At 58.7% G+C, this 56,882-nt stretch carries 51 protein-coding genes and 1 tRNA gene (2 of these 52 cut by a window edge); 19 read left to right on the forward strand and 33 right to left on the reverse strand.

The window, feature by feature from the left end; all coding sequences use genetic code 11:
* Positions 1–482: the end of an ATP-dependent protease ATPase subunit HslU gene (gene hslU, locus ACZ5C3_RS00805; protein WP_464044434.1), read on the forward strand. Its footprint begins 820 nt before the window's first position; 482 of the gene's 1,302 nt are visible here — the last part of the coding sequence; its start codon lies off the left edge, out of view; its stop codon occupies positions 480–482.
* Between the two features lie 50 nt (positions 483–532).
* Here hslU and ACZ5C3_RS00810 read toward each other — a convergent pair whose 3' ends face one another.
* The 3 genes from ACZ5C3_RS00810 to ACZ5C3_RS00820 are packed head-to-tail and all read right to left on the reverse strand — an operon-like array spanning position 533 to position 3,223.
* Positions 533–1,126 (reverse strand): Smr/MutS family protein, encoded by a 594-nt coding sequence (locus ACZ5C3_RS00810; protein ID WP_464034544.1) that lies wholly within the window; start codon positions 1,124–1,126, stop codon positions 533–535.
* Positions 1,123–2,607: a murein transglycosylase A gene (mltA, locus tag ACZ5C3_RS00815; RefSeq protein ID WP_464034546.1), complete on the reverse strand. Its 1,485-nt coding sequence runs from the start codon at positions 2,605–2,607 to the stop codon at positions 1,123–1,125. The genes ACZ5C3_RS00810 and mltA overlap by 4 nt, the downstream gene beginning before the upstream one ends.
* Positions 2,522–3,223: a Tim44/TimA family putative adaptor protein gene (locus tag ACZ5C3_RS00820; protein WP_464044435.1), complete on the reverse strand. Its 702-nt coding sequence runs from the start codon at positions 3,221–3,223 to the stop codon at positions 2,522–2,524. The genes mltA and ACZ5C3_RS00820 overlap by 86 nt, the downstream gene beginning before the upstream one ends.
* Before the next feature lie 419 nt (positions 3,224–3,642).
* Between ACZ5C3_RS00820 and secB the strand changes: the two genes are divergently transcribed.
* Entirely contained in the window at positions 3,643–4,119 is a 477-nt protein-coding gene (gene secB, locus ACZ5C3_RS00825) for a protein-export chaperone SecB (RefSeq protein WP_464044436.1), read from the forward strand.
* Between the two features lie 8 nt (positions 4,120–4,127).
* Here the strand turns inward: secB and dnaQ are convergent, their stop codons facing one another.
* From dnaQ to ACZ5C3_RS00845, 4 genes are read right to left on the reverse strand one after another with little or no spacing between them, the layout of a single operon-like run.
* Complete coding sequence (gene dnaQ, locus ACZ5C3_RS00830) at positions 4,128–4,835, reverse strand: DNA polymerase III subunit epsilon (RefSeq protein ID WP_464034548.1); 708 nt, start codon at positions 4,833–4,835, stop codon at positions 4,128–4,130.
* Positions 4,836–4,858: 23 nt separating this feature from the next.
* Positions 4,859–5,458: a dephospho-CoA kinase gene (coaE, locus tag ACZ5C3_RS00835; protein ID WP_464034550.1), complete on the reverse strand. Its 600-nt coding sequence runs from the start codon at positions 5,456–5,458 to the stop codon at positions 4,859–4,861.
* Positions 5,459–5,473: 15 nt separating this feature from the next.
* Positions 5,474–6,082: a Maf family nucleotide pyrophosphatase gene (locus ACZ5C3_RS00840; RefSeq protein ID WP_464034552.1), complete on the reverse strand. Its 609-nt coding sequence runs from the start codon at positions 6,080–6,082 to the stop codon at positions 5,474–5,476.
* 9 nt (positions 6,083–6,091) lie between these two features.
* Positions 6,092–6,928 carry a pyruvate, water dikinase regulatory protein gene (locus tag ACZ5C3_RS00845; RefSeq protein ID WP_464044437.1) on the reverse strand — a complete coding sequence of 279 codons (837 nt, stop codon included), beginning with the start codon at positions 6,926–6,928 and terminating at the stop codon, positions 6,092–6,094.
* 523 nt (positions 6,929–7,451) lie between these two features.
* Here ACZ5C3_RS00845 and hemJ point away from each other — a divergent pair.
* The 7 genes from hemJ (at position 7,452) to ACZ5C3_RS00880 (ending at position 15,537) form a co-directional block, all read left to right on the forward strand.
* A complete protein-coding gene (gene hemJ / locus ACZ5C3_RS00850; RefSeq protein WP_464034554.1) occupies positions 7,452–7,874 on the forward strand; it encodes a protoporphyrinogen oxidase HemJ in 423 nt (140 codons plus the stop codon).
* A 257-nt stretch (positions 7,875–8,131) separates the two neighbouring features.
* Positions 8,132–9,397, forward strand: coding sequence for a transcription termination factor Rho (gene rho / locus ACZ5C3_RS00855; RefSeq protein ID WP_424628806.1), 1,266 nt, complete (start codon positions 8,132–8,134; stop codon positions 9,395–9,397).
* A 212-nt stretch (positions 9,398–9,609) separates the two neighbouring features.
* Positions 9,610–10,968: a tRNA uridine-5-carboxymethylaminomethyl(34) synthesis GTPase MnmE gene (gene mnmE, locus ACZ5C3_RS00860; RefSeq protein WP_464044438.1), complete on the forward strand. Its 1,359-nt coding sequence runs from the start codon at positions 9,610–9,612 to the stop codon at positions 10,966–10,968.
* Positions 10,969–11,122: 154 nt separating this feature from the next.
* Positions 11,123–12,994, forward strand: a complete 1,872-nt coding sequence (gene mnmG / locus ACZ5C3_RS00865) for a tRNA uridine-5-carboxymethylaminomethyl(34) synthesis enzyme MnmG (protein WP_464044439.1) — start codon at positions 11,123–11,125, stop codon at positions 12,992–12,994.
* An 11-nt stretch (positions 12,995–13,005) separates the two neighbouring features.
* The gene (rsmG, locus tag ACZ5C3_RS00870; protein ID WP_464034556.1) at positions 13,006–13,671 is read left to right on the forward strand and encodes a 16S rRNA (guanine(527)-N(7))-methyltransferase RsmG; all 666 of its coding nucleotides are present in this window, start codon (positions 13,006–13,008) and stop codon (positions 13,669–13,671) included.
* A 39-nt stretch (positions 13,672–13,710) separates the two neighbouring features.
* The gene (locus ACZ5C3_RS00875; RefSeq protein ID WP_464038462.1) at positions 13,711–14,553 is read left to right on the forward strand and encodes a ParA family protein; all 843 of its coding nucleotides are present in this window, start codon (positions 13,711–13,713) and stop codon (positions 14,551–14,553) included.
* A gap of 93 nt (positions 14,554–14,646) precedes the next feature.
* Positions 14,647–15,537 carry a ParB/RepB/Spo0J family partition protein gene (locus ACZ5C3_RS00880; protein ID WP_464034557.1) on the forward strand — a complete coding sequence of 297 codons (891 nt, stop codon included), beginning with the start codon at positions 14,647–14,649 and terminating at the stop codon, positions 15,535–15,537.
* 6 nt (positions 15,538–15,543) lie between these two features.
* Here the strand turns inward: ACZ5C3_RS00880 and holA are convergent, their stop codons facing one another.
* From holA to ACZ5C3_RS00900, 4 genes are all read right to left on the reverse strand, one after another.
* Positions 15,544–16,572, reverse strand: a complete 1,029-nt coding sequence (gene holA / locus ACZ5C3_RS00885; RefSeq protein ID WP_464034559.1) for a DNA polymerase III subunit delta — start codon at positions 16,570–16,572, stop codon at positions 15,544–15,546.
* A 15-nt stretch (positions 16,573–16,587) separates the two neighbouring features.
* The gene (locus ACZ5C3_RS00890) at positions 16,588–17,142 is read right to left on the reverse strand and encodes an LPS assembly lipoprotein LptE (protein ID WP_464034561.1); all 555 of its coding nucleotides are present in this window, start codon (positions 17,140–17,142) and stop codon (positions 16,588–16,590) included.
* The gene (leuS, locus tag ACZ5C3_RS00895; protein WP_464034563.1) at positions 17,129–19,765 is read right to left on the reverse strand and encodes a leucine--tRNA ligase; all 2,637 of its coding nucleotides are present in this window, start codon (positions 19,763–19,765) and stop codon (positions 17,129–17,131) included. Before leuS ends, ACZ5C3_RS00890 begins: the two co-directional genes overlap by 14 nt.
* 238 nt (positions 19,766–20,003) lie before the next feature.
* On the reverse strand, positions 20,004–21,695 hold the full coding sequence (locus ACZ5C3_RS00900; protein ID WP_464034565.1) for a diguanylate cyclase domain-containing protein: 1,692 nt from the start codon (positions 21,693–21,695) through the stop codon (positions 20,004–20,006).
* Positions 21,696–21,789: 94 nt separating this feature from the next.
* Between ACZ5C3_RS00900 and ACZ5C3_RS00905 the strand changes: the two genes are divergently transcribed.
* Positions 21,790–22,491: a YggS family pyridoxal phosphate-dependent enzyme gene (locus tag ACZ5C3_RS00905; protein ID WP_464034567.1), complete on the forward strand. Its 702-nt coding sequence runs from the start codon at positions 21,790–21,792 to the stop codon at positions 22,489–22,491.
* A 13-nt stretch (positions 22,492–22,504) separates the two neighbouring features.
* Here ACZ5C3_RS00905 and ACZ5C3_RS00910 read toward each other — a convergent pair whose 3' ends face one another.
* The gene (locus ACZ5C3_RS00910) at positions 22,505–23,077 is read right to left on the reverse strand and encodes a L,D-transpeptidase family protein (RefSeq protein ID WP_464034569.1); all 573 of its coding nucleotides are present in this window, start codon (positions 23,075–23,077) and stop codon (positions 22,505–22,507) included.
* Positions 23,078–23,208: 131 nt separating this feature from the next.
* Here ACZ5C3_RS00910 and ACZ5C3_RS00915 point away from each other — a divergent pair, with 131 nt between their 5' ends.
* Both ACZ5C3_RS00915 and ACZ5C3_RS00920 read left to right on the forward strand, forming a co-directional pair.
* Complete coding sequence (locus ACZ5C3_RS00915) at positions 23,209–23,895, forward strand: response regulator transcription factor (protein ID WP_424628816.1); 687 nt, start codon at positions 23,209–23,211, stop codon at positions 23,893–23,895.
* A gap of 33 nt (positions 23,896–23,928) precedes the next feature.
* Positions 23,929–24,369, forward strand: a complete 441-nt coding sequence (locus tag ACZ5C3_RS00920; RefSeq protein WP_464034571.1) for a Crp/Fnr family transcriptional regulator — start codon at positions 23,929–23,931, stop codon at positions 24,367–24,369.
* 38 nt (positions 24,370–24,407) lie between these two features.
* Here the strand turns inward: ACZ5C3_RS00920 and ACZ5C3_RS00925 are convergent, their stop codons facing one another.
* The 9 genes from ACZ5C3_RS00925 to tesB all read right to left on the reverse strand — a co-directional run bounded on the left by ACZ5C3_RS00925 (position 24,408) and on the right by tesB (position 35,342).
* A complete protein-coding gene (locus ACZ5C3_RS00925; protein WP_464034573.1) occupies positions 24,408–25,223 on the reverse strand; it encodes an exodeoxyribonuclease III in 816 nt (271 codons plus the stop codon).
* Positions 25,224–25,465: 242 nt separating this feature from the next.
* On the reverse strand, positions 25,466–26,206 hold the full coding sequence (locus ACZ5C3_RS00930) for an outer membrane lipoprotein carrier protein LolA (protein WP_464038463.1): 741 nt from the start codon (positions 26,204–26,206) through the stop codon (positions 25,466–25,468).
* 261 nt (positions 26,207–26,467) lie between these two features.
* Complete coding sequence (locus ACZ5C3_RS00935) at positions 26,468–28,942, reverse strand: DNA translocase FtsK (protein ID WP_464034574.1); 2,475 nt, start codon at positions 28,940–28,942, stop codon at positions 26,468–26,470.
* 8 nt (positions 28,943–28,950) lie between these two features.
* The gene (locus ACZ5C3_RS00940) at positions 28,951–30,177 is read right to left on the reverse strand and encodes an aminotransferase class I/II-fold pyridoxal phosphate-dependent enzyme (RefSeq protein WP_464034576.1); all 1,227 of its coding nucleotides are present in this window, start codon (positions 30,175–30,177) and stop codon (positions 28,951–28,953) included.
* Between the two features lie 217 nt (positions 30,178–30,394).
* Entirely contained in the window at positions 30,395–31,837 is a 1,443-nt protein-coding gene (locus ACZ5C3_RS00945; RefSeq protein ID WP_464034577.1) for an ammonium transporter, read from the reverse strand.
* Positions 31,838–31,874: 37 nt separating this feature from the next.
* Positions 31,875–32,213, reverse strand: a complete 339-nt coding sequence (locus tag ACZ5C3_RS00950) for a P-II family nitrogen regulator (protein ID WP_464034579.1) — start codon at positions 32,211–32,213, stop codon at positions 31,875–31,877.
* 331 nt (positions 32,214–32,544) lie between these two features.
* Positions 32,545–33,855 (reverse strand): ammonium transporter, encoded by a 1,311-nt coding sequence (locus ACZ5C3_RS00955; RefSeq protein WP_464034580.1) that lies wholly within the window; start codon positions 33,853–33,855, stop codon positions 32,545–32,547.
* A 75-nt stretch (positions 33,856–33,930) separates the two neighbouring features.
* Positions 33,931–34,269, reverse strand: a complete 339-nt coding sequence (locus tag ACZ5C3_RS00960) for a P-II family nitrogen regulator (protein ID WP_464034582.1) — start codon at positions 34,267–34,269, stop codon at positions 33,931–33,933.
* Positions 34,270–34,457: 188 nt separating this feature from the next.
* The gene (gene tesB, locus ACZ5C3_RS00965) at positions 34,458–35,342 is read right to left on the reverse strand and encodes an acyl-CoA thioesterase II (protein WP_464034583.1); all 885 of its coding nucleotides are present in this window, start codon (positions 35,340–35,342) and stop codon (positions 34,458–34,460) included.
* Positions 35,343–35,684: 342 nt separating this feature from the next.
* Here tesB and ACZ5C3_RS00970 point away from each other — a divergent pair, with 342 nt between their 5' ends.
* Positions 35,685–36,905: a ubiquinone biosynthesis hydroxylase gene (locus ACZ5C3_RS00970; RefSeq protein WP_464034585.1), complete on the forward strand. Its 1,221-nt coding sequence runs from the start codon at positions 35,685–35,687 to the stop codon at positions 36,903–36,905.
* Here ACZ5C3_RS00970 and ACZ5C3_RS00975 read toward each other — a convergent pair.
* The 3 genes from ACZ5C3_RS00975 to trxA are packed head-to-tail and all read right to left on the reverse strand — an operon-like array spanning position 36,902 to position 38,790.
* A complete protein-coding gene (locus tag ACZ5C3_RS00975; protein WP_424628825.1) occupies positions 36,902–37,099 on the reverse strand; it encodes a Trm112 family protein in 198 nt (65 codons plus the stop codon). The genes ACZ5C3_RS00970 and ACZ5C3_RS00975 overlap by 4 nt on opposite strands.
* Before the next feature lie 60 nt (positions 37,100–37,159).
* On the reverse strand, positions 37,160–37,834 hold the full coding sequence (locus ACZ5C3_RS00980; RefSeq protein ID WP_464034587.1) for an LON peptidase substrate-binding domain-containing protein: 675 nt from the start codon (positions 37,832–37,834) through the stop codon (positions 37,160–37,162).
* Positions 37,835–37,872: 38 nt separating this feature from the next.
* Positions 37,873–38,790, reverse strand: a complete 918-nt coding sequence (gene trxA, locus ACZ5C3_RS00985) for a thioredoxin (protein ID WP_464034589.1) — start codon at positions 38,788–38,790, stop codon at positions 37,873–37,875.
* A 244-nt stretch (positions 38,791–39,034) separates the two neighbouring features.
* Here trxA and ACZ5C3_RS00990 point away from each other — a divergent pair.
* Positions 39,035–39,109: transfer RNA gene (locus ACZ5C3_RS00990), tRNA-Gly, on the forward strand.
* 251 nt (positions 39,110–39,360) lie between these two features.
* Positions 39,361–40,416, forward strand: a complete 1,056-nt coding sequence (locus ACZ5C3_RS00995) for an alpha/beta hydrolase (RefSeq protein WP_464034591.1) — start codon at positions 39,361–39,363, stop codon at positions 40,414–40,416.
* Between the two features lie 54 nt (positions 40,417–40,470).
* On the opposite strand, the gene ACZ5C3_RS01000 is transcribed toward ACZ5C3_RS00995, so the two are convergent.
* Entirely contained in the window at positions 40,471–41,196 is a 726-nt protein-coding gene (locus ACZ5C3_RS01000) for a hypothetical protein (RefSeq protein WP_464034593.1), read from the reverse strand.
* A gap of 341 nt (positions 41,197–41,537) precedes the next feature.
* On the opposite strand from ACZ5C3_RS01000, the gene ACZ5C3_RS01005 reads away from it, so the two are divergent.
* Together ACZ5C3_RS01005 and ACZ5C3_RS01010 are read left to right on the forward strand one after the other, a co-directional pair.
* On the forward strand, positions 41,538–42,551 hold the full coding sequence (locus ACZ5C3_RS01005) for a hypothetical protein (protein ID WP_464034595.1): 1,014 nt from the start codon (positions 41,538–41,540) through the stop codon (positions 42,549–42,551).
* 47 nt (positions 42,552–42,598) lie between these two features.
* Positions 42,599–43,795 carry a TAXI family TRAP transporter solute-binding subunit gene (locus ACZ5C3_RS01010; RefSeq protein WP_464034596.1) on the forward strand — a complete coding sequence of 399 codons (1,197 nt, stop codon included), beginning with the start codon at positions 42,599–42,601 and terminating at the stop codon, positions 43,793–43,795.
* A 34-nt stretch (positions 43,796–43,829) separates the two neighbouring features.
* Here ACZ5C3_RS01010 and panE read toward each other — a convergent pair whose 3' ends face one another.
* Positions 43,830–44,765 (reverse strand): 2-dehydropantoate 2-reductase, encoded by a 936-nt coding sequence (gene panE, locus ACZ5C3_RS01015; RefSeq protein WP_464034598.1) that lies wholly within the window; start codon positions 44,763–44,765, stop codon positions 43,830–43,832.
* Between the two features lie 108 nt (positions 44,766–44,873).
* Positions 44,874–45,611, reverse strand: coding sequence for an SDR family oxidoreductase (locus ACZ5C3_RS01020; RefSeq protein WP_464034600.1), 738 nt, complete (start codon positions 45,609–45,611; stop codon positions 44,874–44,876).
* A gap of 294 nt (positions 45,612–45,905) precedes the next feature.
* On the opposite strand from ACZ5C3_RS01020, the gene ACZ5C3_RS01025 reads away from it, so the two are divergent.
* The gene (locus ACZ5C3_RS01025; RefSeq protein WP_464044440.1) at positions 45,906–46,571 is read left to right on the forward strand and encodes a glutathione S-transferase family protein; all 666 of its coding nucleotides are present in this window, start codon (positions 45,906–45,908) and stop codon (positions 46,569–46,571) included.
* Between the two features lie 44 nt (positions 46,572–46,615).
* Here the strand turns inward: ACZ5C3_RS01025 and ACZ5C3_RS01030 are convergent, their stop codons facing one another.
* The 3 genes from ACZ5C3_RS01030 to ggt form a co-directional block, all read right to left on the reverse strand.
* A complete protein-coding gene (locus tag ACZ5C3_RS01030; RefSeq protein ID WP_464034602.1) occupies positions 46,616–47,512 on the reverse strand; it encodes an amidohydrolase family protein in 897 nt (298 codons plus the stop codon).
* 1 nt (position 47,513) lies between these two features.
* Entirely contained in the window at positions 47,514–48,809 is a 1,296-nt protein-coding gene (locus ACZ5C3_RS01035) for an MFS transporter (RefSeq protein ID WP_464034604.1), read from the reverse strand.
* Between the two features lie 135 nt (positions 48,810–48,944).
* Positions 48,945–50,681 carry a gamma-glutamyltransferase gene (gene ggt, locus ACZ5C3_RS01040; protein ID WP_464044441.1) on the reverse strand — a complete coding sequence of 579 codons (1,737 nt, stop codon included), beginning with the start codon at positions 50,679–50,681 and terminating at the stop codon, positions 48,945–48,947.
* Between the two features lie 111 nt (positions 50,682–50,792).
* Here ggt and ACZ5C3_RS01045 point away from each other — a divergent pair, with 111 nt between their 5' ends.
* A complete protein-coding gene (locus tag ACZ5C3_RS01045) occupies positions 50,793–52,184 on the forward strand; it encodes an MFS transporter (protein WP_464034606.1) in 1,392 nt (463 codons plus the stop codon).
* A gap of 249 nt (positions 52,185–52,433) precedes the next feature.
* Here ACZ5C3_RS01045 and purH read toward each other — a convergent pair whose 3' ends face one another.
* The 3 genes from purH to ACZ5C3_RS01060 form a co-directional block, all read right to left on the reverse strand.
* Positions 52,434–54,026 carry a bifunctional phosphoribosylaminoimidazolecarboxamide formyltransferase/IMP cyclohydrolase gene (purH, locus tag ACZ5C3_RS01050; RefSeq protein ID WP_464034608.1) on the reverse strand — a complete coding sequence of 531 codons (1,593 nt, stop codon included), beginning with the start codon at positions 54,024–54,026 and terminating at the stop codon, positions 52,434–52,436.
* A 255-nt stretch (positions 54,027–54,281) separates the two neighbouring features.
* Entirely contained in the window at positions 54,282–56,033 is a 1,752-nt protein-coding gene (locus ACZ5C3_RS01055) for a heparinase II/III family protein (RefSeq protein WP_464034610.1), read from the reverse strand.
* A gap of 247 nt (positions 56,034–56,280) precedes the next feature.
* Positions 56,281–56,882 carry the final stretch of an RsmB/NOP family class I SAM-dependent RNA methyltransferase gene (locus tag ACZ5C3_RS01060; protein WP_464034613.1) on the reverse strand. 751 nt of this gene lie beyond the right edge of the window, so 602 of the gene's 1,353 nt are visible here — the last part of the coding sequence; its start codon lies off the right edge, out of view; the stop codon is at positions 56,281–56,283.

Here is a 56,882-nt window from a genome sequence, read left to right on the forward strand (position 1 = left end):
TGATTGAAGGCACTACGGTTTCCACAAAGCATGGCGCCGTAAAAACAGACCATATCTTGTTCATTGCGTCCGGCGCCTTCCACATCGCCAAACCGTCCGATCTGCTGCCGGAATTGCAGGGGCGCCTGCCAATCCGCGTCGAGTTGCAGGCGCTGACGCGGGACGATTTGCGCAGGATCCTCACCGAGCCGGAGGCCTCCCTGATCAAGCAATATGTAGCGCTGATGCAAACCGAAGGCGTTACGCTTGAGATCACGGATGATGCGATTGACGCGCTCGCCGACGTCGCAGTCGCAGTCAACTCCACCATCGAAAATATCGGAGCGCGGCGGCTGCAAACCGTGATGGAACGAGTGCTGGATGAAATTTCATTCGTCGCCCCTGACCGCAACGGCGAGACTATCCGCATCGATGCCGACTACGTGACGAAGCATGTTGGCGATCTCGCCAAGAACGCCGATCTCAGCCGGTTTATTCTGTAAGTCAGAAGCGACAGGGTGACGCCGTCGTGCGCAGCGACGCTGCGATTACGTCACCTTGTCCGACGTACGCGGACGTAAAGCGCGCCCTCACCGCCATGACCGATATGGGCTTCCTCGAAGCCGACGACGAGGTGGCGGAATTCCGGCAGGCCAAGCCATTGCGGCACATGGCGGCGAAGAATTCCGCGCTCCGATTCGGGGCCTGTCGTTCGCCCCTTCCCGGTGATTACAAGCACGAACGTCATGCCGTTGGCATGGGCATGGTGCAGGAAGTTCAGCAACGCGCGATGCGCCCTTGTCTGCGTCATGCCGTGAAGATCAAGCCGCGCATCGATGTCTTTTCGACCGCGCGACAATTGTGAGCGCTCACGGCGCCCGATCGGCGCTAGCGGCGGCGGAGCCGCGGGAGGCGTGACCACTTTTGCCGGCACTGCTGCGATCGGTTTTGACATTCGCGGAGCTTGTGCGACCTCGGCTGTTTCAGCCACAATTTCTGCGGAGACTGCTACCATCCGGGGCCTCTTCCGGAGTGGTTTGATTTGTTTAGCCACGTGTTCCCACAATGCAGCCTCCTCGCCGCTCAACGTTCGTTTGCGGCGAAGTGGTGAAGGTGCGGTAAGGACGGGTGGCCGTTTCTTCTTCATTGGCGGGAGCGATACCGACGGTGGTGCCGTGCGCGCTGCGGCGGCGCATCGGATTTTGCTTCCGCCTCCAGGGCACTTGCCGATACAGCTTTCGGCCGCGCCTCGGGCAACGGCACGGTCTTGCCACGCGCGCTTGGATCAAGACTCTTCGGCAGCAGCATCACGAAGTTTGCCGGATTTTTCAGCCGGCCTGCAATGCGGCCAGCTTCAGCGCCGGCACCAAAGTAGAGATCCGCTCTCGCCGGTCCGATGATCGCCGATCCCGTATCCTGCGCGACCATCAGACGATGAAACGGCGTGTTCGGCGCATCGGATTCGATCGGCAGCTTACCGGAAATGAAGAACGGTGTGCCGTAGACGTGCAATGATTTATCGACAGCAATCGACCGGCCAGCCGTCAATGGCACACCTTGAGCACCAACCGCTTCGTCATCTTTCGACAACGCAACCTCGCGGAAGAAAACATACGACCGATTCTGCCGGCGCAGTTCTTTTGCGGCGTCGGGATTCTGGTCCATGTACTCGCGAATGCGCTGCATCGACATTTGGTCTTTTGGCACGATATTGCGGTCAATCAGAACCCGGCCGACCGGTGTATAGGGATAACCATTATGCGCTTCGTAGTTGATACGCACCATCGATCCGTCTTCCAGATGGATACGGGCTGATCCCTGGATCTGAATGAACAATAGATCGGTCTGGCTCTTTAACCAGACCACTTCCAGGCCGCGGCCGGCGATAGCACCATCCTCGATCTCCCCACGATCGTAGTAAGGCACCAGCTTGCGGCGGCCGATCTTTCGGAACACCTGGCCTTTGTTCGGCAAACTCGTGGAGTCTTGCGAAAATCCGCGCACAAACAGATTCGAAGGACGGCGATAAACAGGGACGTTATAGACCTCGGTTTGGACACGCGAGCCATCGACAATCGGCTCATAGTAGCCCGTCACAAAGCCCGCATCTTCGCCGATGCGGGAGATCTGCAGCGGGATAAATTGTTGCTCGAAAAATTCGCGAGCTTTAGTGGTGTCGGAAATCGTCGTTGCGCGCGCCAATTTGCACGGTTCAAGCAGTGAGTTGCCGAGTGCCTTGATCTCAGTTGGTGGAACGGTTTGTGCGACAATCGGCTTGCAGCTTGCGCGGAAGGTTTTGAAGGCCGGTAGCGGATCATCGTCAGCCCATCCGCTGACTTCGCTCCATTTGAGCGGGGCATATTGGCCACCCGGAATTTCGAGCGGCCAAAGAACGGGACCGTGGTAACGGTGATGGTATTCGGATTGCGCGGCGTGATGGCGAACAGGCTTCGCATCCGCAACGAAGGGCAGACTTACGACGGCGGCAGCGTATAGCCAGGAATAGGCATAAGAAATCCGCGCGATAGGCGCGGATGTCTTCTTACTGCCCGCTTTCCGTCCCAACCAATTTCCAGTTTGGATCACGCGAGGAGATGTCACGGGCGAATGTCCAGATATCTGTGACATCGGTGAGCTTCTCCGGGTTGCCATCCACAACGGTGCCAGCCTTGTCGCGCGTCGCCGAGATCATCTGAGACACGAAGCGAACCGTAACCTGCGCCGAGCGATCGCGCATTTCCGCGCCGACAATGTCGGCCTTGTCGATTGACGCAAAGCGGGTCTCGACTTTTTCGCCGCGCTGCTCACGTTCCTTTATCGCGGCGTCGAAACCTTCGTAAACCTCAGACGAAAGCAGATCCTTTAGTGCACGACGATCGCCATTTGCAAATGCCAGCACGATCATTTCATAGGCACTCTTCGCGCCCGAAATGAAGTGACGGGCGTCGAACGACGCATCGGTGGCAACGATCTGATCAAGTCCCTTAGCGAGCGCAGATCCGGTTTCTGCGATTCCTTTCCAGCGGTCCTGCGCTGGCGTCTCTTCTTCCGATGGAGCAATGGGGGCTTGATCGAGAACCTTGCCCGGCATTGGCACCACGTTATCCGGGGCGCCACGCAGCACATCACGGGCAGCCCGATCATAAGGCGGGCGTTCGTCACCGGTGCGTTGTCCCAGAACGTTGCGCAGCCGCAGAAAGATGAAGACGGCCAGAGCCAGAAAAATGATGGTGTAAATGTCCACGTCGCGTTCACTTTCTGATCGGTGCCGGAGCGCCACTTTGGACCTTCCGAGCGACGGAAGGAACATCGGGCTCTGCCAATACCATGTAGGCACGAAATCGGGTCAAGCCAACACCGCCATATGCCGCGCTTTCGGGGAAGCCCAAAAGCTAGGTTAAGGGCAACTTATCGCGGTAATTCAGAGGGATTTTAGCCGATCCGGCGGCCCCGGCCAACCTTGGTGGCCCAGTTTCGGATCGATCATCCTTGTCGAATGCGGCAAGCCTATGATAGCCACTCGCCCCGACAAGGGAGACGTTGCCGCTTTCAAGACACGATCGAAGGGCGTCTGGTCGGCGGATCAAATCTTCCGTTCTTGTCTTCCGTTCCTGGCGGGGGCCTGTCGAGGCGATCCGCTTTCACCGCTCTCGGAGAATTATCATGACCAATGGCAACGGCGCACCTCTCGAGAATGCGGCTCCGCCCCAACTCAACGTCCTGGCCCAATACGTCAAGGATCTGTCATTCGAAAATCCAAATTCGCCGAATTCGCTTGCTCCGCGGGAGACACAGCCGGCGATCAACATCCAGATCAACGTCACTGCTAAGGCTCTCGCCGAGAACGACTACGAGGTGGCCCTTGCCATCGAGGGTAAGGCAGAGGCCGAAGGCGCACTCCTGTTCGGCTTCGAACTCATTTACGCCGGTGTCTTCCGCGTGCTGAACGTGGATCAGGAAAATCTGCACCCGCTGATCATGATCGAGTGCCCGCGGCTCCTGTTCCCCTTCGCGCGCGAAATCGTCGCGTCGTCGGTGCGGAACGGCGGCTTCCCGCCCATGATGCTGGATCCGGTGGACTTTGTTGGCCTCTATCGCCAGAACATGTCCCGCCAGGCCGAACAGATCCGGCCGAGCTAACGACTAGCCTATTCGGGCGCCGCCTCTTTTAAATACTCGTTCCAAATCGGATTGCCGCCACCCAGCGTTGTAATAAACGCAGCGTGTGCGGCAATGTCGTCTTCGGTGACGCGGGGGGCGAGCGGCACATCCCGTTGCCGGCGCGGAGTATCGACCTGGCCGACGGTGAAAGACACTCGCGTTTCCGCAAGAATGAATTGCGACTGCCGGGCCCCGATCAGGTCGATATAGACTTCAGCCAAAAGTTCGGCGTCGAGCAGAGCGCCGTGTTTCGTTCGGCGGGAATTGTCGATCGAATAGCGCGAACACAGGTCATCCAGCCGGTTTGACACGCCGGGATGCTTGCGGCGCGCCAGTGTGAGGGTGTCGACGAGACGCTCACGTGGAATGGCGGCGCGTGACACCCGATCCAGTTCCGCGTTGATGAAGCCGATGTCGAACGACGCGTTGTGAATCACCAACGGCGCTTCGCCAATGAAATCGAGAAATTCCTGGACGACAGCGGCAAAAAGCGGCTTGTCTGCGAGAAACTCGCTCGAAAGGCCATGCACCGCAAAGGCCTCCTGCGGCATGTCTCGCTCGGGATTAATATAGACGTGAAACGTCTGTCCGGTCGGCATGTGGTTGACCATCTCAACACAGCCGATTTCAACGAGGCGATCGCCGCGCAGCGGATCGAGGCCTGTGGTTTCGGTATCGAGAACGATTTCACGCATGATCTATTTGGACCAATTTCGAATCAGCTTCGCCGTTGCGGCATTTTAACAACCTGATCAAGGATTTCACGAATTCGCAGCCTGACCGGGTCCAGTCCGTGTGACGTATCCACCACGAAGTCCGCCCGCTTCCGCTTTTCCCCGTCAGGCAACTGGCGAGCCAGGATTGCGTCCAGCTTGTCCGGGGTCATGTTTTCTCGCGCGAGAATTCGCTCCCGCTGAATTTCAGGCGCGGTCGTTACCACGACCACCGCATCGACCCGCTTTTCCCCGCCCGTTTCAAACAGCAACGGCACATCCAGCACCGCTACCGGGGCTCCGGCTTTTTCCGCATCGCTCAGGAATTTCTGCTGATGGCTGCGCAACATCGGATGCACAATGCCTTCAAGTCGCTTCATAGCCTCGGCGTTGTTCACGACCATGGCGGATAGCTTTTGCCGATCGACTTTGCCGTTCGCGGTGCTGCCTGGAAACGCGGCCTCGACCGCGGGGACGGCCTCACCTTCATAGATTTTATGGACGGTTGCATCAGCGTCGTAGACAGGCACCCCGGCTTCTTCAAACAGCTTTGCCGTGGTGGATTTCCCCATCCCAATCGATCCGGTCAAACCAAGCAGCAACATCAAGAACTCTCTAAATTAGACAGCCAGCAGGTTCTTGCTCCGAAGAAAGGCAAGTAACGGCAGCAGCGGTAGTCCTAGAATCGTGAAATGATCGCCATCGATGCGATCAAACAAATTCACACCGACACCCTCGAGCTGATAGGCACCCACGCTCTTGGTCACGGCATCACCTGTTAGCTCGACGTATTCAGCGATCTGATCGTTCGTCAAAGAACGCATGGTCATGCGCGCGACGCTCACATGCGAGAACAAAAGCTCGCCATTCTTCACGACACTCACAGCACTGTGGAGTTCATGAACGTTTCCCGAAAGTATGCAGATCTGTTCAATAGCTGCAGCGGAGTTCACGGGCTTGCTGAAAAACCGATCGCCAAGCGCCAATGTCTGGTCAGCGCCGACAACATACTGATCTTTGGTTTTTGCCGATACGTGCCTGGCTTTCTCGGTAGCCAGCAGAGCGGCAATTTTACCAGGATCCTTCAGACCGGACGATTGCTGAGTTCCGCGCTCGTCGATATCTGCCGGGATGCAGGCAATCGACAGCCCGGCATTCGCGAGCAGCATGCGGCGTGCTGCACTTTGAGACGCCAGAACGAGCGGTTTTTGTTCAAGCCAGATCGACATGATTATCCATCAGTTCTTCTGACGCTGACGATCGGCAAGCAGCTTCATCACGGCGGCAGCAGTCTCCTCGATCGAGCGACGCGTAACATCCAGCAATGGCCAGTCGTATTTGGCGCTAAGCTTGCGGGAAAACGCAACCTCATCCGTCACCGACTGGCGATCGATATAGGAATCATCGCCTGTTTTCGCGCCGATCCCGAGCAACCGGTTTTGACGAATCTGGATCAAGCGCTCGGGCGTCGCATGCAGGCTGACAACAAGCGGCTTCTTTAATGTCTCGAGCTGATGCGGGATAGGAATGCCGGGCACCAATGGGACATTGGCTGTCCGGACCCCACGATTGGCAAGATAAATAGAAGTTGGTGTTTTTGAGGTTCGCGACACACCGACAAGAACGACGTCAGCCTCCTCCAGGCCTTCGACGTGCTGCCCATCGTCATGCATCATCGAATAATTCAGCGCATCGATACGTTTGAAATACTCAGCATTAAGTGTGTGCTGGGCACCGACCCGGCGCGAGGTCTCAGTGCCGAGGTAAGCCTGAAACAACTGCATCACCGGACCAATGATCGACAGGCTGGGAATATTGATTTCCTGACACTTCGCTTCGAGCCGCTCCACAAGATCCTTTTCCAGGAGGGTGAAGAGAACGATGCCGGGCGCTTCCTCGATCTCTGCGAGGACGCGATCAAGCTGCTTCTGGCTGCGGATCAGCGGATAGACGTGCTCCACCGGGGAGACGTTGGAATATTGCGCGGTGACGGCGCGCGCGACGGTGATCAGCGTTTCTCCGGTCGAATCGGAGATCATATGGAGATGAAAATAACTCCCGGTGGTGGGCACCATATCAACTCGATTCCCGCTTTGACGCCGTCGCTCCCATTGTGAATCGCTGTGAATCCCTGTGGGGACTTCGACCTCGATCGGACCGCGCGAAGGCGCGCCCGGGATAACGCGATATTTCATTCACAGCCGTGATTTCGGGATGAAATCAGACAGTAACATTTATGGTAGCGAGCTTATGTGGATTTGTCTTGGATTAATGGCGGACAGAGCAGGGCAAGGCATTGAAACAATCCACTTTTTCGCTGGACCGTTTCTCAAATCAACTGCGGGCATAAAGTCGCCGCATGTGGATGATTGCGGAATAAGAGGAGGATCGAATTGCGCGGACACTAATCACGGTCACTTAGACTCAAACTTAAGAATCTAAAAGATTCATTAAGGAAGTTGTGCCCTGCGGATAGACCTTGCATGAGGTCACCCATTGGTGCTCAACGTCTTCTGGGTCGGATTGGTTCCGCCAGCCATTTGCCCAAACCGCGTGTCGACATTTCTAGCTTGGCAAAGCAGGCAAGAGCACTTCGCAATGTATGAATGGATCAAGGCACTCCATGTGATTGCGGTCATATCCTGGATGGCCGGTATGCTCTATCTGCCGCGGCTGTTTGTTTATCATTGTGAAGCTGAGATCGGCTCCAAGCAGTCCGAGACGTTCAAGATCATGGAACGGCGGCTGCTGAAGGCGATCATCAATCCGGCCATGATCGTCACCTGGCTCGCCGGCCTGTGGCTGGTCTGGCAGGGTCATTGGTACAAGGCGGGCTGGTTTCACGCTAAATTTGCACTGGTGTTGGCGATGTCGGCCGTCCATGGCTTTCTGAGCGCACGCGTGCGGGATTTTGCCGCTGATAAAAATACCCGAAATCAGAAATTTTACCGTATAATCAATGAAGTACCTACGGTCCTCATGATTGCGATCGTGATTTTGGTGATTGTGAAGCCGTTTTAATCCTCGCCGGCCGATGATCGTCTTGCGTCCCAGCGGCCTATTTTCTATATTTGTCCCATCCCACCGAACGCAGGCGGATGCGGTAGAGTCGCGGTTTTATTGTTGGACCGGACGCCGCATCAGGTTCGAAGCCTCCCGGCACCTTCCTTGCTCAAGACCTGCGGACTTCTCGTCGTTTTTGTTGTCCGTATGTCGTCAGCAAACTGAACCTTCTCTTGCTCCTTCCCCTCTCTGTTTCTCTCCACAGGACGATCCCAATGCGGGAAATCAAACTACAAGACCTCAAAGCAAAAACCCCGGCGGAGCTTGTCTCATTCGCCGAAGAACTCGGGGTCGAAAATGCCAGCACCATGCGCAAGCAGGAGCTGATGTTCGCCATTCTCAAACAACTCGCTATCCAGGAAACCGACATTATCGGTGAGGGTGTTGTCGAGGTTCTCGCCGACGGCTTCGGCTTCTTGCGGTCATGGGACGCGAATTACCTCCCTGGCCCGGACGATATCTATGTTTCGCCGTCGCAGATTCGCCGTTTCGGTCTTCGCACCGGTGACACGATTGAGGGTCACATCCGCAGCCCGAAAGAGGGCGAGCGTTACTTTGCGCTGTTGAAGGTCAACACGCTGAATTTCGAAGATCCGGAGAAGTCGAAGCACAAGGTCAATTTCGACAACCTGACGCCGCTGTTTCCCGATCAACGGTTCAAGCTCGAGCTCGATGATCCGACGCGCAAGGATTTGTCGACCCGGGTCATCGATATCGTAGCGCCTATTGGTAAAGGCCAGCGCGCACTTATCGTTGCGCCGCCGCGCACGGGTAAGACCGTGCTGATGCAGAACATTGCGCACGCGATTACGGCCAATCATCCGGAATGCTATCTCATCGTTCTTCTGATCGATGAGCGTCCGGAAGAAGTCACCGACATGCAGCGTTCAGTGAAGGGTGAGGTGGTTTCATCGACGTTTGATGAACCTGCGGTGCGCCACGTTCAGGTCGCCGAGATGGTGATCGAGAAGGCCAAGCGTCTCGTCGAACACGGACGCGACGTCGTCATCCTGCTCGATTCGATCACGCGTCTTGGCCGCGCCTACAACACAGTCGTGCCGTCATCCGGCAAGGTGTTGACCGGCGGTGTTGACGCGAACGCGCTTCAACGTCCGAAGCGTTTCTTCGGTGCGGCGCGTAACATCGAGGAGGGCGGTTCGCTGACAATTATTGCGACTGCACTGGTCGATACGGGCAGCCGCATGGACGAAGTGATTTTCGAAGAGTTCAAGGGCACGGGTAACTCCGAACTCATTCTTGATCGCAAGGTCTCGGACAAGCGCACGTTCCCAGCGATCGATATTTCACGCTCGGGCACCCGCAAGGAAGAGCTCATCACCGATCCGCAGTTGCTCAAGAAGATGTACGTCCTTCGCCGCATCCTCAATCCGATGGGCACCATGGACGCCATCGACTTCCTCTTGGACAAGCTCCGCAATACCAAGAACAACTCGGAATTCTTCGAGTCCATGAACACCTGATCCACGCGATCGCGGACCGGACTTATTTCGAGTCCGGTCCGCGGCCCGTGGTCAAAACCTGCCGCAGCAGCAACGCTGATATCAATTATATGCAGCGCAGCAATTTCAATGCTGCACCCATTGTGCAACGATATTGCATCGCACAATTTTAGACTTAATCCTCTGATTGGATTTTGATTGCGCACCGACTGTCGCTTCGACAAATAAGCGCAATGCTTTCTCCCAGCCAAACCATCTTCGCTTTATCGTCTGGCCGCGCGCCAACGGCGATTGCCGTTATTCGCTTATCCGGACCACAGGCGCGTGTGGCGGTCGAAAGCCTCTGCGGAAAAATTCCCGCACCTCGGGTCGCTCACCTCGCAACATTGCGAAACGCGAATCATGAGTCGATTGATGAGGGCGTGGTGCTGTGGTTTCCGGGACCGCGCAGCGTGACGGGCGAAGACGTCGCCGAGTTTCAAGTCCACGGCGGCCGCGCCGTCATTGCGGCAATGTTCGAGGCGCTCGGAAAAATTGAAGGATTGCGACCTGCCGAACCCGGCGAATTCACACGCCGCGCATTTGAAAATGGCAAGCTCGATCTCACTGAGGCTGAGGGCCTCGACGACCTGATCCACGCCGACACCGATCGACAGCGGCGCCAGGCGCTTCGTCAATTGAAGGGACTACTCGGCAACCACGCGCGTGACTGGCGGGAGCAGATCATCAAGGCGTCGGCGATGGTTGAAGCGGCGATCGATTTCTCCGACGAGGGTGACGTGCCTGACGATCTCATCGGACCAGCGAAGGAGAGGGTGAATCGTCTGCTCGGCGAGATCGAGGGCGTATTGGCCGTAGGCGGGCGGAGCGAGCGTCTACGCGACGGGCTCGTTGTGGCAATTGCGGGCGCTCCCAATGTTGGCAAGTCGACCCTGATGAATGCGCTGGCCCGGCGCGATGTTGCGATCGTTTCACCACATGCTGGGACCACGCGCGATATCATCGAAGTGCATCTTGATCTCGATGGCTATTCCGTAACCCTGATCGATACCGCTGGCATCCACGACACGTTGGATCCGATCGAGCAGGAGGGAATACGACGCGCCCGAGCGCGGGCTGCCGACGCTGATTTGATTTTCTGGCTCGTTGATGGCCGCACGGCTGAAGGGGACGTCGGATCGAAAGCGACAGAGCGGGACGAAGCGGTTGCGAATGATCCGGATCGCGTTTGGACCATCCGCAATAAACTCGACGATGTGATGAGCGGCGCAATGATCACCCCAGCTGAGCAGCCGGTCTTTTCAATCTCGGCCAAGAACGGGCGGGGCCTTTCCGAACTGACGGACCGGCTGGTCCAGTTTGCCTCTTCTCACTTTGACGATGAGGTTTCGCTGATCACCCGAGCACGTCATCGGACGCTCCTTCAGGACGCGGCGGACGCCTTGGGTCGGGCTTTTCGTATGAGGGAAGAACCCGAGTTGATTGCCGAGGAACTTCGAATAGCGATTCACTCGTTAGGGCGTCTGACCGGGCGGGTAGACGTTGAAGACATCCTCGATTCGATCTTTCGGGACTTTTGCATTGGCAAGTAAGCTCGCTGTTTCACGTGAAACAAGGTGGGAGCATCTGATGGGGTGTTTCACGTGAAACATCTCCCGGACCCTTCACTTTGTTTCACGTGAAACGGCTCGGTCAGTAGTTCTGACTTTGAGCTTTTACAGTTGCGCGATAGAACACCGATCAATCATGCAAAATTCATTCGATGTCATCGTGATCGGGGGAGGCCACGCCGGCTGTGAAGCCGCGGCTGCTTCCGCGCGCATGGGCGCCAAGACGGCCCTTGTGACCCATCAATTCGCAACTGTCGGCGCCATGTCCTGCAATCCGGCGATCGGGGGCCTTGGAAAAGGGCACCTCGTTCGTGAAATCGATGCCCTGGACGGCTTAATGGGTCGTATGGCGGACCAGGGCGGCATTCAGTTCCGGGTTTTGAACCGCCGGAAGGGTCCGGCGGTCCGCGGTCCGCGGGCTCAGATTGATCGGAAGCTTTACGCTGCGGCTATGCAGGCGGAAGTCCGCCAGACTCCCAATCTTTCCGTGATTGAGGGCGAGGCGGACGAGTTTCTTCTCACTGATGGTCGAATCTGCGGACTTCGCCTTGGCGATGGTCGGGAACTCGCCACAGCCGCGATTGTCGTCACCACGGGGACGTTCCTGCGGGGTTTGATTCACCTGGGAGAGCGGAATTGGCCGGCCGGGCGGGTCGGCGAGGCGCCAGCGATGGGACTGTCAAAGTCTTTCGAGGCTGTCGGGTTTACCCTGGGCCGCCTGAAGACAGGGACTCCGCCCCGGCTCGATGGTTCAACGATCAACTGGTCCGCGGTGGAAATGCAGCCCGGAGACGATCCGATTGAGCCGTTTTCGGTCCTGACCGCTCAAATTACGACCCCTCAGATCGAATGCGGGATTACCCGCACGACCGATGCGACCCATGAGATCATTCGGGCCAATGTGCACCGATCACCGATGTATTCCGGGCAGATCAAGAGCACGGGTCCACGGTATTGTCCTTCGATCGAGGACAAGATCGTCCGGTTTGGCGATCGGGACGGCCATCAGATCTTTCTGGAGCCGGAAGGGCTCGACGATACGACTGTCTACCCCAATGGGATCTCGACTTCTTTGCCTGAAGAGGTCCAGCTAGCGATCTTGGCCACGATTCCAGGGCTGGAGCAGGTCAAAATGGTCCGCCCGGGCTACGCCATCGAATACGATCACGTTGATCCGCGGGAATTGAACCCAACGCTACAGACCAAGCGGGTGCCGGGATTGTTCCTGGCTGGGCAGATCAATGGCACGACCGGATATGAAGAGGCGGCTGCTCAGGGCCTGGTGGCTGGTCTGAACGCGGCTTTGCTGGCCGGCGGTGGTCAGCCCGTCGTATTTGACCGGGCTCATGGCTATCTGGGCGTCATGATCGACGATCTGACATCCCGCGGCATCACCGAGCCGTATCGGATGTTTACGTCGCGGGCGGAGTACCGTTTGACCCTGCGGGCAGACAACGCCGATCAACGTCTGACCGATCGTGGCATTACCTTGGGATGCGTTGGTGCGGAGCGGGCGGGTTTTCATGCTGCGAAGATCTCCGCACTCGGCGAGGCGAAGTCTCTGGCGAAGTCTCTGTCGGTGACGCCCAATGAAGCTGCGAAGTATGGCCTTGCACTCAACCGCGACGGTCAGCGTCGCTCAGCTTTCGAGTTGCTGGCTTATCCGGAGATTGGTTGGGCCGAAGTCACTAAGATTTGGCCTCAGCTTAACGAGATCGATCCGGGCATCGCGACCCATCTGGAGATCGATGCCAAATACGATGTCTATCTGTCCCGGCAGGCGGCTGATGTGGAAGCCTTTCGGCGCGATGAAGGCCTGGTTCTGACTGATGTAGATTACAGCGCCGTGCCGGGGCTCTCGAACGAAGCGCGCCACAAGCTCGAAAGCATCCGCCCCCGGACGATTGGCCATGCGGCTCGCATTGAAGCTATGACGCCAGCAGCTTTGGCCATCCTCGCAGCGTATCTGCGCCGCGAAGCGCGCCGCACACCTGCAGCCTCGGCCTGAGGGTAGGGCCCATGGCCAAATCATCTTCTATCCAGCTCCCGTCGATTTCGTCTGGAGATAAGGCCGCTGCTTTAGCGCTGACGCCTGTTTCACGTGAAACGGAGGAGCGGCTCGATCGCTATGTCGATCTGCTGGTGGAGTGGCAGGCAAAGACCAATCTTATAGCGCCGTCCACGCTCCCGACTCTTTGGACCCGGCATGTATCCGATTCCCTTCAACTCCTCGCTCTGGCACCCAAGGCCCGGACGTGGGTCGATCTCGGCAGTGGCGGTGGCTTTCCCGGCGTCGTGTTGGCTTGCGCGATGGCTGAGCATGAGGGTGCTACGGTCCATCTCGTCGAGCGGAACGCAAAGAAGGCCGCATTTCTGCGCGAGGCTCTGCGAATCACCAACGCAGCTGGCACGATTCATCCGGCTGATATCGGGGATTATGTGGATAGTTTGAGTACGCCGGTGGATTGCGTCACCGCCCGTGCACTCGCTCCTCTACATATGCTCTTGGACTACGTTGAACCCCTCATGAGGAATGGCGCGAAAGCACTGTTTCTGAAGGGACAAGATGTAGAGTCAGAATTGACTGAAGCCACTAAATACTGGAATATCAACCCACACCTACATCCCAGCCGAACAGGCGGACAAGGCTGGATCGTCGAGCTTGAGACCATCGAGCGCCGATAAATCGTCCGTTCAAGAGATATGGCCACGCAAATGATTGATATGAATGGGGTTTTTCAGGGCGACGCGCCAGAAGGCACACCGGGCCGCCCACGTATCCTCGCTCTAGCCAACCAGAAGGGCGGCGTCGGCAAAACAACTACTGCGATCAACCTAGGCACAGCGCTCGCGGCTATCGGCGAACGCGTGCTGATCGTTGATCTCGATCCTCAGGGTAATGCCTCGACCGGACTGGGCATCGATCGCCGCAATCGCAATTGCTCCACCTACGACGTTCTGGTGGGTGAGGCCAAGTTGCGCGAAGCGATCATTCCGACCGCGGTCCCACGACTTCACATCGCTGCTTCCACGATGGACCTCTCGGGTCTTGAGCTTGAACTGGGAACAACACACGGTCGCGCGTTTCGTCTCCGCGATGCAATTGCCGAACTGAACATCGGCATCGAAGCCGAATCTGCTTACACGTACGTGCTGATCGATTGCCCGCCGTCGCTCAATTTGATCACCGTCAATGCCATGGCGGCGTCGCATGCGATCCTCGTCCCGCTGCAGTGCGAGTTCTTTGCACTCGAAGGTTTGTCGCAACTGCTGCAGACCGTCGAACAGGTGCGTTCGACTCTGAACCCCGGACTGACCATTCACGGCATCGTTCTGACGATGTTCGATTCGCGCAACAACCTCTCAAATCAAGTTGTCGCCGATGTGCGTCAGTTCATGGGCAGCAAGGTTTACGACACGATGATCCCGCGTAACGTCCGCATTTCGGAAGCGCCGTCCTACGGCAAGCCGGTGTTGGTGTACGATCTCAAGTGTGTCGGAAGTGAAGCTTATCTCAAGCTCGCGACTGAAGTGATTCAGCGCGAGCGGGAATTGCGTACGCACTGAGCTGACCTCAAAAAACAGACGGCGGTGTGAATCGCCGTCACAATAAAATTGTGTGAAGCGGGAGTGCGTGAGTTGAGTGCAAGGGAGCAGGCGATGGCCGACGAGGCGCGTTCGCGATTGGGTCGCGGTCTTGCAAGTCTAATCGGTGATGTTGGCGGCGAGGCGGCTCACGTCGAGCGTCCGGCCCGTACCCCGCGTCGTGTGCCGATTGAATTCCTGAAAGCCAATCCGCGCAATCCGCGGCGGACGTTTTCCGACGAAGAGCTCAGTGAACTGTCAGCTTCGATCAAGCAGCACGGTGTCATTCAGCCGATCGTAGTACGGCCGGTGAAGGGTGCGCAGGATCGTTTCGAAATTATCGCGGGTGAACGTCGCTGGCGAGCATCGCAGCGTGCTGGTCTGCACGACGTTCCGATCGTGACTGTCGATGTCAATGACAGTGACGCGCTTGAGATAGCGATTATCGAAAACGTGCAGCGCTCCGATCTCAACGCGATGGAAGAGGCGCAAGGCTATCACGCGCTCGCTGCCGAGTTCAAACGCAGCCAGGAGGACATCGCCAAGATCGTTGGCAAGAGCCGCAGTCATGTTGCGAATATGATGCGCCTGACCAAACTTCCGGCGGATGTGCAGGCCTACATTGCCGACGGGAAAATCTCGGCGGGTCATGCGCGCGCGCTGATCAATGTTCCGGACGCATCGGCTGCTGCAAAGCGAATCGTGGAAGAGGGGCTCACCGTGCGTCAGACGGAAGCCTTGGCGCACGATGAAGGTGTGCCCGAACGTAAGCCGCAGAAGGCTCGCAGCAGCAGCGGCTCAACTGCGAAGGACGCCGATACGCTCGCTCTTGAGAAGCGCGTCAGTGACGTTATTGGTCTGAAAGTGAGTGTCGACCACCGCGAGCCCGGCGGCGTCGTGACGATCAAGTATAAAGATCTTGATCAGCTCGACGAAGTTCTTCGCCGCCTTGAAGCGGGACACTAAATCATTCTAGCCGCGACGCCGTGCATTGACGGCGACCGCAAGCAAGGCGCGCTGGGCGATCACTTCGGCCAGCGATGATTGCTTGCGCATGTCGAATGCGGCGTCAGCGAGTTGAGCAATGACTTTGACCAACCGCTCGCTGTTGGTATTTCGCAAGGCCGTCTCGACCAGTGCCTTTCGCGAAAAATGCAGGCGAGGAAAGCCACTCTCCAGCGCATCCAGCTCGCTGCGGCCTTCCTCGACGGAAAGCCGGGCCTTGTGCAACTGTGCCGCCTGTCGTTGTGCGGACATGATGATCATGCCGGGATAAATTCCGGCTGCCATTGCTTTTGCAAACGACATTTCCACATCCGCGGCGCGGCCCGCGAAGGCATTGTCGACAATGGGATCGAGCGCGAGACCCGACGCATCGGTGACAATCGCCACAACATCCTCGAGCGTGATCTCACGTTGGCCATGGGCATAGAGTGTGAGCTTGCGAATTTCATTTCGCGAGGCCTGCCGGTCGCCGCCAAGCAGCGAGGTCAGAGCAGCGCGCGCATCAGGCGCGATTCTGAGATCTGAGACTCGCAGTTCGTCATCGATCAATCGTGCCAGATCGCGTTCGGTGTCTGCATAACACGCGATGGCAACCGCCGATTTGGCACGTTCGCACGTTTTGCGGAGCGGTGCGTCGGGACGCAGCTCGCCCGCCTCGATCACGATAAGGCAATCCTTGACCGGCATCTCAGTCAGCGTTTCGACGCCGCTGGCAAAACTGCGCGAACCGGCGCGGACGCGGATGGCGCGTCGCCCTCCGAACAGCGGCACCGTCATCGCTTCATCGACGAGGCGTGACGGTTCGGCGGCGAGTTCATCGCCGTCAATTTTCACCAAGGCGAATGGATCGTTTGGATCGTCAACCGCCAAAGCCATCAAGGCATTGGCGCGTTCGTGAACCAGGCCTGTGTCGGGGCCATAAAGCAGGACGATCGGACGCGCCGGATCAGGCCGGGCGAGATAGGTATCGATTTCCTTGCCGCGGAGAGCGACCACGAATGTCCAAATCCGTTACGTGCCGGCGACGAAGAAAGACGCCAGACGCTGACTGATGTTGTCGGCAATGGTCTTGGACGCGCGGTCCTCTGCATCACGCAGTGCGCGCGATCGGGCAAAGCGCTGGGCTTGTCCCGGGATGTCGTACGAGACGCGCGCGAAGGTGGTTCCGGTCAGCACCGTCTTGTCGGTCGCGTTGTCCTTGAGTTCATAGGTCGCGTCGATTCCGTAGTTCTCGAGATCCGGCCGCGCCGTGTTGGGATCGACGATGACTGATGTACGTGACGTGGTGATCCGGATGATCAGGCGGTGGGTCGGAGGTCCTCCGACCGCGGCGCCGTACATGTTGAACGCGAGCTCGTTGCGGATCAGAACACCGAGACGCGCTTCGCGCGTTCCGTTCGGCAGGTTCATCGGAGGGAGTTCGACGCCCTGAAGCTTCTCGCGCAGCGCCGGTTCACCATTCAGCCCGCGTTCCGCATACATCGGCTGAAAACAGCCAGCCACCGCAGCAGCCAAGGCTGCCACGACTGCCAGCCGGGCAGCGATGCGCTTATCAAACCACGACATTCACGATCCTCTGCGGAACGATGATCACTTTGCGCGGGGATTTCCCGTCCAATGCCGATTTTACCGTATCAAGGGCCAAAACGGCAGCCTCAATTTCCGGATTCGCGGCATTTCGGGCGACCGTGACATCCGCGCGCTTCTTGCCATTAACCTGCACGGGCAGCGTAATTGTGTCCTCAACGAGCAAATCGGCCTCAATTTCCGGCCACTCCGCCTCCGAAATCAGGCCCTGGTGTCCCAGGGTCTGCCAGCACTGCTCGGCCAGATGCGGCATCATCGGCGAAATCAACCGCAACAGGATGTCGAAAGCTTCCCGGGTCGCGGCTGCCATGGCGGCATTGGTCTCGATCAGTTTTGCCGGTCCATCGACGATGTCCGCCAGAACGCCGACGAACGTATAGAGCTTGGCGATAGCTGTGTTGAAACGCAGCCGTTCAATGGCGTTGGACACCTCCGCAAGGGTACGGTGGGCTGCTCGCCGCAGGATGAGCACGCTTTCATTGTTGAGGTCGATCAGCGGCGTGCCCGGCGGGGGCAGATGCGGAGCCGCGGTGTTCACGAGGCGCCAGATACGTTGGACGAACCGGCTGGCGCCCTGAACGCCCTCCTCGCTCCAGATCACATCGCGATCCGGCGGCGAGTCCGACAGCATGAACCAGCGCGCGGTATCCGCGCCATAGGTGCCGATGATGTCATCAGGATCGACAGTGTTGCGCTTCGATTTCGACATCTTCTCGATCGAGCCGATCTCGATGGGTTCGCCCGTCGTCAACAGCGATCCCCGGCGCGTCTTGCCGTCGCCCTCAATCTTGATCTCTGCGGGCGATGCGAACGTGCCGTCCTGTTTCTTGTAGGTCTCATGCACCACCATGCCCTGCGTGAACATGCCGGCGAACGGCTCATCCATGCCGATATGTCCCGTCGCCTTCATCGCGCGGGTGAAGAAACGGCTGTAGAGCAGATGCAGAATCGCATGCTCAACACCGCCGATGTACTGATCGACAGGCATCATACGGTCGACCACATCACGTGTGGTTGGCGAGTTCTCGTTCCATGGATCGGTGAAGCGCGCGAAATACCAGGATGAGTCGACGAAGGTATCCATGGTGTCCGTCTCGCGCCGCGCATGCGCGTTGCCGCACTGCGGACAGGAAACGGTCTTCCATTTGGTGTGGCGGTCGAGCGGATTGCCGGGGCGATCGAATTCAATGTCGTCCGGCAACTGTACCGGCAGATCTTTGATCGGCACGGGCACGACGCCGCACGTCTCGCAATGAATGATCGGAATCGGGCAGCCCCAATAGCGCTGACGTGAGATCCCCCAGTCACGCAGGCGGAAATTGACCTGACGTTGCGCCACGGCACGATTGCCAAAAGTTGCGATTTCGAGCCGCTTGGCAACTTCTTCCTTCGCTTCAGCAATGGTCATGCCATCGAGGAAGCGCGAATTGATCATGCGGCCATCGCCGTCATAGGCGGTGTCTGTAATGACAAAGCTTGCGGGATCCTGTCCCTCAGGACACACCACCGGCGTATTGCCGAGACCATATTTGTTGACGAAATCCAGGTCGCGCTGGTCATGCGCTGGGCAGCCGAAGATTGCGCCCGTGCCGTAATCCATCAGAACGAAATTCGCGACGTACACCGGCAACTGCCACGTGGGATCGAGTGGGTGGACGGCTTTGATACCTGTGTCGAAGCCCTTCTTTTCCGCGGTGTCAATTTCTGCCTGCGCGGTGCCGGTGTGACGGCATTCCTCGATGAAAGCTGCCAGTGCGGGATTTTTCTTTGCGGCCTCAGCCGCAAGCGGATGATCCGGCGACAAGGCGACGAACTTGGCGCCGAACAGCGTGTCGGGGCGTGTTGTGAAAACCTCGACCTCGCCCTCTCCTGCCGGAGTCGTCTGTGTGTCCAGTGCAAAGCGAATGAGCAGCCCTTCCGAACGCCCGATCCAGTTGCGTTGCATGAGGCGCACCTTGTCGGGCCAGCGGTCCAACGTGTCGAGCGCAGTGAGCAGCTCGTCCGAATATTTGCTGATCTTGAAGAACCACTGGGTGAGTTCTCGCTGCTCAACCAGCGCGCCTGAGCGCCAGCCGCGCCCGTCGATCACCTGCTCGTTGGCGAGCACCGTCTGGTCCACAGGGTCCCAGTTCACTTTCGATTGCTTGCGCTCGACCAGCCCTGCTTTCAGGAAATCGAGAAACATTCGCTGCTGGTGCTTGTAGTAGCTCGGATCGCAGGTTGCGATCTCACGGCTCCAGTCCAGCGACAGCCCCATCGACTTGAGCTGTTTTTTCATGGTGGCGATGTTTTCGTAGGTCCACTTCGCCGGATGCGTCTTGTTCTGCATCGCGGCGTTTTCCGCCGGCATGCCGAACGCATCCCACCCCATCGGATGCAGCACGTTGTGGCCTTTGGCGCGCATGTAGCGCGCCACCACGTCACCCATGGTGTAATTGCGGACGTGACCCATATGGATGCGCCCGGAAGGATACGGGAACATCTCGAGCACGTAATATTTCGGCTTCGGGTTGTCGTTGCGGGTGGAGAAAATCCCCCGCTCCTCCCAAAGGCGCTGCCAGCGCGGTTCGGTTTCGCGGGCGTTATAGCGTTCGGTGCTCATGGATGGATCGTCTGCCAGAGGATGGAAAGCGGCAGACTAGTGTCCTGAATCCGAAGTTCGCCTCATTATGCAGCGCATCCCGTAGCGAACTTCGGATTCAGAAGGACACTAGCAAACCTATGATTCTAGTGTGGTTCAGGTTCAGAAGTTCGCTTGAAGGATGCGCAGAGAAAATGAAGCGAACTTCTGAACCACCACACTAGCCACAAAAGACCGCGCTGGGTCAACGCCTTGCCGCCTATCCGGCGAGCGACATCTGCTGTTTGGCGGCCGGGACCAGCGCATGCTCCACCACGGTGTTCCGTCCCTGACGTTTTGCGGCGTACAGGGCGGCATCCGCGGCCTCCAGCAGGTCGTCCTGGGGCTGGCTATCTCCCGGCGTGACGGTTGCGACCCCGACGCTGACTGTGACGCACTGATAACTACTCGTCAGGTGTGGAACAGCGAGCTTTTCCACCATGGCACGCACGATTTCACCAATCTGCATCGCTCGAGCAGCATCGCTGGCCGGCAGCAACAAGCAGAATTCCTCCCCGCCATAGCGGGCCGCGAACCCGGCATTTTCGTCGGCAATCGCGGCGAGGGCCTCACCGACCCGGCCGAGACAGGTGTCTCCTTCGAGGTGGCCATAGGTGTCGTTGAAGAGCTTGAAATAATCGACGTCGATCATCATCAGCGAGAGGGTCGTATCGGTCTGGATCGCCTTCATCCACTCGAATTCGAGCCGGCTCTGGAAGCCGCGCCGATTCGCTAGACCGGACACCATGTCGATCGAGGCAATGACGGTCAGCCTGTCATTGGCAGCGATCATTTCGCGTTCGCGCTCGGATAACTGCGAGGCCATCGTATTGAAGGCGTCGGCGAGCGGGACGAATTCGCGAGGCAGCGCTGTTTTCGAGGCGCGGGCGGACAGATCGCCTTTACCGAATCGGTTCGTCATATCAGTCAGAACCTTGATCGGCTGAATAATGAGCCGTTCACCCGCGATCCAGGCGCCCAGCAGAGCAAGAATTCCGACCAATGCCAATTGCAGATAGGCGGTCCAAATATTGCGGTCGATATCGGCCAGCATTTTTGCTTCATCGATGCTGACGATGAGGCGCGCTTTGGTCCCCTTCACACCGGCGAATGAAATGGCCTGTTTGTCACCATTCGCAGATTCAAACAAAATGGAGCCGGACTCACGGCCCTGATTGATCTCGCGGAGCGTGACGGCTTCGAGCAGCGACGTATCCTTGAGCGGATGGCCGATCAGACCCGCATTTTCCGGCCGCGAAGCAAGAATGACACCTTTGCTGTCGACGAGCAGCACGGATACGCCGGCGCGATCGCCCCGCTTGCTCATCAGCTGCGACATCCACTTCAGATCGATGGCAGCAATCACGACGGCTTCTTCGCCGCCATGAATGGCCGACACGGGATAAGCCGCCATGATCGTCGGCAGATTGGCCGCCCGGCTGAAAATATAGTCGCTGATGACGAATTCATGGAACTCGCGTGCGTACTTGAAGTAGTCGCGGTCGTGAAGGTCGAGACCGACCACGCTCTGTTCGGTTGAACATCTGACGATGCCGTCTTGTCCGATGATCGAAAGGCTTCGAATCCATGGCAGGTCTACGCGCAGACTGGCGCGCATGATCGCGCAGCCCCTCCCCTGATGGGAGGCTGCAGAGTAAATGTAGGCGGAGGACTGCAGGACAGCCTGCACAGTTGAAATAATTTCACGATGCGCATCGGCCGTATGCTGTGCCAGCTCGGAGAGTTCATTAGCCGCCAGCGTGACCTGTTTGGCGCGGCTGTCTTCCAGCAGGCGCACCCGATCAATCATCAAAGGAACAACGAGAATCAACGCAAGCAACACAAGGCGCGCGCGAATTCCCAAAAGCGCCTTGAGTTTTGTAGTGTTGCGGCCAAAACTGGCAATCGACATTTGGTATCCCCTTGCCCCGAGGGGACACTAGATTGAAGGCTTCAAGAAGCCTTTCTTCAATTCCCTAAAATTGGAACGATCTGGATCTTTCGAAATGGCCGACCCGAAGCCCTCCGACAACGCCCGTCCTATAGTCTCTGATGCATCAAAAGGGCTCGCAGTGGTTGAAAGCGAGATCGCGCGCGCGTGCAAGGATGCGCGTCGGGATCGATCTTCATTAACCTTAATTGCCGTATCGAAAACGTTTGATGCGGAAGCGATCACGCCCGTCATCGAGGCGGGACAGCGTGTCTTTGGTGAAAACCGCGTGCAGGAAGCGAAGGGAAAATGGCCGGAATTGATGGCGGCTCATCCTGGCATCGCTTTGCACCTGATCGGACCTCTGCAATCCAACAAAGCGAAAGAAGCTGTCGCGCTGTTTGACGCGATCCATTCGGTGGATCGGCCAAGCATCTGTGAGGCGCTATCGAAAGAAATCATCAAGCAGGACCGGCATCCGGAGCTATTCGTGCAGCTGAACACCGGTGAAGAGCCGCAAAAGGCCGGGATTGCACCAGCCGATGCCGATGCGTTCATTGTGCTTTGCCGCGATACCTACGGTCTGCAGATTTCCGGCTTGATGTGTATCCCGCCGGTCGATGACGCGCCCGCACCGCACTTCGCGCTAACTGCCAAGATCGCCGCGCGCAATGGCCTCAAGCAATTGTCGATGGGAATGAGCGCTGATTTCTCGATCGCAATTCAATTCGGCGCCACGCATGTCCGCGTGGGGTCGGCGATCTTTGGTCACCGCTGATCGCCTTCTCCGTTTACGACGTGATGACGATACGCGTTGCCGGACCAATGCGGGACAGCAGTCGCAGCATGGCGTTTTTTGTCATGCCTACGCATCCGGCCGTCGGTGAGAAGTTTTGACGGGCAAGGTGCAGGAAAACGGCACTTCCCCGACGGGCAATGCGAGGTTTCGTGTTGTGATCGATCTCGATGATGAAGTCATAGAGGTGATCGTCTCGCATCAAACGATCGCCGCTCCCATTGCGGTTCAGGCGGATCGCGCGATTATAGTGACGGTCCGTCGGGTCCTCCGACCAGGCGTCTTCCGGCCGAATCGGGCGAAGTGGGAGGTGGGTCAATGGCCGACTATGGCGGTCCGCCCGCCACCACACCCGTACGGGTTGAAATGTGCCGCGCGGCGTGCCCCCGTCACCCTCAAATTTATTGGCCCTGATTCCGCCACGTCCGAGAGCGACGGGTATAGTGTGGGCTCCGGCGACCAGCCAACCTCGGCTTGGGTTACCGGCAGCAGCGTGGATTCGTACCACAGGCAAAGGCCGATCACGGAACAGTGTTTGGCAAGTCCTTGGAAAAGCTTCACTTCCCATGCCTGAGTGCAACTCCCGCTTGCCCTTTTGTCTACAAATGTTCTATTTCGCCAGGTTTTTAGAGAGCTTTAGCTTCCGGGGTTGCTCCCAGAAACCTTTATTCGAAACCAAGACCCAAAGGATTGGACGCAATGGCCAACGCCCGCAAGATCCTCATCGTCGACGATGACACTGATCTGCGCGAAGCCCTGGTGGAGCAGCTGTCGCTGCACGAGGAATTCGAGGCATCCGCCGTCGATACAGGCGCCAAAGGTGCCCAAGCTGCGAAAGTCAATTCACCCGACCTGGTCCTGATGGATGTCGGCCTGCCCGATACCGATGGTCGTGAGGTGGTTCGCAGTCTCCGCAAGGGCGGCTTCAAATCACCCATCATTATGCTGACCGGCCACGACACCGATTCGGACACCATCCTCGGGCTGGAATCGGGAGCGAATGATTATGTCGCGAAGCCGTTTCGTTTTGCCGTCCTGTTGGCGCGTATCCGCGCTCAGCTCCGTCAGCACGAAGCCAGCGAAGATGCGGTTTTCTCGGTGGGTCCCTATAGTTTCCGGCCCGGCTCCAAGATGCTGACCGGTCCCAATGCCAAGAAAGTCCGGTTGACGGAAAAAGAGACCGCGATCCTCCGGTTTCTCTATCGCGCCGGGCAGCAGCCAGTGTCCCGCGAAATGCTGCTCCAGGAGGTCTGGGGTTACAATTCCGGGGTGACCACCCATACACTGGAAACGCACATCTATCGGCTGCGCCAGAAGGTGGAGAAAGACGCCGCTAATCCGGAAATTCTTGTGACCGAGTCCGGCGGCTATAAACTGGTGCCATGAGACGAATCAACCGACGCACCAGCACGGCCCTGAATGGCCATTGAAGACGACATCGCCCTCTTCTCGCGCGTTCCAACCTTGAATTTGTTGGGTACGGCTGCGCTGCAGGTGCTTGCCATTGGCTCGGAGCAGATTGACTACGAGTTCGGCGAAAAGCTGTTTCACACCGGCGACAAAGGGGATGCCGGCTTCATCGTCAAGATGGGCTCGTTTCGCATTCTGGACGAGAGCGGCGTCGAGACGGTTGCCGGCCCGAGCGCGTTGATCGGCGAGCTCGCGCTGATTGTCGCCATGCCGCGGCCAGCCACAGCGACAGCACTCGAGCGATCGTCCGTGCTGCGCGTATCGCGCAGCCTGTTTCAGCGCGTGCTTGAAAGCCATCCGGATGCAGCGCGGCGCCTGCGCGATGATTTAGCGTCCCGCACAACAGCAGTGACCGGGGCCATTTCAAGGCTGACCGCGCAACTCAAGTAATTCCCCGGCAAGTGGATCGCGACTATGTGTCGAGGTGGCTATGTGTCAAATATTGCCGTGACCGGCACATGGTCGGACGGGCGCTCCCAGCCCCGTGCATCGCGCATGATATTAAAATCAACGATGCGGTCGCCAAGCGCTTGTGATGCCCAGATGTGATCGAGCCGCCGGCCGCGATCGCCGACGGTCCAGTCCGCCGCACGATAACTCCACCACGTGTAGATCTTTTCGGGTTCGGGAATTCGCTGGCGGGCAATGTCGATCCAGTTGCCCGCGCTCTTCACCTCGATCAGCTTTTCGCATTCGATCGGAGTGTGCGACACGACCTTCAACAACTGTTTGTGTGACCATACGTCATTCTCGTATGGCGCAACGTTGAGATCGCCGACGAGGATGTGACGGTCACGGGATTTCGGATGCAGAGATTCACAAGTCTTCATCTCGTCGAGGAATGAGAGCTTGTGTTCGAATTTCGGATTAACCGTGGGGTCGGGGATATCGCCACCCGCGGGCACATAGAAATTATGTAGTACGAGAGGTTCGGACATCTCGGCTTTGGCCCCGAATGCGACCGAGATGTGCCGTGAGTCGATCTTGCCACAGAAGGTCTGGATATCGCTGCTTTCGAACGGAAGTTTCGAGACGATCGCGACGCCGTGATAGCCTTTCTGTCCGTTCAGCGCGATGTGTTCATAACCCAGCCGCTTGAAGCGCTTCACTGGAAACGCATCGTCCGGGCACTTTGTCTCCTGCAAACAAAGTACGTCCGGCTGCACAGCCTCGATGAACTTCGCAACGAGTTCGATGCGCAGGCGGACAGAGTTGATATTCCAGGTTGTCAGAGTGAATTGCATGAAAGCTAGTGTCCCGAATCCAAGTCCGCTCTATCGTGCAGACCGCTCCGTAGCGGACTTGGATTCGAAAGGACACTAGGAAATCTATGATTCTAGTGTGGTTCAGGTTCAGAAGTTCGCTGGAAGGAATCGCAGGAAAAATCGAGCGAACTTCTGAACCACCACACTAGTCATTCGAGGGGTGGTGCAAGACCGTTATCCGGTTTTGCTCCCCTGCTCCAGTCCGTCAGCTTCGATGCGTACTAATTGTTAGGGACTTGATAGTTGGTGAAGTCGATCCTGAACATGTTGGGATCGAGCTTCTTGGTCGTATCGAGGTTATATACCGCGACCGTTGTGTCATAACCCTGCGGATCAGTCACGGTCCACTGCTTGAGCTGGTTGTCCTTGGCGCCGACCATCAGCATCAGGCGGCTTGTCCCAACAAGCGCCTGCTTTTCTTCAATGGTGATGCTGATGAACATATCATCGGCGGAAACACCAACGACACTCGTGTCGCGCATCAAGTCGATACGATCTGATAGCAGGAAGCGTAACGGTGTCTGCGAGAGCGGATAGTTGTCCTGTGTGCCGAGCTTGCGGTCGCGCACGACCACGGTCGATCCATCCGACACAATAGCGATCTGGCTCGGAGCATCATACTCAAAGCGGACCTTTCCGGGCTTCTGGATATAGAAATCGCCGGTGGAGCGGCTGCCGTCCGGACCGACCTGGACAAAATTTCCCGATAAGTTTTGAACCCCGGAGAGATAAGCACTGACCTTGCTCGCAAGCGCTTTTTGATTCGCGTCGAACGCCGGTGTCGTCGAACCACCAAACAGATTGCGCAGAGCGGGCGGGATCGGATTCGGAAAATTTTGCGATGCTGCCGGAGCGTTGGGCGCCGGTGCCGGCGGAGCGGATCGTTGCGTGTCGGTTGCGCCATCGCGTGGTTTGGGAGCGGGCTTAGGCACTGGAACGCCCTGCGCGAATGCAGACGACATCAAAAATGTCGCCACGAGGGCTATCGATGCAGGAAGGCTCAAAGATCGTGCCTTGCCGACGAGCAGGCTGAACGGCTGATTGCGGTGGGATTTTCTCAACGGTTCGTCCTGTCCGGGAAATTGATTTCCGCTGGGCTAGTGGAGTGGATTTAACATTCGCAAGAGGTATCTGCTGAAACGGGCTGCGAATGTTAGGATCGGACCACTAGCCCCGAGCTATGGCGTTTTCGCGACTGCGAAGCAACGACTCAATCACGCAAACTAACCGAAACGATCCTCTTCCTCGCCGACCAGGATTTCACGCTTTCCAGCGTGATTGGCCTGTCCGACGATCCCTTCTTGTTCCATACGCTCCATCAGCGTCGCGGCGCGATTATAGCCGATTTGGAGCCGCCGTTGAATGTAGCTGGTGGAGGCCTTGCGGTCGCGTTTCACGATGGCGACAGCCTGAGCGAACAGGTCATTTTCGCCACCACCGCCCATCCCGGTGGAATCGAATACCGCACCATCCTCTTCGGGCTCTTCTTCGGCGGTAACGGCTTCGAGATACTCCGGCTGACCTTGTGTCTTGAGGTGGCGAACAATCTTCTCGACTTCTTCGTCCGACACGAACGGCCCGTGGACACGGCTGATGCGGCCGCCGCCAGCCATGTACAGCATGTCGCCCTGACCGAGCAGCTGCTCTGCACCCATTTCACCGAGAATGGTGCGGCTGTCGATCTTCGACGTGACCTGGAAGGAGATGCGGGTCGGGAAGTTTGCCTTGATGGTGCCGGTGATGACGTCGACCGATGGACGCTGCGTGGCGAGGATCACATGCAGGCCAGCGGCGCGGGCCATTTGTGCGAGGCGTTGCACTGCGCCTTCAATATCCTTACCTGCGACCATCATCAGGTCTGCCATTTCGTCGACGATGATGACGATGTAGGGCAGCGGCTCGAGCTCGAGCTTCTCTTCTTCGTAAATTGCCTTACCGGTTTCCTTGTCGAAGCCGGTATGCACCGTGCGCGTGAGCTCTTCGCCTTTCGTCTTGGCTTCGGCGACGCGAGCGTTGTAGCCGTCGATGTTGCGCACACCGAGCTTGGACATGCTCTTGTAGCGCTGCTCCATCTCTCGCACGGCCCACTTCAGCGCGACGACGGCCTTTTTCGGATCCGTCACGACCGGTGTCAGCAGGTGCGGAATGCCGTCATAAACCGAGAGTTCGAGCATCTTCGGATCGACCATGATGAGGCGGCACTGATCGGGCCGGAGCCGATAGACCAGCGACAGGATCATGGTGTTGATGGCAACCGATTTACCCGAGCCGGTGGTACCGGCAATCAGCATATGTGGAGTGCGCGCGAGATCGATGATCACGGGATCACCGCCGATGGTCTTGCCGAGGGCGAGGGGAAGCTTGGCGTTGCTTTCGGCGGCTTCCTTGGCGGTCAGAAGTTCGCGCAGATAGACCTTCTCGCGCTTGAGATTCGGCAGCTCGATGCCGATGGCATTGCGGCCGGCCACAACCGCGACGCGGGCAGAGATGGCACTCATAGAGCGTGCGATATCGTCGGCGAGACCAATCACGCGCGATGATTTGATGCCGGGTGCGGGCTCCAGTTCGTACAGCGTGACGACAGGGCCGGGATTCGCTTTCACGATCTCGCCGCGGACGCCGAAGTCCTGCAGAACGCCCTCGAGCGCCCGGGAATTCTCCTCCAGTTCGTCCTTGCTCAGTGTCAGACGATCCGAAGCTTTCGGTGCCGCGAGGACGGAAATCGGAGGGAGAACGAAAACGCCTTTGCGGCTTGAGGATTTGGGTTCGGGACGCTTGCGTGAGCGGGAAACGGGTTCTTCCTCTTCCTCGTCTTCTTCTTCCTCCTCCCCTTCTTCTTCCTCTTCGTATTCTTCGTCTTCGGCTTCGGGAACGAGTGAAGGGCTTCTGCGCCCCCCCCCAAGACTAGGCTCCATGCGCTCAAAGGATCGTGCTGCGCGCGCGTCTTCGTTGCGCCCAAGCATCATCGCGAAAAGTGATGAGAATAGTCGTGCCGCGCGCGCTTTTGCGCTCATGATTGCATGGAAAATCCGGCCGAGCGAAACCGAGCGACGATCGTCTTCCTCGTCGGTGAATTCCTCGTCTTCCTCGTCGATCATCGGTGCGCGCGTGCGCTCGACGATCTTCTCCTGAGATCCGGCACCGCTTGCAAATACGAAGCTCGCAATCATCGTGATAAACAGGATGAAGCCGAGAATGCTGCGATAGATCAGGCCTGGCGGACCGAAAATGACAGCGGGAGTGCGGACGAGTCCGTCACCGACCACGCCACCCAATCCTGTCGGGAGTGGCCATGCGCCACTGCGCGGTAGACAGCTTGCAACACCTGCTGCCACGACCGCGCAGAGAATCCAGCAGGCAATCCGCAAGGCTTCGCGATCAAAGAAACGATGGGTCAGCAGCCGCCATCCCCAGACGGCGATCGGCAGGATCAGCATGATCGACCCGAGGCCGAAAAGCTGCATCAGCAAATCAGCCCCGATTGCGCCCGGACGGCCAATGAGATTGCGAATGGGCCCCGAGGTTGCGTGACTGAGACTGGGATCCTGCACCGACCACGTCATCAGCGCTGCCGCGAGAACACATGCGAGCGACAGCACGCCAAGCCCTGCGAGCTCGCGTAACCGCCGCGCCAGCATTTCTCGGATTGGGTCGGAGAACTGGCCGACGATGGGAATGACGCGCTCGATCGCTGGCATAGCGTGATTTACCCCCGCGACTCGTTCAGGACTTCAACCATACGATGCAACCCCTCAGCCGTCGTCTCGCTGTCTTGCACCATGGCGACGCGGATGTAGCCGGCACCAGGGTTGCTGCCGTCGGCTTGCGCGCGCGCCAGATAGCTTCCAGGGATGACTCGGACGCCGCCTTCCTTGAAGAGCTTGACGGTTGCGGCTTCGTCGCCACCGTGGGCTGAGACATCGAGCCAGATGCAGAAGCCGCCGGCGGGTCGGCGATAACCAAATCGCTCACCGAGAATCTGATCCGCAAGATCGAATTTGATTTTGTAAAGACGCCGATTCTCTTCGACGTGCGTTTCGTCGCCGTAAGCAGCGACAGCCACATGCTGCAATGGCACGGGCACCTGTGGTGCGGCCACGTTGCGCAATTCGTGGAAACGGCTGAGGAACGTCTTGTCGCCGGCGACAAAGCCAACGCGCATTCCCGGCAAGTTCGATCGTTTCGAGAGCGATTGAAACGCGACCACGTTGGAGAAGTCCGGCCCGGCGGAAGTCAGGATGCTGCCTGGCGCCTTCTCGGTATAGATCTCGGAATAGCACTCATCGCTGAGCACCATGAAGCCGTGACGATCGGCGAGCTGTTTGACGCGATCGAAATAGTCGCGCGTCGCCACGGAGCCCTGCGGATTGGCCGGTGAGGCGAGGTAGAAGGCCACAGTCCGGTCGAGCGTTGCCGCGTCGAGAGAATCCAGGTTTGGCAGGAATCCGTTTTCCCGTGTGGTCGGTAGGAACACCGCCTCACAACCGGCGGCCCGGGCACCGGCGGCATAGGCCGGATAGAAGGGATTAGGCATCAGGATTGCCGGGGCGCCCTTGCGGGGGCTGACATATCGGCTGGCGGCAATGGCTGCGAAAAACAGCCCCTCACGGCTGCCGTTCAGCACCAGAATTTCGGTTTCCGGATCGAGCGGGCGGGTCAGGTCGAATCGCTTCGAGGCCCAGCCTGCCGCCGCCCGGCGAAACGGCTCGATGCCTTTGGCGACAGGATAGCGTCCGAAGTCAGCAACATGGCTCGCGATAACCTGGCCGACAAAACCCGGGACAGGATGCTGCGGTTCGCCAAGTGACATATTTATCAATGGCTTACCTGGTTTATGCGGACTCAGGAGGTCCGCCAGCCGGGCAAAGGGCGAGCGCTCGCCATCTTGGGCGCCGGCGCCGGAAGCCGTGCGGGAAGAAGCGGTTATCGCCATTCTAAAACGCCAATACTTGTGGGTCCGTCGACTAAGGATCAGATCGCGCAGAACTGATCACTTCACCATAGGTTCTGCGAGGTTAAGGCGCGATTAACCATCGGTTTTTCCAGTCACTTCAGGGCAAATCAAGGGCCGAAAAAAGTGAAGGGCCCCAGCTTGCGCTGGGGCCCTTCGACGGACGGGGCATTGCCGGGTTTGTGCCCCAACCGTTGTCTCACATGTTGTAGGCGCGCTCCGTGTGCTCGGTGACGTCGAGACCTTCGCGTTCCTTGTCGACGGTGACACGGAGGCCGACGATGACATCAACGACCTTGAACAGGATCGCCGATCCGATGCCCGACCACACCAGCGTGGTGCAGACGCCCCAGGCCTGCGAGGTCATCTGTGCCGCGAAGTCGTACTCGCCGACCTTGCCGGCGACGTAGTCCATCACGCCGGTACCGCCGAGGGCCGGATTGACCAGGATCCCGGTGCCGAGAGCGCCGATGATGCCGCCGACGCAGTGAATGCCGAACACGTCGAGCGAGTCGTCGTAGCCAAGCGCGTTCTTCACGACGGTGCAGAAGAACAGGCAGACCACACCGACCACGAGGCCGAGGACGATGGCGCCCATCGGACCGGAGTAGCCAGCCGCCGGAGTCACCGCAACGAGGCCTGCAACGGCGCCGGAGAGCGCACCGAGCAGTGAGGGGTGTCCCTTGACCATCCACTCAGCGAACATCCACGCCAGCGCAGCTGCCGCGGTTGCAACGAAGGTGTTGGTCATGGCGAGGGCAGCGCCGCCGTTGGCTTCGAGGTTCGAACCAGCATTGAAGCCGAACCAACCGACCCAGAGAAGGGCGGCGCCGATCATGGTCATGGTCAGCGAGTGCGGAGCCATCAGCTCCTTGCCGTAGCCGGTGCGCTTGCCGATGATGAGAGCGCCGACGAGGCCTGCGATACCAGCGTTGATGTGAACGACAGTGCCGCCTGCGAAGTCGAGCGCGCCCTTCTTGAAGATCCAGCCTGCATCGGCATTGACTTCGTCAAGTTTGGTCTGTGCCGCGGTCTTTGCTGCGCCGTCAGCTGCTGCTGCAAGAGCCTTCGCAGCGTCGCTGATGGCGTCCGGACCTGCCCAGTACCAGACCATGTGCGCGATCGGGAAGTAGATCAGGGTAACCCAGAGCGGGATGAACAGTGCGAGAGCTGCGAACTTCGTGCGTTCAGCAAACGCACCGACGATCAGAGCCGGCGTGATTGCTGCGAAGGTCAGCTGGAAGCAGAAATACACCAGCTCGGAGATGTTTGCGTCGACGCTGAAGGTCGCTGCGGCCGAGTCGGTGGTGATGCCGGCCATGAAGGCCTTGGAGAAGCCGCCGATGAAATCGGAGCCGCCCGTGAAGGCGAGGCTGTAACCGTAGATCGCCCAAATCACGGTCACGACGCAAACGCAGTAGAACACCTGCGCCAGCACGGAGAGCATGTTCTTGGAACGAACCAGTCCGCCGTAGAACAGCGCAAGGCCGGGAATGGTCATCAGCAACACGAGAATGGCCGATGTCATCACCCAGGCATTGTCGCCCTTGTTGATGGTTGGTGCAGCATAAGCGGCGGTCGTGGCGAACAGCCCGACTGCAAGAGCCGCCAATCCCGCGCTGGTGGGACGCTTCAACGTCATTTCTTTGTACTCCTGGTAAGATGAGGTTTGCGCGAAATCAGAGGGCCGCGTCGTCGGCTTCGCCGGTGCGGATGCGAACCGCGTGATCGAGATTCATGACAAAGATCTTGCCGTCGCCGATCTGACCGGTTTTCGCGGCAGCGGTGATGGCGTCGATGGTCTTGTCGACTTGAGACGAGGCAACAGCGACCTCAATCTTGATCTTGGGCAGGAAGCTCACCGCGTATTCAGCGCCGCGGTAGATCTCCGTGTGGCCTTTCTGTCGGCCGTATCCCTTGACTTCCGTTACCGTGAGGCCGTGAACGCCGATGGCGGTCAGGGCATCGCGGACCTCTTCCAGCTTGAATGGCTTGATGATCGCCATAACAATTTTCATAGGTTCTTCCCCGCTTGGGCCCGATCCGGGAAGACCGGGCGATCTCGACTGAGGGTCACCACGCGAAGAAAAACTCCCTCCACGGGCACAGCCAGCACCCGTAGAATCAAATGCCGTGCCAAACCGGAGAAATTCGCTAACGGTTTATGAATCCGGAGCTTTTCGGCCTAGCGGGGAGGCCGGTGGTATCGAGCTATTTTGTCGCGCCTAAAAGATTGACAGTGGTGCTGAAAACATAGGCACACCAGAGTGACGACATAATCATGCCCATCGAGGAGGCATCCTCGAAACCAAGCCGCAGGTCACAATGGAGCTTGTAGTGCTGTGAAGCCTATTGAAGGGCTTCGCCGTGCTGGGTGATGTCGAGGCCTTCGACTTCCTGCTCATGGGAGACCCGCAGGCCTGAAACGATGTCGATAGCCTTTAGCACCATGAAGGTCGCGGCTCCGGTCCAGACGAACACTACGGCGACGCCATAGAGCTGGATCAAAAGCAGTTTTGGATTGCCTTCAAACAATCCCGAAACGCCACCGATTGCCGCGGTTCCGAAAATGCCGATCAGCAACGTCCCGAGCAGTCCGCCGATTCCGTGGATGCCGAAGACGTCGAGGCTGTCATCGTATTTGAAACGGTGCTTGAGCCACGTACAAGCCCAGTAGCAAACGAGGCCTGCGAGAATACCGATCACGATGCCATGCCATGGTTCGACAAAACCGGACGCCGGTGTGATCGTGCCGAGGCCCGCCACAGCGCCGGAGATCATGCCGAGCACCGATGGCTTTCGCCTAGTGACCCACTCGATCGCGATCCACGTCACGGCGCCTGCGCAAGCGGCGAGATGCGTCGCGAGGATAGCCATCACCGCACGTGAGTTGGCCTGCAATGCCGATCCGCCATTGAAGCCGAACCAGCCGACCCACAACAAGCCAGTTCCGATCACCGCAAGCGATAAATCGTAAGGCGATAGATTTTCCGAACCGTATCCGCGCCGATTGCCCATAACCTTCGTTGCCACCAGTCCGGCGGTACCGGCGCTCAGATGCACAACGAGGCCGCCGGCAAAATCGAGCACGCCGGCCTGACCGAGAAAGCCGCCGCCCCATACCCAGTGAGCCAGTGGCACATAGACGAAGGTGAACCAGACAACGCAAAAAATCACATAGGCCGAGAAGCGCATGCGATCGGCGACCGAGCCCGCCACGAGTGCAACGGTGATGATGGCGAACGTCATCTGATAGAGGACGAAAAGGGCCTCAGGAATAGTCTTTGCAAGCGGATTGACGCTGTCCATGGTCATGCCGGACAGAAAGGCGCGATCGAACGTGCCGAGGACCGCACCGTCACCCACGAACGTCAGGCTGTATCCATAAGCGATCCAGAGGATCGAGATCAGTGCGACTGCGGTCAGGCTTTGCGCCATGGTCGCGAGCACGTTCTTCTTGCGAACCATGCCTGAATAGAAGAGCGCGAGCCCCGGGATCGTCATCATCAGCACAAAGGCCGTTGCCACGATCATCCAGGCCGTATCGGCGGCATCGATTTTGCCCGTTTCAGCGAAGGCTGGTGTCGTAACTGCGAAAGCCAACGTTGTGGTGGCAACAGCCGTCACTGTCCGGGCAGCGGCACGCGGCAGTTCAGTCATGGAGTCCCTCGGGGCTTTGGTCATTTGCGCGGTGGCATCAACGCCCCGCAGCCGTTGATGTTGGGTGGGTCGGGATTAGAGCGCGTCGTTGTCGGTTTCGCCGGTGCGGATCCGCACGGCATTCTCGATTGGCGTGACGAACACCTTGCCGTCGCCAATCTGGCCGGTCCGCGCGCCGGCGGTGATCACTTCAACCGCCTTCTCGGCCATATCCGAGCCGACTGCGATTTCGATGCGCAGCTTTGGCAGGAAATTCACGATGTATTCGGCGCCCCGGTAAATCTCGGTATGGCCCTTCTGGCGGCCGAAACCCTTCACTTCGGTCACGGTCATTCCGTGAACGCCAATGGCGGTCAGGGCCTGGCGGACTTCTTCGAGCTTGAAGGGTTTGATGATGGCAGTGATGAGTTTCATGGCAGGGCCTTCTCTGCGTCCGGCATCCTGTTTGGGGCAGCATGCTCGTGCTCTTGTACCTGTGCCAGTTTTATTGGCAAGGCGCGCAGAAAGTAAGCTGCCTCAATGCTCTGTTTTGAGGCAGGCTGTGTCCCTCCGGACCCGTCACGGGCGGTTCTTGGGCAGGATTTGACCGTAGGCCCTGACCGTCAGGTTTTTGGCTTGATCAGGTCGTCGCGTTTTTCGCGAAGCGAGCCTTCCTGAGCCACGGATGCCACCAGTGTGCCGTCGGGCTTGAAAATCAGTCCGCGGGCCAGCCCCCGGCCACCACGGGCGTTCGGGCTGTCCTGGCTGTAAAGCAGCCATTCGTCAGCCCGGAACGGGCGGTGAAACCACATGGCGTGATCGAGGCTTGCAGCCATGACGCGGCCATCGAACAGCGTTCGGCCGTAGCGCGACATGACCGAGTCCAGCAGCGAGAAGTCCGATGCATAAGCCAGCGCGCATTGATGCAGCGCCGGATCGTCCGGTAATTTTGCCGCCGTGCGAATCCAGATGTTGATGCGCCCGTCGAGAATCTTTTCGCCGAAGTAGCGCTTGAACTCCACCGGACGCAATTCAATCGGACGATCGGATTCGTAGTAGCGCTTGATGAATTCCGGCATCTGATCAAACAGAGATTCTTTCATCAGTTCTTCCGCCGTCAGTTTATCCGGCGGGGGCACGTCAGGCATTTTATCCTGATGATTGAAGGAATCCTCTTCCTCGATGTGGAAGGACACCATCATCGAAAAGATCGCATTGCCATGCTGAATGGCTGTTACGCGACGCGTGGCGTAGCTTTTGCCGTCGCGCAACCGCTCGACTTCATAAACGATCGGAATTTGCGGATCGCCCGGCAGGATAAAGTAGCAATGCAGTGAGTGCGGCATCCGGCCTTCGACCGTGCGGCACGATGCAACCAGCGCCTGCCCGATCACCTGTCCGCCGAATACCCGCTGCCAGCGGGTCTTGGGGCTGTTGCCTCGGAACATATTCACTTCGAGCTGCTCGATATCGAGAATCGACAACAGATCAATCAGGCTTTTTGACATTCACTATGTTCCGATCTGCCGCATCTGATGGATTAGACTGCGGGTGCGAAGGTTTCCGATGATCCGCAAACCCTGATACAAAAGGTGTCAGGGCCGCACCTTTCGGCCCCTTGTGCAGTGTCATATTTCCCTTATGGCCGGACGCGAGGCAAGAGCGGCTAGGGTCCCGTCTCCGAATAACCGGTCCATTTGCGGCGCGCTCGCACGGTTATTCGGAGACGAAAGGACACTAGCTAAATCAAAAATGTTAGTGTGGCTTCTGTCTCGCAATTGCCGATAAGAGACGAGCCGCAAGAGTGGTCGGCAATTGCGAGACGCCACACTAAAAGGTAGCAAAATATCATGTCGTCACAACGAAGTATCGTGATCGGAGGGGGCGCGTTTGCCGGTCTTGGGCTCGCGCTGGCGATCCGTCAGGGGCTCGGGCCGGAAATTCCGGTCGTGGTGGCTGATCCGGCTTTCGCCACGCGTCCAAGCCGCGATCCCCGCGCCTCGGCCATTGTGGCCGCATGCCGCAGGTTGTTTCAAACAATCGGTGTGTGGGGAGACGTTGCGGCCGATGCGCAGCCGATCCTCGACATGGTGGTGACTGACAGCAAGCTTGAAGATGCGACGCGTCCGACCTTTCTCACTTTCACGGGTGACGTCGAACCCGGCGAACCCTTCGCGCATATGGTCGAAAATCGTCTTCTGATCGATGCGCTGGTGAAGCGGGCAGAAGCCGAGGGCATCGAGCTCACGGCGACGGCAGTGTCGACCTATGCATCGCGTCCTGAAAGCACCAAGGTGACGTTGAGTGACGGCCGGGAGATCGAAGCAAGCCTGCTGATTGCGGCCGATGGCGCTCGTTCGAAATTGCGCGAGCGTGCGGGCATCGTGACCCACGGCTGGGACTACGATCAATCAGGCATCGTCGTCACCGTCGGACACGAGCGTGATCATCATGGCCGCGCCGAGGAACACTTCCTGCCGGCGGGACCGTTTGCAATTCTGCCGCTCAAGGGAAAATGCTCTTCGCTGGTGTGGACCGAAAGCCGGCGCGAGGCCATGCGCATCGTCGATTTGCCTGCGGATGATTTCAAGCGTGAGCTTGAAACCCGGTTTGGACTGCACCTCGGAGAGCTGCAACCGCTCGATAAGCCGCGCGCATTTCCGCTTGGCTATTTCGTCGCGCGTTCTTTCATCAGCGAGCGCCTGGCACTTGTTGGCGATGCCGCGCATGTCATCCACCCCATTGCGGGGCAGGGGCTCAACATGGGTCTCAAGGATGCGGCAGCATTGGCCGAGGTGATCGTCGATGCGGCGCGGCTCGGCCTCGATCCTGGGCAGACTGATGTGCTGGAGCGCTATCAGCGATGGCGGCGTTTCGACACGGTCGCGATGGGTGTCGCGACCAACTCGCTCAATATGCTGTTCTCGAATCACTCGACACTGCTGCGCACGGTGCGTGATATCGGGCTTGGCCTGGTTGATCGCCTGCCGCCATTGAAGGGCGCATTCATTCGACAGGCGGCTGGGTTGTCGGGCGAGGTGCCGCGGCTGCTGCGCGGCGAGGAACTTTAGTCGATGCGCCGCGCTTCTTCCGGCAGCATGATCGGGATGCCGTCGCGGATCGGGTAAGCGAGCTTGGCTGAGCGGGAGATCAACTCCTGCCGCGCACTGTCGAATTCCAGCGGCCCTTTGGTCTGCGGGCAAACCAGGATTTCCAGAAGCTTCGGATCGACGGCGCCTTCAGGGCGATCGTTCGCTGTGGTCATCTTGGCAGGGCTCCGGTACGAAAATGGATTCGCCGGATCATAGCACGTCGCCGGCTTGCGTCACTGCAGCGGTGGATCGCCTGACGTCTTCTTCTTTGCCAGATCCATCTCCGTCACGGCGATAAGGATTTCCGCGCGAGTCTTGAGATTCGGCGCTTCAAGCAGCGCCTGTTTTTCCGCCGGGCCATAGGGAGACATCATGGCCAATGCATTGACCAGTGCTTCGTTGGGGGCACTCTCGATGCCCTCCCAGTCGACCTTGAGGCGATTCGCTTTCAAAAAATTTGTCAGCGCGTGCAGCAGGGCTTGGCGATTAACGTCTTCTTCCCCTTTACGGGCAGTGAAATCGTCGATGAAGGGGAAATAATCCACACGGCATTGGCGATAAAGCGTGGACACCGACATTTCCTCGGTGATCTTGAAGCGCGACACGCCGGTCAATTCAAGAATGTAGCGGCCATCACCGGACTCGGCGAGTTGGGTCATCCTTCCAACGCATCCGACTTTAAACAGCGACGGATGGTCGCTGTCGTTGGAATGGGCGACATCCGGCTGGATCATGCCGATCAGCCGGTGTCCGTCGCGGAGTGAGTCGTCCACCATTTGCAGGTAGCGCGGTTCGAAAATATTCAGCGGCATCTGGCCACGCGGCAAGAGCAGCGCGCCCGCGAGCGGAAACACCGGGATAATTTCCGGAAGGTCAGCCGGCCCGCTATATTCGGCGTTGATCGGCATTCGCTTCCCTCACGGTATGAGAGCCGGACGAAAAGTCGTCAGGAGAAAAGAATCGTCGAGAGACGCTTGCGTCCATCCACGGTGGCATCGTCCGCCGGGCCCCAAGCCTCAAAGAACTGCACCAATTTCTTGCGTGCACCGTCATCGTCCCATTTGCGATCACGTTTGACGATTTCCATCAGGTGATTAGCCGCCTCGATCCGCTTACCGGCGGCATTGAGTGCCACCGCAAGGTCGAAGCGGGCTTGATGATCCACTGGATTTGCGGCGACTTTCTGCTCGAGATCCGTCACCGGTCCCACAGCCTTGGCCTGCTCGGCAAGATCGAGCATGGTCTGCACGGCGGATATCGCAGCATCGTTGCGCTTGGAGTCCGGGACCATGCCGAGCGTCTGCTTGGCTTGATCGAGAGCGCCCGCAACCACGTAGCACCGCGCAAGACCTGCGATGGCTGGAATGTTGGAAGCATCCTCGCTCAAGACCTGCGCATACACAGATGCAGCGGTCGGAGCATCGCCTTCGGCGAGGATCGCATCGGCTTCCGCGAGCAAATCAGCAACGCTTCCGGTCGAGGGCATGCCCTGGGTCAGCTTGTCGATGAAGGCCGTCACCTGGCTCTCGGGCACCGCGCCCATAAATCCGTCGGCCGGCTGGCCATTGACGAATGCGATGACGGCGGGAATCGACTGGATACCCATCTGCCCCGGAATGGCCGGATGCTCGTCGATGTTCATTTTGACCAGCTTGACCTTGCCCTTGGCGGCGCGAACGACCTTTTCCAGGGTTGGGGTCAACTGCTTGCAGGGCCCACACCAGGGCGCCCAAAAATCGATCAAAACCGGCTGGCGTTTCGATTCTTCAATAACGTCCTTAACAAACGTCTGGGTGGTCGTGTCCTTGATAAGGTCGGCCGGCGTTCCCGCTGCAGCTCCGTTGCCTTGCTCAATTATCGTCACGTGATCCCTCGCCTGCCGTATTATTCTGGAAAAAGCCGTTCTAGCACGACCGCAGCCATAGATGGCGGTCTTGCTGTTGATTTTCAATCGCCAGGAATCCCCCTGAAATCATTGAAAAGGTGGCTATCGGGGTCTCCCGGGAACTAATCCCAGAAAAATGACGACCTTAGCCTGTTGCATTGCGCGTCTGCTTTTGGCATAGGTTCGCCCGGCGGCGCGCTCGCGCCCCGCCAATCTCTGCGATGCGGGTGTAGCTCAGGGGTAGAGCACGACCTTGCCAAGGTCGGGGTCGAGGGTTCGAATCCCTTCGCCCGCTCCAGAAATTCTTGGCTGTGTAAGATTTCACACAATCGAACACGAAATGATGACAAGCCGCCGCAGGGCGGCTTTGTCATTTCTGGCTGTTTGGCTATCCACTTCACAAGAATTTGCCGGCTGAAATTAGGATGTCAGCCCTTCTCCCCGCGTGGCTACCCATCAACAGGGAACCTGCCTAACATCCAGCGTCCGGCGCTGAGCACCGGACGTCTGGTTTCAAAATACAAAGTGTGTGTCCCTGGGAGGGCTTTGATGATCATGAGATTTTTGCGGGTATCCGTGGCGTGCCTTGCGGTGGGTGCGGTGTTCGCCAGCGCCGGTGCGCAGGCGAAAAGCGTCAAACTGGAAAAGACCGACGCGATGATTCCGTCTGCGGATGCGGGAATTCAGCTGTTCGTTCGCAACAAGCATCCGGCGGGCAAGACCAACTTCCCCGCGGAAAAGATTTTACTCTATGTGCACGGCGCGACCTATCCGTCGGAAACCGCGTTTGATCTGCCGATTGGCGGCAAGTCGATGATGGATCTCATTGCGGAGCGTGGCTACGACGTCTGGCTCGTCGACGTGCGCGGCTATGGCCGCTCCACGCGCCCCCCGGAAATGAGCCAGCCGCCGTCAGCCAATAAACCCATCGTGCAGACCAGTGTGGCCGCCCGCGATTACGGCGCAGCCGTCGATTACATCCTCAAGAAGCGCGGCGTCTCCAAGATCAACGTCATGGGGTGGTCGTGGGGCACGTCCACCGTTGGTCTCTACACCAGCGAGAACAACGCCAAGGTGAATCGGCTCGTGCTCTACGCGCCGCAATGGATCAAGAAAGACCCATCCACTGCGACCCCGCCGCAGCTTGGTGCCTATCGTCTTGTCTCAAAAGACTCGGCCAAGGAGCGCTGGCTGAAGGACGTGCCTGAGAACAAGAAGGCTGATCTTATTCCGCCTGGCGTGTTCGAAGCTTGGGCGGACTCGACCTGGGCGACCGATCCGGAAGCATCGAAGCAGAGTCCGCCGATGCTGCGGGCGCCGAACGGCGTCGTGGAGGACAGCAACAATTACTGGAATGTGGGCAAGGCGCTCTACGATCCAGGCAAGATCACCGTGCCGACGTTCATTCTCCATGCAGAGTGGGATGCCGATCTGCCGAGCTATCTGGCCTATGCTTATTTCACTCAGCTGAAGAATGCGCCCTACAAGCGCTTGGTCGAACTGAGCGAAGGCACGCATACGATCATGATGGAAAAGAATCGCATGCAATTCTTCCGGGAATTGATGGGATTCCTTGATGAAGAAAAGCCGCTTGCTCTGAATTGACCGCGGGCGACCAGCCGGACCCGAGTGGTCCGGCTTTTTTATTTGCACCGACGATCAGAGGTCATCGAAATCGCCTGGTTTCATCGAGATAATTTGCGGATGAGAGCCATTGCGGACATCGTAGACCACATTCAACGAGGCGTTCACCCTGAACCAGGTGACCGGTTTGCCGTCACTGTCAGTGGTCTGGGTTTGGGGGTCCACTTCAGCGCGCCCGAGAGGGCCAAGTGCATTCGCCAGCTCGCGCGATGGCATGACATAGACGCTCTGCTGCTTTAAGCGGAATCGCGTTGGACTGAGCCATGATATGCTGATGTTGCGCGCGCGTAAGTTTTGGGGATCGTCTTTCGACTGCTCAATAAATCGTTCGACTGGGTCGGGCATCGGGATACGTCGGACCTGGCGTCCCCGAACGTCGTAAAGTCGCAACTCAAGGCTATGCCGGTCGCGGCGATATGTCACGATCACGCGGCGCGAATCGGGAGACCAGGCGGCGTCATAGTCCTTAGGAGCCGTATCCAGAATATCCTTAGATTCGATCGCCGGAAGCGATTGGATGATCTGATGATCTCTCATCAGATAAAGGTGGAAGTTGTCATAGCCGTCATCACCCTCGCCATGCGCAGCTATAGCCAGCCGATGATTGGGCGCCCGTCCGCCACCGATAACGGGATACTCGTGCTTTTTATAACTGGTGTTGTAGCTCGAAGCCGCATGGGCCTGCGTGCTGGCCATGGTTGCGAGCAAGGCCATCACCCAAATGGCTGATGCAATCCTCATTGGTATACCTCCATGGCAGATCATCCGTTACAGTTCATAGGTGGTTATAACGGCTGTAGAGGTTCAATCCGGTCAGCCGATGTTGGGCCTAGTCGCACGGAAACGAGATACGCTGATACCTCGAATTTACGGCTTCCTTAACACGGCGATGGTTTGGCAAGTTAAGCCGCTTTTTCGTCTTAATCACCTGCGAGCCTTTATGAATACGTGAAGTGCAGACGTTGGTGCGTTGTCCCGGCGCGTGTGATTTTTGCCGAAGTACCCTACGTTCCGGAGCCCACGGTCGACGCCTGAGAAGCGAAGTTTTGCCTTAAGGCGGATTTTCGACGAGGCACGACACGATGGGCAACAAAGCAAGAGCAGTTCCGCAAGTAGATCCACTCCTGCAGAACCAGGCACGCGCGGACTCCGCCGCGCCAGAAAATCTCGATGACGCTGTCATCGCGCCCCTGTCAGAGCTGCTCGCCTATGCTCCCCCCACCCGCGTGCGATCATCGACATCGCAGGCTCGCGCAGTTGCGGACGATCCGCACGATCGAATGCCGTTGTTTCTTGAGCGCGACGGTGCCGCGGATGACGATGGATTTCATTTCAAGCAACGAGAACCTGCGCATCAGAACGAAAGCAGACAGGATTTTCGAACAGCCGATCCGCCCGCGCATTGGTTTGAGCCGGAAGTGCAGGAAGCCCCAACCGACTTCGCAAGACCCGGCTTTTTCCGGTACGCCGCGTGGGCTGTAACCGCGGCATTTGCGATCACCGCGATTTTCGGCGCAGCTTTGTTTTTTGGCGGGGCGTCTTTCAACAGCCTGCGCTCTGAAGTGATGGGAATGAAGCAAGTGGCGCAGGCCGCAACTGCGCCAAAGCAGGCCGCGATCAGCTTTGATCAAACCTTTGCGGCGATTTCTCCTCCAACTCAGCCGGAAAGCAAACCGGAAACATCTGGTCTCGGTTCATTGAGCCGCATGGCGCAGGGCAACACTGTTGGGATCGCTACACACGATGTGAAATTGCAGACGGATAGATCCGAAGAGCGAGCGCCGGCTCCGCCAACTGCTGCGGATCTGCCGCGGCGGATCGATCAAGCCGAGCTCGCAAACCTGCTGAAAAGGGGGCGGGAATTGATCGACGTGGGCGATATTGCGTCTGCTCGTCTGTTGCTACGGAGAGCCGCCGATGCACGCGAACCCCAGGCCGCGTTTGCATTGGCCGGGACTTACGACCCCGCCGTCCTCGGTCGCGTGAAGGCGTATGGCATTGCGCCCGACCCGGCGATGGCGCGGAGCTGGTACGAAAAAGCCAAGGAGTTTGGCTCTCCAGATGCGCAGCGGCGACTCGAGCAATTGCCGAAGTGAGGAAGTGAGTTTGGCGTAACCTCAGATGACGAGGATATGGGATGACCATGCGACGGTTGCTCCGACACATCGAGATAGTCACGTTCGCCCTATTGACCATGATCGCTGCCGCAAGGGCTCAAGATCCGGAATACGATCCCGGGAAAGTCAGCGAAGGGCTCAAGGCGATTTTTCAATACGGGAGCGGATCGTCCAGCGGCCCAAAAGACAAACTCAATGCCAATACTTTGACGCTGATCTCTGGAACGATTGGCGGCACGTATGTTCAATTCGGTGCTGATCTCGCGTCGGTGCTCGATAATGGCGATAATCTGCGCGTGCTTCCGATTGTGGGCCGCGGGTCAGTTCAAAGCGTAGCGGATATTCTCTATTTGCGCGGCGTCGATCTCGGCATTGTTCGCGCAGACACGCTCGATTATCTCGAAAAAAATGGATACGCGAAAAATATCAAGGGGCAATTCACCTACATCACCAAGCTGTACAACGAAGAGATGCACATCATTGCTCCGAAATCGATCCGCAGTCTGAAAGATCTTGATGGAAAGGTCGTGAGTGTCGATCTGCCCAATGGCGGAACGTTTGTCACCTCGCTCATCGTGTTTGAACGGCTCGGGATCAAGCCCAAATTCGTCTATGTGGAGCAGCGGATCGCGTTCGAGAGGATGAAGAAAGGTGAGGTCGACGCGGTCATTGCCGTTCAGGGCAAGCCTTCCAAGTTTATCAGCCAGATCAAGGACGATAACCTACACCTCGTGCCGGTTGACTATGCCCAGCCGCTTCAGTCGGATTATTTCCCCGCGGAGCTGACGGCGAAGGACTATCCCAATCTGATCGGCCAGCAAGACCGGATAGATACCATCGCGGTGCCAGCGGTTCTCGCTGCCTATAACTGGGCCCCGAAGACGGAGCGCTATCGAAGGCTTTCACTGTTTGTCGATGCGTTTTTCAAAGAGTTTCCCAACTTTCAACGGCCGCCATTCCATCCGAAATGGAAAGAGGTGTCGTTGTCGGCGCCACTGCGGGGGTGGGAGCGATTTCCTCCCGCTCAGCGATGGCTCGAGCAGAACAGCGGCGCGCAGCAATCCCGGGCCAAGTTCGAACAGTTCCTGACGGAGAATCAGCGGGCCGGCGAAGCACCGTCATCTGCGGCGGACAAAGAGGCGCTGTTTCAGCAATTCCGCGCCTGGGAAGCGGCGCAGAACAGTAAGGCGGAGGGAAAACAACCCGGTGCGGCGCGCCCCTGACGAAGCGCGCCTGCCTGGACGTAGCGTCACAAAATTAGGCTTGCGACAGTTGAGACTCGTAAGCTTTGAGATGGATGTAGATGATACGCAGAAGCGGCACTTGAAGTGCACCCTTCTTGTGGGTCTCGGCACGATGGATCAGGTCTCCGATGATCTGGTCGGCCTCGATCCGGGCGTTGTTGCGAATGTCACGCAGCATCGATGCCGTGATCTGTGAACCTGGCGCGAACAACATACCATCGGTGCGTTCGATAAACGCAGCGCGCGGCGCGTGACCGGCCGCGTCCGCAATAGAGGCGATTTCAGCGCGCACCCCGCGAATGAAGTCAGCGCCACCGGGCGCTGCGGTGATATGCCCGGCCGCGGCCCGCATCAGTGATGTGCTGCCGGCGAGCGTCGCGAGGAAAACCCACTTCTCCCACATCTCCTGCACGATGACATCGCTGGCTTTGGCATCGAACATCGCGCCCTGCAGGATGGACTCGATACGCTTGGCGCGGTCGCCTATCGGCGTTCCGCGCTCGCCGAACGACATGGAATGCATTGGCGTTAGCTGCAGGATCGCGCCTTGCGGATCGAGCGTCGCGGCGATTTGGCACTGCCCGCCCATCACGCGATCGGCGCCGAATTTGGCATCCAGCACGTCGAGATGCTTCATGCCGTTGAGAAATGGAATGATCGCCGTATTCGGGCCGACCGCCGGAGCGAAAGAGGCGACGGCGTTGTCGAGGTCATAAGCTTTGCAGCTCAAGATGATGACATCGAATGGTGTCTTGAGGTTCTCTGCCAGAACGGTCGGAGGGTTCGGCAGGGTCACATCCCCGAGAGGGCTTTTAATAACGAGGCCATTCTTCGCCATGAGCTCGGCGCGCTTGGGCCGCACGAGGAATGTCACATCGCGTCCCGCCTGCAACAACCTGCCGCCAAAATAGCCGCCCGTCGCGCCGGCACCGATCACCAGAATACGCATGTTTTTGTTCACTTCTTTTTGGAAATTGAGAACGCGATCCTGACCCGAACAGCCCCGCCGTTGCAAGGCGTGGATCGTTCAAAAGCGTGCGTGTCAGTTATGCACGAGTTACCATTTCTCGCCGAAAGGCCGGATTTCCATTTCGAACGTCCAGGCGCTGCGCGGCTGCTTGTAAAGCTGCCAATAGGATTCAGCGACGGAGGCCGGCGGCATCAGCAGGTCGGGATTATCGAGCGCATTCGCCCCAAACGCCTCGACGCGGCGCTGGCGAACCCATTCGGTGTTGACGCCGGAATCGATGATCAGGTGAGCGACGTGAATGTTCTTCGGCCCAAGCTCGCGCGCGATTGACTGTGCCACGGCGCGAAGTCCGAATTTGGCACTGGCAAACGCTGCATAGCCGGGACCGCCACGCAGACTGGCTGTTGCGCCAGTGAAAAAGATATTTCCCTGGCCGCGCGGTAGCATCAGTCGGGCAGCCTCACGCCCGGCGAGAAAGCCCGAGTAGCAAGCCATTTCCCACACCTTTCGAAACACACGCTCGGTGGTGTCGAGAATCGGGAAGTTGACGTTGGCGCCGATATTGAAGATGCAGACTTCCAGCGGCGCGTGCTTGTCGGCGTCGTTGAGGAAAGAGATAATTTCCTCTTCTTTGCGCGCATCGAGGGACCGGCCGTGGATTTCGCCTCCGGCATCTTCGATCTCCTTCACCAGCGGCGCGAGTTTATCGCCGTTTCGGCGCCCAGCAAAAATCGTGAAGCCTTCCGAGGCGAACTTCTTGGCGATTTCACTGCCGATGTAGTCGCCGGCGCCAATCACTGCGACAGTCGCATTTCTCTTGGTCAAGGTTGTCTCCTCGTCGAATCGCCAAAGGTCGCGGCATCGGCGTTGTTTCCGCTGCGCTGGGCCACATCGCCTCACCGATCAGCAGGCGAGCGCAGCACGACCCGCGCCGTTCGGCGCCATCTCAATCCTAACACCAAACTAAAGTTCTATTTTAGAACTGTCAATGATCGGCGGGCAAATTCGGCGCAAGGTTGGACGAGCTAAAACGCTCCCGACGTTGGCTTGGATCGGTCCCTCGACATTTGTCCTGACAAAAGGCACATCCGATGAGGGTCTCAAGCGCGGGAGCACGTTATGCTGACGGTTCATCACCTCAACAATTCTCGTTCACAGCGTGTGCTCTGGCTGCTGGAAGAACTCGGCGTGCCCTACGACATCGTCCGCTACCAGCGGCTGCCCTCGATGCTAGCGCCAAAAGAACTGCGGGCCATCCATCCCTTGGGCAAGTCGCCGGTGATCACGGATAACGGCCATACCATCGCGGAATCGGGCGCGATTATCGAATATCTCGTCGATACCTATGGTGGCGGCCGGCTGGTGCCCGCGCCAAAAACGCCTGAGCGGCTGCGCTATACGTACTGGCTGCACTATGCGGAAGGTTCGGCGATGCCGTTGCTGCTGCAGAAGCTGCTGTTCACGTTGGCGCCCAAACGCGCGCCGCTTTTGTTACGTCCGCTGGTGACGCCGGTGTTCAATCAGATGCTGGCGAAACTTGTTACTCCGCAGCTCGAACAGCACATGACTTTCTGGGAAAGTGAGCTGACGAAAAGCGAGTGGTTCGCAGGCGACGAATTCAGCGCGGCTGATATCCAGATGAGCTTTCCGCTGGAGGCCGCGGCGGCCCGCGCCGGACTGGAAGCGAATTATCCGAAGGCGATGGCATGGTTGAAGCGCATTCATGCGCTCCCGGCTTATCAGCGGGCCTTGGAAAAGGGCGGGCCCTATCAACTTGCGAAGTAGATCGGTTCAGCGCACCGCAAGTCACTTGCGACGCGCTGAAGATCTCATGCAACGGCGGGGAATCCAAACAGCCGTTGCGGATTGTCGGTAAGGATGCGGTTGCGGAGTTTTTCGTCCGGCACCCAGTCAGCGAGCAGATCGAGCAGATCCGCAACGCTCATCATCACGCCCCAATTGGCGACGTGCGGCCAGTCTGATCCCCACACGCAACGCTCGGGGGCGGCTTCGACCACCTTCTGCGCGAACGGAATCGTGTCGCGATAGGGCGGGCCTTCGACCGTGTTGCGATACGCGCCGGACAACCGCACCCACGCGCCATCACGCACCAGCGACACCAGGGTTTTGAAGCCTTCGTGATCGACACCGGCCGAGGTCGGGAAATGCCCGACGTGATCGATCAGAAACTGCACCGGCAGCTTCGACAGCCGAGGTGCCAGTTCGGGCAATTGCCGCGCGTCGAGCAGGAATTGCAGATGCCATCCCATTTCGCGGCACAGCGCGGCATAACTTTCGATCTGCGCGAAATTAACGCCACCACCGGCGTAGAGCACATTCATGCGCAGGCCGACGACACCTGCATCTTTCAGGGCGGCGCGTTCGCGCTCGGGGCAGTCAAGCGGGATCACGGCAATGCCACGCAGGCGCTCGCGGTTCGCGTGCAGCGTCTCAACCATCAAGCGGTTATCGGTGCCGTGAACGCTGACTTGCGTCAGCACGCCGTAGGTCATGCCCATGGCGTCCAGCATGGCGAGATAATCGCGCGCGGTGGCTTCCGGCGGGGTGTAAGCGCGATCCGGCATGAAGGGATAAGCCGGTGGCAAACCGATCACGTGGCAGTGTGTATCAACGGCGCCGGGAGGCACGCTGAAGCGCGTGGCCTTGTGTTGTGAAGGCAGAGGCCCCGGACATGCCGGGGCCTCCTTGTGAGTCGAATCAGTCATATCAGGTATCCGCGTGAAGAATCCTGCCGCGAGTTTCGGGCAGCGCGTAAGCCGCGATGAAGAACAATCCGTAAGCCAGCACCGCGAAGATGCAGATGGCGTTGCCAAGCGTGGTGGTTTGCGAAAGCCAGCCGACCAGGAATGGGAACAGTGCGCCGATGCCGCGACCGAAGTTGTAGCAGAAGCCCTGTCCCGATCCGCGCAGGCGGGTTGGATAGAGCTCGGTCAAGAACGCGCCCATGCCGGAGAAATACCCCGATGCAAAGAAGCCCAACGGGAAGCCAAGCACCCAGAGGATCTGATTGCTCAGCGGCACCTGCGTGTACACAAGGATCAGAGCGATCGCGCCGAGCGAAAAGGTCAGGAACAGGTTACGACGGCCGATGCGGTCGGCGAGCCAGGCGCCCACGAGGTAACCGATGAACGAGCCAATGATCAGCGCCGCAAGATATCCGGTGGAGCTCACGATCGAGAGGTGGCGCTCGGTGGTCAGGAAGCGCGGCACCCAGAAGGTGATCGCGTAGTAGCCACCTTGACAGCCAGTGGCGGCAAGCGACGCCAGAATCGTGGTCTTCGCGATCGGACCCGAGAAGATTTCCCAGAGCTGAGGACGATCACCGGTTACAGCCTGCTTTGCGCGCGTCTCAGCGGCAATCTTCGGCTCCTCGACATAGCGGCGCAGGAAGAACACCATCAGTGCCGGCAATGCGCCCACAGCAAACATCCAGCGCCAGGCGGTCTCAGGTGGCAGGATGGAGAACAAGACGGCCTGTGAAAGGACCGCGAGGCCCCAGCCAACGGCCCATCCGGCTTGCACCGAACCGACTGCGCGTCCGCGATACTGCGCGCGGATGGCTTCACCCATCAGCACGGCACCGGCCGCCCACTCACCGCCGAAGCCCAGGCCAAGCAGTGCACGGGCAATCAGAAGCTGGTCGAAATTCTGCACGAACGCGCAAACCAGCGAAAAGAACGAGAACCACAGAATGGTCAGCTGCAAAGTCATCACGCGGCCGATGCGGTCCGCAAGATAACCGGCCAGCCAACCGCCGATCGCCGATGCCAGAAGCGTGACAGTACCTGCAAGGCCCGCCGTGCCGGGGTCGACTTTCCACAACGCGATAATCGTGCCGATGACGAGCGGATAGATCATGAAATCCATGCCATCGAGTGCCCACCCCGATGCGCAAGCCCAGAACGTGCGCCGCTCCGGCACGTTCATGTCGCGGTAGAATGCGAGAAGGCTGGTGTCTTCAATTTTGGCGACTTCGATCGCATCCTGCGATGATGTGCTCATAAAATATTCCCCCAAGTTTAACGGCTGTCGTCCCGAGCCCCGCGTGCGTCACAGGGCTGATTGAAAGCAGTGAAATAAATCTACGCCAATCGTCGGGTCTGTCATCACTCAAACCCAGTCGGGACGCTAATATCTCTAGTTCCCGGCTGCGAATGCTCCACGGGTACGCGGATCAGGCGCTCCAAGCAAGCCGGTGGGGGTGACGGCGATGGAATTGGCGGAGGTTTGCCCCAGAGGGGCCACCACGCGGTGCCCTTTGCCTCGTAATGCGGCAATCACGTCCTCCGGAATGCCGTGTTCGACGCGGACTTCATCTGGGAGCCATTGATGATGCACACGCGGCGCAGCGACAGCGGCCGCGACGTTCATGTCGAAATCCAGCGTGTTGATGATGACCTGCAGGACGGCGGAGATAATCCGGCTGCCGCCGGGCGAGCCGGTCACCAGTACGACCTTGCCGTCCTTGAGCACGATGGTTGGCGTCATGGATGACAATGGCCGCTTGCCGGGGCCGGGGAGGTTGGCCTCATAACCGACCAACCCAAAGGCGTTGGATGCACCGGGCGCCGCGGTGAAATCGTCCATTTCATTGTTGAGCAGCACACCGGTGCCGTCGGCAACCAGCCCGATGCCGTAGCTGAAATTAAGGGTGTAGGTGTTGCTCACCGCATTGCCGAATTGGTCGACGACGGAGAAGTGCGTGGTGTTGGTGCCCTCGCGTGGAGAGACAGCATTTGTCTCGCTCCAAGGCGTTGCCTTCGACATGTCGATAGTCGCGCGCTGGCGCGCGGCATAATCTTTCGAAAGCAGCTGTGAAATTGGTGCATTGACGAAAGCTGGATCGCCAAGATAGCGCGCGCGATCGGCGTAAGCGCGCTTCATCGCCTCGATCGTGACATGCAGCGCATCAGCAGAACCTGCACTCATCTCACGCAGTTTGTATCCTTCGAGAATGTTCAGGGATTCGAGAAGGACGGTGCCGCCAGACGACGGCAACGGCATGGAGACGATATCAAAACCGCGATAGGTGCCGCGCACGGGCTCTCTGATAACAGGCTCGTAGCGCTTCAGGTCATCGAGCGTCATGATGCCTCCGGCATCGCGGATGCCCGAGACGAGCTTTTCCGCAACAGGCCCGTCATAGAAGCCGCGCGGCCCCTGCGCGGAGATCGCCTCCAGCGTTGCCGCGAGATCTTTCTGAACGAGTTTGTCGCCCTGCTGCAGCGAGGTGCCGTCCGGCCGGGCGTAGACTTTTCGGCTCGATGGCCAGCGGTTCAGACGGTCGTACAGCTCCGGCAAAGTATCCGCCATATCATCCGCCACCGTGAAGCCGTCGCGCGCTAAAGCGATGGCTGGCGCGAGCAGATCGGGAAGCTTGAATTTGCCGGAGCCGTATTTCTCCAGCGCAAGCGCAAGACCTGCAACGGTGCCGGGAACACCGATGCCGAGAGCCTGGTCGCGAGATTTTTTTGGATCCGGCTTTCCATCGCTGCCAAGAAACATATCGCGGGTCGCGGCCCCCGGTGCGCACTCGCGGTAATCGATCGCAATGTTCTCGCCGCTGTTCGCCAAGTGAACAATCATGAAGCCGCCGCCGCCGATATTTCCGGCACGCGGATAAGTCACGGCCATCGCGAATCCTGTGGCCACGGCGGCATCGACGGCGTTGCCGCCACGGCTCAGAACATCACGGCCGATTTCCGCGGCGATCCGCTCCTGAGCGACGACCATGCCGCTTTTCGTGGCAATGGGCTGAAGAGTTCCGATTGCGGGGTTGGTGTAATACCCGTTCCGCGAGTCCTGTCCGAACGCTGGAGAACACAGGCCAATGATCGTGAGAGCGAATATGTCGCGGCGGGTGAAGCGGAACATGCGGACTCCGGGGCGTGTAATCGCGGAAAAACTCGATTAGCAATTGAACGGCACCACTATATGGTCGCGCGGCGGAAAGAGACATTACGTTCGAGACATGGCAGGGGCTCAATGACAACCATTTCGGGGCATGACAGTCATGCCGGCAATCGGCCGCGTGAGTATCCCCCTCGGTCGGCAGTTGTCGGTTGGATTTTTTTCGACTGGGCCGCGCAGCCCTATTTCAGCCTGATCACGACGTTTGTGTTCGCGCCTTACTTCGCAACGCACGTGGCGAATTCGCCGGCAGCGGGTCAGGCGATGTGGGGGTTCGCAACGGCTGCGGCGGGGCTCGTCATTGCGGTGATGTCGCCAGTGCTCGGCGCGATTGCAGACGCGGGTGGACGGCGCAAGCCGTGGATCGCGGTCTTTGGTGCCTTGCTCGTGATCGGGGCGTCGATCATGTGGATCGGAAAGCCGAATGATCCCGACATCATCATTCCTCTGCTGATCGCTTTCGCAATCGCGACGATCGGCGTCGAGTTCGCCACCGTCTTCAACAATGCCATGATGCCGACTCTTGTGCCGCCGGAACGTATCGGGCGCCTATCGGGGACAGGTTGGGCCACCGGCTATATCGGCGGTATTCTCAGCCTCGTTCTCGTTCTGGGTTTTCTCGCTGCGAGTTCGGACACGGGCCGGACGTTGTTCGGCTTCAAGCCGCTATTCGGTCTGGACCCGGTGACACATGAAGGCGACCGCATCACCGGGCCTCTCACCGGTCTGTGGTTCATGATTTTTGTGCTGCCGATGTTTTTGTTCACGCCGGATCACGCAGCCAAAAAGCCCGCCTTGGGCGCGGTGCGCGAGGGGCTGCGCGAACTGCGGGAAACACTGTCGACGCTTCCAAGCAAGCCGGTAATGTTGACATTTCTGATCGCCAACATGGTTTACACCGACGCTTTGGTGGCGTTGTTCGCCTTCGGCGGCATTTATGCTGCAGGCACGTTCGGCTGGCAGACCATCCAGATCGGGACGTTCGGAATTTTGCTGGCGTTTTCCGGCACCGTTGGCGCGTGGCTTGGCGGCAAGCTCGACGACCACCTGGGGCCGAAGAAAGTCATTGCAGGCAGCCTATTGATTTTGCTGTCCGCGATCATCGCGATTCTGTCGATCGATCGGGATACGTTGTTCTTCGTTTTCAAGGTGGCGCCTCCAGTGCCTGGCGGCGGCTTGTTCGCGGCGCCTGCTGAGAAGGCCTATCTCGCCCTTGGCGTTCTGATCGGCATGGCCGCGGGACCATTGCAGGCGGCGTCACGCACGCTGCTCATCCGTCTCGCGCCTCCTGACCGCATTACCCAGTATTTCGGCCTGTTTGCGCTGTCCGGCAAAGTCACGTCGTTCATGGCGCCGCTGGCTGTCAGCATCGTGACCGCGGTGACGGCCAGCCAGAAAGCCGGTATGGCCGCGCTGGTGGTGTTCTTCTCGGCAGGCTTGATCCTGCTGTCGCGCGTGCGCGCTTAAGCAGGATCAGACCACATAAGCTCCGTAGCGTTTTCGAGCGAAGTGGCTACTAGTGGTCCGATTTGAACGTTCGCATCTCGTCTCAGCAACCACTGTTGCGAACGTTCAAATCAAGGGACCACTAGCAAATTTATGACTTGAGTGGAGCTTTAAGATTTGACGTTCGCATTACAGCCTCGTGGCAAGTAGAGGGCGAACGTCAAATCTGCTCCACTCATTCGCGTAAAGAAAACGCGTCAAAAGAAGAATCTAGTGCTTGAAGTGGCGTGTGCCGGTCAGCACCATGGCAATGCCGTGTTCGTCGGCAGCGGCAATTACCTCGTTGTCGCGCATTGAGCCGCCAGGCTGAATCACAGCGGTTGCACCGGCTTCGATGGCCACCAGCAAGCCGTCCGCAAATGGAAAGAACGCGTCCGACGCAACGACTGAGCCTTTCGTCATCGGCGCAGCAAGACCCAGTTCCTTCGCCGCATCTTCCGCCTTGCGTGCGGCGATACGCGCAGAATCGACGCGGCTCATCTGGCCGGCGCCAATACCCACTGTGGCGAGATCCTTGGCGTACACAATGGTGTTCGACTTGACGTGTTTGGCAACACGGAACGCGAAGCGCAAATCGTGCAGCTCGGCCTCGGTCGGAGCGCGCTTGGTCACGACCTTGAGCGCCATATCATCGACGACAGCGTTGTCGCGGGACTGCACCAGCAAACCGCCAGCTACCGTCTTTGCCGTCAATCCGGCTGCGCGTGGATCGGGCAGACCGCCAGCCAACAGCAGGCGCAGATTCTTCTTTGTCGCGACGATGGCGATCGCTTCGTCGGTTGCGTCCGGTGCGATGATCACTTCAGTGAAAATCTCGGTGATGGCGCGTGCAGCGTCTGCATCGAGTGTACGGTTGAGCGCCACGATGCCGCCGAAGGCGGACGTTGAATCGCAGGCCAGCGCCTTGCGATAGGCGCTGACGAGATCTTTGCCTTCGGCGACGCCGCACGGATTGGCATGCTTGACGATGACGCAGGCAGGCGTGCGCTTGGCATCGAACTCAGCGATGCATTCATAGGCCGCGTCGGTGTCGTTGATGTTGTTGTAGGACAGCTCCTTGCCCTGGAGTTGGCGCGCTGTCGCGACGCCGGGCCGGCGCTCGGGGGTTTTGTAGAACGATGCGCCCTGATGAGGATTTTCGCCGTAGCGCAGCGCCTGGATCAGGCGTCCGCCGACGGCGCGGAAATCCGGCGCCTCGATCTTCAGTTGATTGGCAAACCAGTTGGAGATGGCTGCGTCATATGCCGCGGTGCGGGCATAGGCCTTGGCCGCAAGGCGTTTGCGCAAGGTGAGCGTGGTCGCGCCGTTGTTGGCTGCCAATTCGTCGAGCACGGCCTGATAATCAGAGGCTTCGACGACAACCGCGACATCGTCATGGTTCTTGGCTGCGGCGCGGATCATGGCCGGGCCGCCGATGTCGATGTTCTCAATGCAGTCTTCTTCGCTGGCGCCTTTGTCGACCGTCGCTTCGAACGGGTACAGATTGACCACCAAAAGATCGATCGGGCCGATGCCGTGATCCTTCATTGCCTTGGCATGCTCGGGATTGTCGCGAATAGCGAGCAGGCCGCCGTGAACGTTGGGATGCAGCGTCTTGACGCGCCCGTCCATCATCTCCGGAAAGCCGGTTAATTCCGAGACGTCTCGTACCTTCAGCCCGGCATCGGCAATTGCCTTCGAGGTGCCGCCCGTGGAAACGAGTTCGATGCCGTGCTGGGCGAGGGCGCGGGCGAATTCGATCAGTCCGGATTTGTCGGAAACGGAAAGCAGGGCGCGCGTGACGCGACGCGGATGGTCAGCCATGGGGAAAGTCCTGGTTCGGTGATGCTGCCCGGTAGCATGGTTTGCGCCCCGGCAAAACCATCTATAGCGCTGAAACGCCTAGTGTGGTGGTTCAGAAGTTCGCCTCTTGTTCTCTGCGCGCGCTTCAAGCGAACTTCTGAACCTAAACCACACTAGAATTATAGCTTGCTAGTGTCCTTTCGAATCCGAAGTTCGCTATCGGTTGTGCAGCTTGTTCGGGCGAACTTCGGATTCGGGACACTAGAATTTTGCAGGTCAGAGCGGCAATTCCGGCTCGCGACGAGCGTCGCGACGTGCGGTCGTGGAAGTGGCTGAGCCTGACGAGCGGACGAAGTTCCAGCGAACGCTCGGGGCGTTCTTGCGGCTCTGGCGGATCACGATCTGGGTGGTGCGGCGAGGACCGTCGGAGCCGGCAAGAAACACGCTATCCTCCAACTCGACCTTGTCGTCGAGTGCCTCAAACGTCCAGACCTCTCGATTGGGCAGCACCAGGATGACACCGCGAGCGTCGCTCAGGCGATTTGCCTTCACCGACGGATGCAGATGAAAACGCAGCACATAATCCTCAGCGCGTCCGCGCGATGAATTCGATGCGTTGAGCAGGGTGTCCTCACCATCGAGCCGTGTGCCGTCTTCCGAGAGCATCACCACGCGCTGATGGACCACGCCGAATTGCCGGGCATAGCCATCGTGGGATGTTGTGAGCAACACACCCCCGTCGGTGACTTCGCGAAAGGCGCCAACGGTCGCCGGTCCGCCGATGATCGGCGCGCCTTCCAGCATTCGCTTCATCGCGGGCAATTTGACGAACTGGCACGACGATGTGTCGTGATAGGTCAACGTCGAATGCGCGGCGGTGCTGCGCGAGAAAGAGCGCCAATTATCGCGCCCGGTCGCAGGGATGCCGCAGTTGACCACAATGCGGCTCGGTCCGGACGAGAGCTCGAACGAAAGCGATCCCGCGTGCGCGTCGCGGCTCACAGCCGGCGGAGGCGGCGCGCCCGTGTCCATGATGAGGGCTGTCGCCCCGGCATCGAGGCGTTGAAAACCGCTGTGCGGCATGCTGGCCATCGGGATGCCGTGGGTGTCGTCATACGCTAGCAGCGTCGCGAGCAGCCCGGATGGCGCGCTGCTCATGCCATTGAACAGCGCAAAGCTGCCGTCGCCATGACGGAAAAATCGCAGCATCGGCATCATGCGATCGATGGCATTGAGCAGCGCGGATGGCGGCGCCATGTTGCGCGCGGCGAATGTCTGGCGCAGAGGCAACAGATCGGGCAGCAATTCGATCAGCGCGCCGGGATTGCGCGAAATATGCCCGCCATCCGGCAAGATTTGTTTCTGCAGTTCATCCGAAAGCCGCCGCGTCGCCGAACGGATTTGCTTGCCCTGATTAGCAAGACAAAGGGCCGCGTAACACAGCGCGATTAAAACCTGCAGGCGGGGAACGCCATCGGCAATGTCGAGCATCGTGTAGCGCAGATAGCGGATTTCACGCGTCAGGTTGCGCAGGAAGCGCCGATAGAATCGGCTATCGGCATCATTCAAGACCAATGGCGCCTGCGAGAGCAATGAAATCACACGGCGTGCCACGATATCAGGACGCCAGCCGATGCCGCGTTTGCGGATCGGCTTTGAGATCCAGTCGTCGATCAGCGAACGTGCGTTGGCGCGCGTGATCGCGGTGTCGGCGGCGCGCAAGTGGCGGAGCCAGCCGAAGCCGAGCAGATTCGCTTCCCAGTCTTCCGATGGCGGATCGAGATCGAAAATCGAACGTCCATGCGACGAGACGATCTTTCCCGCAAAAACGAAACGTCCGGCGTAAATTTCGGACGCACGCGTTGCGTCCACAGTGCGCAAATCATTGGGGGCGATCAGCAAGCGGTCGGTACGGCCTGGCCAGAAGCGCGACAACGCGACAGATTTTCCACTGGCGCTGGCCAGCACTTTGCGTGCCGCACGGCCAAGCACCAAGGATGAAATGCGTCTTCGTTGAGCGACCGACACGTGCGCTGTTTGCCCTAGATCACGATGAGCCGGATTGGCCCACCCCCCAACATCAGTAACCGTGATCGATTCCCGTCGGGAGCATCATACCCCAAATCCGCCTGCCCGGTTGGGCATTGCGATTGTTGGAGAATCTCCCTGAATCCTTGTAGTCCGGAATGCGCACGAAGACACCCTATTGATACGCCATCAACAGGGGGAATCGTTTCCAGAGCCGTCGCGAATCACTTTGAGAAGGCTACGAGCCTCAGGACTTCACTAGGCGTGCTGCAAAGAAGCCGTCGAGGCCGCCAAGCCGGGGGTCGCTGTGCGGCAGATGTGACGGCAGCGTCCGGATATCGCCATCCGGGGTGAGAATCTCGTCCAGGCCACCCACTTCGCTGGACGTGACGGGCAGGCGTCGGATGTCTGATTCTGTTGCGAGAAGGGACGCAATCGCCTGCTCGCCTTCTTCGGGTTCCAGCGAGCAAGTGCAGTAGACCAGTGTGCCTTTGGGCTTCAGCAGTGTGACAGCCTTTTGCAGGAGCCGCTTCTGCAGAGCGGAGAGCGCGCCGATATCGGCTTCCTGCTTCAACCAGGCGACATCAGGATGTCGCCGAATGGTGCCCGTCGCGGCGCAGGGTGCGTCGATCAGAATACCGTCGAAGAGTGAGTCAGCTTGTTCGCTCTGCCATTCGGTTGCATCCGCCACGACTGTTTTCGCATCGAGCGCAAGGCGTGAAAGATTATCTTTCAAACGGGCAACGCGATTGGGCGAACGGTCGACAGCTGTCACTGTTGCGCCACCATGGACAAGCTGCGCGGTCTTGCCGCCGGGCGCCGCGCAAAGATCAACGATGGTTTTACCTG

Source organism: Afipia dichlorophenoxyacetatis (assembly GCF_055386385.1).

What these genes read in the sequence shown, in the direction of transcription:
- ACZ5C3_RS00810 (WP_464034544.1), bottom strand. Translation starts at nt 1,126, where the DNA reads ATGAAGAAGAAACGGCCACCCGTCCTTACCGCACCTTCACCACTTCGC.
- mltA (WP_464034546.1), bottom strand. Translation starts at nt 2,607, where the DNA reads ATGTCACAGATATCTGGACATTCGCCCGTGACATCTCCTCGCGTGATC.
- secB (WP_464044436.1), top strand. Translation starts at nt 3,643, where the DNA reads ATGACCAATGGCAACGGCGCACCTCTCGAGAATGCGGCTCCGCCCCAA.
- dnaQ (WP_464034548.1), bottom strand. Translation starts at nt 4,835, where the DNA reads ATGCGTGAAATCGTTCTCGATACCGAAACCACAGGCCTCGATCCGCTG.
- coaE (WP_464034550.1), bottom strand. Translation starts at nt 5,458, where the DNA reads ATGTTGCTGCTTGGTTTGACCGGATCGATTGGGATGGGGAAATCCACC.
- ACZ5C3_RS00840 (WP_464034552.1), bottom strand. Translation starts at nt 6,082, where the DNA reads ATGTCGATCTGGCTTGAACAAAAACCGCTCGTTCTGGCGTCTCAAAGT.
- ACZ5C3_RS00845 (WP_464044437.1), bottom strand. Translation starts at nt 6,928, where the DNA reads ATGGTGCCCACCACCGGGAGTTATTTTCATCTCCATATGATCTCCGAT.
- hemJ (WP_464034554.1), top strand. Translation starts at nt 7,452, where the DNA reads ATGTATGAATGGATCAAGGCACTCCATGTGATTGCGGTCATATCCTGG.
- rho (WP_424628806.1), top strand. Translation starts at nt 8,132, where the DNA reads ATGCGGGAAATCAAACTACAAGACCTCAAAGCAAAAACCCCGGCGGAG.
- mnmE (WP_464044438.1), top strand. Translation starts at nt 9,610, where the DNA reads ATGCTTTCTCCCAGCCAAACCATCTTCGCTTTATCGTCTGGCCGCGCG.
- mnmG (WP_464044439.1), top strand. Translation starts at nt 11,123, where the DNA reads ATGCAAAATTCATTCGATGTCATCGTGATCGGGGGAGGCCACGCCGGC.
- rsmG (WP_464034556.1), top strand. Translation starts at nt 13,006, where the DNA reads ATGGCCAAATCATCTTCTATCCAGCTCCCGTCGATTTCGTCTGGAGAT.
- ACZ5C3_RS00875 (WP_464038462.1), top strand. Translation starts at nt 13,711, where the DNA reads ATGAATGGGGTTTTTCAGGGCGACGCGCCAGAAGGCACACCGGGCCGC.
- ACZ5C3_RS00880 (WP_464034557.1), top strand. Translation starts at nt 14,647, where the DNA reads ATGGCCGACGAGGCGCGTTCGCGATTGGGTCGCGGTCTTGCAAGTCTA.
- ACZ5C3_RS00890 (WP_464034561.1), bottom strand. Translation starts at nt 17,142, where the DNA reads ATGTCGTGGTTTGATAAGCGCATCGCTGCCCGGCTGGCAGTCGTGGCA.
- leuS (WP_464034563.1), bottom strand. Translation starts at nt 19,765, where the DNA reads ATGAGCACCGAACGCTATAACGCCCGCGAAACCGAACCGCGCTGGCAG.
- ACZ5C3_RS00900 (WP_464034565.1), bottom strand. Translation starts at nt 21,695, where the DNA reads ATGTCGATTGCCAGTTTTGGCCGCAACACTACAAAACTCAAGGCGCTT.
- ACZ5C3_RS00905 (WP_464034567.1), top strand. Translation starts at nt 21,790, where the DNA reads ATGGCCGACCCGAAGCCCTCCGACAACGCCCGTCCTATAGTCTCTGAT.
- ACZ5C3_RS00910 (WP_464034569.1), bottom strand. Translation starts at nt 23,077, where the DNA reads ATGGGAAGTGAAGCTTTTCCAAGGACTTGCCAAACACTGTTCCGTGAT.
- ACZ5C3_RS00915 (WP_424628816.1), top strand. Translation starts at nt 23,209, where the DNA reads ATGGCCAACGCCCGCAAGATCCTCATCGTCGACGATGACACTGATCTG.
- ACZ5C3_RS00920 (WP_464034571.1), top strand. Translation starts at nt 23,929, where the DNA reads ATGGCCATTGAAGACGACATCGCCCTCTTCTCGCGCGTTCCAACCTTG.
- ACZ5C3_RS00925 (WP_464034573.1), bottom strand. Translation starts at nt 25,223, where the DNA reads ATGCAATTCACTCTGACAACCTGGAATATCAACTCTGTCCGCCTGCGC.
- ACZ5C3_RS00930 (WP_464038463.1), bottom strand. Translation starts at nt 26,206, where the DNA reads ATGTCGTCTGCATTCGCGCAGGGCGTTCCAGTGCCTAAGCCCGCTCCC.
- ACZ5C3_RS00935 (WP_464034574.1), bottom strand. Translation starts at nt 28,942, where the DNA reads ATGCCAGCGATCGAGCGCGTCATTCCCATCGTCGGCCAGTTCTCCGAC.
- ACZ5C3_RS00940 (WP_464034576.1), bottom strand. Translation starts at nt 30,177, where the DNA reads ATGGCGATAACCGCTTCTTCCCGCACGGCTTCCGGCGCCGGCGCCCAA.
- ACZ5C3_RS00945 (WP_464034577.1), bottom strand. Translation starts at nt 31,837, where the DNA reads ATGACGTTGAAGCGTCCCACCAGCGCGGGATTGGCGGCTCTTGCAGTC.
- ACZ5C3_RS00950 (WP_464034579.1), bottom strand. Translation starts at nt 32,213, where the DNA reads ATGAAAATTGTTATGGCGATCATCAAGCCATTCAAGCTGGAAGAGGTC.
- ACZ5C3_RS00955 (WP_464034580.1), bottom strand. Translation starts at nt 33,855, where the DNA reads ATGACTGAACTGCCGCGTGCCGCTGCCCGGACAGTGACGGCTGTTGCC.
- ACZ5C3_RS00960 (WP_464034582.1), bottom strand. Translation starts at nt 34,269, where the DNA reads ATGAAACTCATCACTGCCATCATCAAACCCTTCAAGCTCGAAGAAGTC.
- tesB (WP_464034583.1), bottom strand. Translation starts at nt 35,342, where the DNA reads ATGTCAAAAAGCCTGATTGATCTGTTGTCGATTCTCGATATCGAGCAG.
- ACZ5C3_RS00970 (WP_464034585.1), top strand. Translation starts at nt 35,685, where the DNA reads ATGTCGTCACAACGAAGTATCGTGATCGGAGGGGGCGCGTTTGCCGGT.
- ACZ5C3_RS00975 (WP_424628825.1), bottom strand. Translation starts at nt 37,099, where the DNA reads ATGACCACAGCGAACGATCGCCCTGAAGGCGCCGTCGATCCGAAGCTT.
- ACZ5C3_RS00980 (WP_464034587.1), bottom strand. Translation starts at nt 37,834, where the DNA reads ATGCCGATCAACGCCGAATATAGCGGGCCGGCTGACCTTCCGGAAATT.
- ACZ5C3_RS00995 (WP_464034591.1), top strand. Translation starts at nt 39,361, where the DNA reads ATGATCATGAGATTTTTGCGGGTATCCGTGGCGTGCCTTGCGGTGGGT.
- ACZ5C3_RS01000 (WP_464034593.1), bottom strand. Translation starts at nt 41,196, where the DNA reads ATGAGGATTGCATCAGCCATTTGGGTGATGGCCTTGCTCGCAACCATG.
- ACZ5C3_RS01005 (WP_464034595.1), top strand. Translation starts at nt 41,538, where the DNA reads ATGGGCAACAAAGCAAGAGCAGTTCCGCAAGTAGATCCACTCCTGCAG.
- ACZ5C3_RS01010 (WP_464034596.1), top strand. Translation starts at nt 42,599, where the DNA reads ATGCGACGGTTGCTCCGACACATCGAGATAGTCACGTTCGCCCTATTG.
- panE (WP_464034598.1), bottom strand. Translation starts at nt 44,765, where the DNA reads ATGCGTATTCTGGTGATCGGTGCCGGCGCGACGGGCGGCTATTTTGGC.
- ACZ5C3_RS01025 (WP_464044440.1), top strand. Translation starts at nt 45,906, where the DNA reads ATGCTGACGGTTCATCACCTCAACAATTCTCGTTCACAGCGTGTGCTC.
- ACZ5C3_RS01030 (WP_464034602.1), bottom strand. Translation starts at nt 47,512, where the DNA reads ATGACTGATTCGACTCACAAGGAGGCCCCGGCATGTCCGGGGCCTCTG.
- ACZ5C3_RS01035 (WP_464034604.1), bottom strand. Translation starts at nt 48,809, where the DNA reads ATGAGCACATCATCGCAGGATGCGATCGAAGTCGCCAAAATTGAAGAC.
- ggt (WP_464044441.1), bottom strand. Translation starts at nt 50,681, where the DNA reads ATGTTCCGCTTCACCCGCCGCGACATATTCGCTCTCACGATCATTGGC.
- ACZ5C3_RS01045 (WP_464034606.1), top strand. Translation starts at nt 50,793, where the DNA reads ATGACAACCATTTCGGGGCATGACAGTCATGCCGGCAATCGGCCGCGT.
- purH (WP_464034608.1), bottom strand. Translation starts at nt 54,026, where the DNA reads ATGGCTGACCATCCGCGTCGCGTCACGCGCGCCCTGCTTTCCGTTTCC.